The sequence below is a fragment of the Mycobacterium innocens genome, from assembly GCF_900566055.1.
GTDB classification, from domain to species: Bacteria; Actinomycetota; Actinomycetes; order Mycobacteriales; family Mycobacteriaceae; genus Mycobacterium; species Mycobacterium innocens.
Genome location: NZ_UPHQ01000051.1, coordinates 1 through 50,211, shown reverse-complemented (window position 1 = coordinate 50,211; position 50,211 = coordinate 1). Strand labels below are relative to the sequence as shown.

Genomic DNA, 50,211 nt, shown 5'->3' with positions numbered 1-50,211 from the left:
CCACCCCGCTATTGGCATCCCCGACCACCGTGGCCGCCGTCGCCACATTGGTCTCCCCCACCGCGATCGCACTGGCAGCATCGGTCGCATTGTCATTGCCCACCACCGTGGCCGCCGTCGCAATATTTCGCACCCCCTGCGCACTGGCCAACACCCCAGCATTGCGATCCCCCACCACCGTGGCCGCGGTCGCGATGTTGGTATCACCGACCGCCTTCGCCAGGATCGCACCGGTGTTGTTATCGCCCACCACCGTGGCCGCGGTCGCGACGTTGGTCGCCCCGTCGGCGGCTGCCGTAATCCCACTATTGGTGCTGCCGACAACAGTGGCTGCGGTAGCAACGTTGGTATCACCGGTGGCAGAAGCCGTAATCACCTGATTGCCATCAAAAACCGCCGTGGCAACGGTTGCGATATTCAGTCTGCCGTCGGCGTTGGCTGCGACTCCGCTGTTGGCATCACCCACGGCGGTGCCCAGGGTAGCGATATTCGTGCTGCCGACAGCGTCAGCTGCCACCGCATTGTTGTCACCGACGACCGTGGCTAGCGTGGCGATATTGATGTCGCCATTGGAGGTGGCGACGGCGCCGGTGTTGGCGTTGCCGACGACAGTGGCGAGCGTGGCGTAATTGGCAGTGCCGTTGGAGCTGGCCAGAACTCCGCTGTTGTGGTCGCCGACCACGGTCGCAAGAGTCGCGATATTAGCCGCGCCATTGGCCTCGGCGGTCAGCGCGTTACTGTTGCCAACCGCGGTGCCGAAAGTGGCGATATTGCCTGTACCGTCGGTCTTGGCCTCGACTGCGGTGTTGTCATTACCGATAGCGGTAGCGAAGGTGACGATGTTGTTGTCTCCCTCGGCTTTAGCGGTCACCCCATTGCTGTCGCCGAAGGCGCTGGCAAATGTGGCGATATTGCCCCCGCCGTTGGCGGTGGCTTCGACGCCGTTGCTGGCGGTACCAAAGAGAGTGGCGGCGGTGCCGACGGTCGCGATATTGCCCCGGCCGTTGGCGTTGGCTGCGACCGAATTGTCGCCGTTGCCAAAGATAGTGAGGGAGTTGGCCATCGTGGTGATATTGGCGTCGCCACTCGCCGTGGCTTGCACCCCATCGTTGCCGTTGCCGAAAACCCCTGCGAGAGTGGCGATGTTGTTGTTCCCAGTGGCGCCGGCTTCCACCTGTTGGTTGGCGCTGCCGACGACGGTGGCGAAGGTGGCGATGTTACCTCCGCCGCTGGCATTGGCTTCCACGCCGTTGTTGGCGTTGCCGACGAAGCTGGCGTTGGTGGCGAACGTGGCGATGTTGCCGGTGCCGTCTGCGCTCGCTTGGATCGCGTTGTTGGCGTTGCCGACAAAGCTGGCGTTGGTGGCAAAAGTCGCGATATTGCCGGTGCCGGTAGCGCTGGACGCCACTCCCGTGTTGGCGTTGCCGAAGACGGTGGCAAAGGTTGCGATGTTGCCCTGTCCGTCGGTGCTCGCGGTGACCCCGTCGTTCGCGTTACCGAAAGCCGTTGCAAATGTCGCTATATTACCGGTACCGCCGGCGCTGGCTTCCAGGTTTTGGTTGCCGTTGCCGATAATGTTGATGTCGGTGGCAAAGGTGGCGATGTTGAGGTCGCCAGCAGCCTTTGCCTTGACGCCGTCGTTTCCGAGGCTTATCAGGCCGGTCGTGGTGGCGAAGGTAGCGATGTTGGTGTGGCCGACGGCTTCTGCGGTGATGCCGCTGTTGGCGTTGCCCGCGACGGTGGCAAAGGTGGCGATATTGGTATCACCGCTCGCGCTGGCGGTCACCTCATGATTGCCGTTGAACATGGCCGTGCTCAAGGTGGCGATATTGAGACGGCCTGCGGTGTCGGCGACGACGTCATGGTTACCGTTGCCGACGGCGCTGGCGAAGGTAACGATGTTGGTGTCGCCGTTGGCGCTCGCAGCGACCTCGTTCCCGCCGCCGACTGCAGTGCCGAGGGTGGCGATGTTGAGGCGGCCGACGGCATCGGCGCCAGCCCCATTGTTGCCGTTGCCGACGACGGTCGCGAAGGTGGCGATGTTGGTGTCGCCATCGGTTCTGGCTGCGACGCCGCTGTTGGCGTTGCCGACTACGTTGCTGAACGTGGCGATGTTGGTGTTGCCGACGGCATCGGCTGCCACCACGTTGTTGTCGGCGCCGATAGCGTTGGCCATCGTGGCGATGTTGAGGTTGCCATCAGCACCGGCCAACACCCCGCCGTTGTTGTCGCCGAGCACGGTAGCGACAGTGGCGATATTGGTCTGGCCGGCGACACTGGCTTGAACACCGCTGTTGTTATTTCCCAACACGGTAGCAATGGTTCCGACATTGGCGTTCGCGACTGCACCACTTCCGTTGGCACCGGCGGTAACCATGCCGTTGTTGCTACCGAGCACAGTGGCGAAGGTGCCGATGTTGGTGTTCGCGACTGCGTCGTTTCCATTGGCACCCACGGTAACTGTGCTGTTGTGGTTCCCGACGACGGTGGCAAAATTGGCGATGTTAGTTCGGGCTACGGAGCCCGTGCCGTTGGCGCCGACTCCGACCGGGCTGTTGTAGTTGCCGAGCACTGTTGCCGCGTTGAAGTACCCGCCGCCGGCGCGGGCTGCGTTGTTGTCCCCGAAAACCCAAGCGCCGTTGCCTATACCGTCAACCGCACCGGCCTGGTTGTTGTTACCCAGAATCCCGGCGAAGTTCACAGTGCCACCGGCGCCGGTGCTATTGCCGCTACCGAGCGTAAGAGCCCCTGTGACCACGCCGACGACATCGGCTGCGTTGTCGTTACCGAAAACCCAAGCCCGGTTACCAAAGCCGTCAACCACACCAACCTGATTGCCATTACCGACAAGCCCCGCGAAATTCACATAACCACCAGTGCTCACACTGCTACCACTACCAAAGGCCGAGGCCACGGTAAGCAAACCACCCACCTGCGCCACATTGTCGTCACCGAAAACCCAAGCCCGATTACCAAAACCATCAACCACACCAACCTGATTGCCATTACCGACAAGCCCCGCGAAATTCACATAACCACCAGTGCTCACACTGCTACCACTACCGAAAGCCCAAGCCCCAGTAAGCAAACCACCCACCTGCGCCACATTGTCGTCACCGAAAACCCAAGCCCGATTACCAAAACCATCAACCACACCAACCTGATTGCCATTACCGACAAGCCCCGCGAAATTCACATAACCACCAGTGCTCACACTGCTACCACTACCGAAAGCCCAAGCCCCAGTAAGCAAACCACCCACCTGCGCCACATTGTCGTCACCGAAAACCCAAGCCCGATTACCAAAACCATCAACCACACCAACCTGATTGCCATTACCGACAAGCCCCGCGAAATTCACATAACCACCAGTGCTCACACTGTTGCCGCTACCAAAGGCCGAAGCCACGGTAAGCAAGCCGCCGGCCTGTGCGGTGCTGGTGTCGCCCACGGCCAACGCCGTGTTGAGAATGCCACTGCTGCTGGCGCCAGTGGCGCTGCCCAGGGCCCAGGCCCCGTCGAGCAACCCGGCAGCACTGGCAGAACTATTCGGGCCGAGGGCCACCGCCAGCCCACCGAAAGTCGAGTTCGCGTGCGCTGTGCCCAACTGCACAAGTTGCAGACCGCTGAACGACACACTGGCATCCAAAGCATTGAGGGATTCAGCCTGGGCGGCCACGTTGACGGCCGCGATCGAACTGCTCGCATTCGCCTGAAGCGTTTGCAGCACTCCTTGCCACGGCACCAGCTGAGCGGCCACCGTCGAAACCCCGGCGTGGTAGCCGGACAGGGCTGCCACATCCTGGGCCCACATCTGCTCGTAGTGCGCTTCGGTGGCTGCGATCGCCGGAGCATTCAGACCCAACAGGTTCGACATCGCGAGCATGACGAGCTGATTCCGGTTTGTCGCCACCACCGCCGGATGCACCATCGCCGCAAGCGCGTCCTCGAACACCGTCGCCGCTGCACCGGCCTGGACGGACGCACCCTGGGCCCCGGCGGCGGCGGCGTTCAGCCAGCTCGCGTATGGGGCGGCGGCACTCGCCATGGCCGCCGCCGCCCAGCCCTGCCAGGAGTCGCCGACCAACGCCGAGGTCACCGACTCGAATGACGCTGCCGCCGAGGTTAATTCGTCGGCCAGCCGCTGCCACGACGCCGCCGCCTGCAGCATCGGCGCTGACCCGGGCCCGGCATAAATCTGCGCCGAGTTGATCTCCGGGGGCAAAACCGAAAAGTTCATCGCTCTTTCCTCTCCGAGCTGGCCCAGTCGACTTCAGAAGTCGCTACCGAAGAAGCCGGCCCAACCGGTACCGATATTGAAGCCCCCGGAGTTGCTGTTGCCGAAATTACCAATACCCGAATTGAACCCGTTGGCAACGTCGTTGATGTTTCCGAAGCCGGAATTATTGTCTCCAGTGTTGAAGAACCCGACATTGTAAAAACCCGTGTTCCCGAAGCCCGAGTCGTTGTTGGAACCCGTGTTTCCAATTCCGGAGTGCTGCGTCCCTTGATTCCCGATACCGGCATTGCTCTGGCCGGGGCCGCCTGAGACACCCGCGTTGCCGTAGCCCGAGTTGTTATCGCCGAAGTTGTTGAAACCAGAGTTGCCGGTGCCGGTGTTGCCAAACCCCGAGTTGGCAACCGTCTGAATGATCGAACTGCCGAAACCGGTGTTCAGCGTTCCGGAGTTCAAGGCGCCGGTATTGGTATCGCCCGAATTCCACAATCCGGTATTGACGGAGCCTGCGTTGAAGCTCCCGGTGTTCACGTCGCCAGCGTTGAAGCTCCCGAAGTTGCCATCGCCCGAGTTGTAGTCGCCCGTGCCGCCGGAGCCCGCGTTGAACCAGCCGGTGTTATGGTTGCCCGCGTTGAAAGCGCCGGCATTGCCCGACCCGGCGTTACCAAAGCCGGTGTCGTAGGACCCGGAATTCCAGAAGCCGGTGCTGGTCACGCCCGAGTTGCCGAAGCCGGTGCTACCCACCCCGGAGTTCCAGCCACCCCAGTTGCCCACCCCCGAGTTCAACCACCCCAGGTTATTGCTTCCAGAGTTGAAAATGCCGGTGTTACCGCTACCAGAATTGAACAAGCCGACGTTTCCGGTGCCGGAGTTCAGGCCGCCGAATCCGATTTGATTGTCGCCGGTGAGGCCGATACCGATATTGTTGTTTCCGGTATTCGCAAAGCCGATGTTGAAGTTACCGGTGTTAGCGAAGCCGACATTGAGATTGCCACTGTTCCCGCTACCGAGGTTGCCGCTGCCATTGTTTCCGCTGCCGAAGTTATTGCTGCCGGCGTTGCCGAAACCCAGGTTGCCGCCGCCAATATTTCCACTGCCGAAGTTATTGCTGCCGACGTTCCCGTGGCCGAGGTTCGCGTTCCCGTTGTTGCCGCTGCCCAGGTTGTTGTTGCCGGCGTTGCCGCTGCCGGCGTTGAGGCTGCCGGCATTGCCGCTGCCAAGGTTGATGTTGCCGGTGTTGCCGCTGCCGAAATTGACGTTGCCGTTGTTGCCGCTACCCAGGTTGACGTTGCCGTTGTTGCCGCTACCCAGATTCAAATCGCCGGCATTGCCGGAGCCGAAGTTTCCATTGCCGGTATTGCCGAAACCCAGGTTGGGTAGCGATATATTGGTGCCGGCGGCCGCACTCGACCCGGCCGAGATGGCGGACGCCACCGGCCCTCTCCCGGAAGCCGGCATCTCTGGCGTAGTCGACTGGCCCGATGCGGCGGAAATGCCTTGCAGCCCAGCACCCCACGGCGACAATGCGGCCGCCGCCGCCGACGTGTCAGCGTGATAACTGAGCATCGCGGCCACGTCCTGCGCCCACATCTGCTCGTATTGGGCCTCGGCTGAGGCAATCGCCGGCGCGTTCAAGCCAAGCACATTCGACGCCACCAGCTGCACGAACCGATTACGGTTGATCGCCACCATCAATGGATGCACTGTGGCCGCGCGCGCCGCGTCAAACGCACTGGCCACCGCACGAGCCTGAGCTGCCGCCCCTGAAGCGTGACCCGCCGCGGCACTCAACCATCGGGCGTAAGGCGCCGCTGCAGCCGCCATCGCCGCTGACGCCGGCCCCCGCCAAGAGCCGTCGACCAACCCCGATGTCACCGACGAAAACGACGACGCCGCACCGGCGAGCTCGCCGGCCAGTCCGTCCCAGGCCGTAGCCGCAGCCAGCATCGGTTGCGGACCGGTGCCGGCGAAAATCCGCAACGAATTGATCTCCGGCGGCAACACCGAAAAATTCATCACCCTAGCCCTTCCGCAGCCGACCTGCCCCGACCGACGGGCCCGCGATTACGGGCCAGAGCAACCGTTACACCGACCCGCCCAGCCTGTCAGCGGTTCGGGCGAATTGCTCTAGGAGGTCCTCGATCGCATCCCGGCTACGACTGCCACGCCGCGGGTTCCGCCGTCGCGGCAGCGACCTTGGTTGCCTACGGGTTGGCAGCGCGACGTGGCGAATCAGGCGGTCCCGACGATCCGGCGATTTCACACCGGGCCACCCACCGACCCCGTGCGTATCGTCGAACCCGACCATGACGAACAACGGGCACCTGGCAGCCGCAGCGCTGCCACGGTCCGGGCCGGCGCACCGGGCAGCGCTGAGATGCCCTATCGCCGACCGGCTCACACTGGTACAACACCGATTGGCCGCCGCACACGCGGATACGACGACGAATAGGAATCATGCTCATGCCCTCTTCCACCACCGAGGCCATTGCCGACGTGGCCGACCGGTTGTTCACTGCCATCGAGAACAGCGAGCTGGCGGCGGTTGCCCGCATGTGGAGCGACGACATCGCAGTGTGGCGCGCGGGTGCCCATCGCGATGACGACAAGGCCCGCGCACTGCGGGTGATCGATTGGTTCGTCTCGGCGACCACGGAGCGTCGCTATGAGGTTCTGGACCGCCAGATTTTCGAGGACGGGTCGGGTAGGGGCTTCGTCCAACAGCACGTGCTACATGCGGCAGGCCAGACCGGACAGTCGATCGCGCTGCGGGTTTGCATCGTGATCAAGCTGGACACCGAAGGTTTGATAAACCGGGTCGACGAGTACTTCGACCCGGCCGAGCTTGCATCCTTGCTCGGCTGAAGCCCGTCAGCGCATCGCCGCCGGCTACAGACTTGCGACCGGCGCCTCCGCTTGCGGGTACACCACAAAGGATCCGACAACCACCGGGTGGGCTCCACGCCCGATAGACAGTGAGGCAGCACGATGACGACGCTCGAAACGCTACTCAGCGATCCCGATGCCGCCGGGGCATGGAATCTTGTTCCGGATCACTCGGCGGTCACCTTCACAATCAAGAACATGTGGGGCCTGCTCGCGGTCAAGGGCGAATTCACCAAGTTCACCGGCCGCGGCAACCTGACTGACCAGGGCACGGTCTCCGGTTATCTCGAGGTAGACGTCGCCTCGCTGCGCACCGGTATCCGCCTGCGCGACAAGCACTTACTCTCGGCCGACTTCTTCGACGTCGAACGCTTCCCAGAAATCCGGGTTGTGGTGACCGCCGTGCACCCGACCAAGGGCAAACACGCCGAACTGCAGGCCAGCTTCACCATCAAAGGCATCACAGACCCGGTAACCCTGCCGGTTACGGTCAGCGAGTTCAGCGACGGCTCGGTGCGCATAGCCGGCGAAACCGAGATCGACCGAGTCCAGTTCGGCTTGCGGTGGAACAAGTTCGGCATTCTGGCCGCGACAGCGACCGCAGCGGGTGAGGTCTGTTTCGTGAAGGCGCCGTAACAGAACGAAGTCCGTTCAGCCACCGCGCATTTGAATTCCCGGCTCTTGCTTTACCCGAGATCGCAGCTTCCCCTTTTCGGCTTCCGGCCGTAGCGAAGCCGCCTTTTCCTCCGCCTCCGAAGCCTGGTCCTGCGTGTTGGCTGACCGGTCCGACACATCGGCGGTCCGCGACGGCCGTAGCGCCGACTCCGGAATTCCCGAACCCGTCGATTGCGTTACCCGCGCTACCGGTACCGGCGCCGCTTTCGCCGCAATCTCCGGATCCGCGTTCGGCAATACCCCCAGCTGAGGAGCCGCAGCTTCGACTTCGGCCGCCGGAGGGGCCGCCGCTTCCGGTACCCGAGTCGGTGCGGCATTTCCAGCGCTTCCCGCACCAACGCCAATGCCGGCAGACCCGCTCTGATTGCCGCCGGTGGCCGGGATCGGGATCGGAACGCCCATCATCCCGGGGGTCGCAACGCCGCCGCTTGCGCTGGTAGTGCCGCCACTCAAGAGACTTGCACTGCCGACATTGCCACTGCCGGCAGTCCCCTGACCTACGTTGCTGTACATCGGGTCGGCCTGCGATAGCCCGGCGCTGGTGTTGCCGTTGACGACGTTGTTCGTCTCCGCACCGACCGGGCCGCCGCTCGCGCCGCCGGCATTGCCGCCGCCGGCGACGTTCGCAGCCTCCCCGTTGCCGCCGACATTGGTAGTACCCGCGGCTCCACTGCCTGCGCTTGTGCCCGCGGCGCCGGCGCTGCCCATACCCGGGAGGCCCTTCAGGATGCTCTGCCACGAAACCAACTGCGAGGCGAGCGCCGCGGCGCCGGAGTAGTAGCCCGACATCGCAGACACATCCGCAGCCCACATCTCCTCGTAAATGCTCTCCGCGAACGCTATCGCCGGCGCGTTCTGGCCGAACAAATTCGACATCACCAACTGCACGAATGCGTCGCGATTGGCAGCCACGGCCCCCGGAAGCACCGTCGCTGCCTGGGCTGCCTCGAACATGCTGGCCATGGCACTGGCTTGCCCCGCAGCCCCGGCGGACTGCGCCGCGGCCGCACTCAGCCACGCCGCGTATGGAGCTGCCGCAGCCGCCATCGCCGCCGCTGCCGGACCCTGCCAAGCCTGACCCGCCAAGGCCGACGTCACCGAGGCGAAGGATTGGGCCGCGGCCCCCAACTCGTCGGCAAGTCCCGCCCACGCGGTCGCTGCCTGCAACATGGGCGCTGAACCAGCGCCAATGAACATTCGTAAAGAGTTGATCTCCGGCGGCAGCACCCAAAAACTCACTGCACCAGTCCTCCGGAATCGCTTGCCGGGTTCCTACCCCATCTGCACACAGCGTAACGACAAATACCCGCCGATTCGCCCCTTAGCCCCGCATTCATCATTTCGCTCCCACGCCCGACTTCACGGGCGCTCCCCCCACCGCGCCAGACGCCACCCCGAACCGGGCCCAGTTGGTCTCAACCAGCGCGCACCAGGCCGACGGCCACTCGTCAGGAGCAAGGCCGGCGGGTTCACCGCAGCGGACAGGACGGTGAATCCGCCGTCTCGCGGCGCCGTGTCACCCGGTATTGACACGGTTGACAGAAGCTCTAATTTACGTGCGATACGGCATTTGGTTCCATAGACATTGGTCCGCCTGCGCCTCTAGATCACGTCCGTTAGCCGCCCGGACGGTCCGCAACCGGCCCCAGGCGAAGGTTGTCGATGCGCATAACGGAGGCAGGTTTGCGGCCATGGCCAACAATTTTGGATGCCCAATTCACGAGAGCTGGTGGACCGCAGCCTGTCGCCGAGCCGAGCGACCCGGCGCAACCGGCGGTCCGCAACGTGCGTCGTTCGTTGGCCCGACCCGGGGTTGACGTATGGAAACGTTCATCCTGTCGCACCATTCGTATTTGCTGTTGCCGCTGCTTACGGCCACCGGCATTCCCGTCCCTGAAGAAGTGGTCACCGTCGCGGCGGGCGTGTTGAGCTCACCTTCGGTCGGCTCCAGCCCGGGTTGGCGATCTTGGCGTGCCTGGCCGGGGTGCTGGTCGGCGATTGCGCGGGCCTGAAGGTGTTTCTCCTGGTGCGTTTCCTGCTGGGGATGCGTACTCCGCTGTATCTGGCAATCGGTGCCTTAAGGATGGACTTCCGCCGGTTTTTGGTGTGCGATGTGGTATGCGCGACATTGGCCGTCGGCATTTTCTTCTTACTCAGCTATCTCGGCGCTGGCTGGATCAGCGGGTTGATTCACCGGTCGGAGTGGGCAGGGACTGTGATTTTGCTGGTGGCGGCGGCGGGAGCCGGATTGTATTACCGCATCTGGAAGCGGTGGCGCCTGCAATCGAGCCCGCACCGGCCTGGATTACAAGGAAAGGCGCAATGAGCCGACGGCCTGGTGAGACCACCCTGTTTCTCCGCGAATTCTGGGAAAAGTTCGAAACGACCGGATCAATCGCACCGAGTACCCGCTACCTGGCCCGGGCCATCACCCGCCACCTCCGGCGCCGGGGCCCGGCGCCCATTCGCGTTTTGGATTGCGGACCAGGCACAGGCGTGTTCACCGAGCAAATCGTCGAGCACCTGCGGCCAGGTGACACATTGGACATGGTGGAAATCAATGGTTGCTTTATCCGCGTGTTGCAGAAACGTTTTGCCGCCGAACCACGCTGGCAGGCGATCAGCGATTTCGTGAACATCTACGAGCTGCCGTTCCAGAATTTCGCCGCGCCGGCGCCATACGATTTCATCGTTTCAAGCCTGCCACACAGCAACTTTCCCCCAGCGGTCGTGGCGGAGATCCTCCACTCCTACACCCGGCTGCTCAAGCCGGGAGGCGTACTCAGCTATTACGAATACCTGTACCTGCGGCAAATCCGAACCACCCTGGCACGCGGGACCCGGCGCGATCGGATACGCAGTGTCGCGCAGCTCATGCTGTCGCACATGAGCGAGCACCGGGTCACACACGAAAGCATTCTCATGAACGTTCCGCCCGCCCGGGTACACCATCTGACCGCGCCGGCCGACCGCGTCGGGAGAAATGGGTCCTTGCTGGAACGCGCCCGGTCGGCATAGGGCCTCGGTGTCCGGGCACCGCCGTGCCGGTGACCGCGACGGTGCACCGATCACCCGAGCATGCCGCATCAGGATCGTCACCACGCCCGCCGTGAGAAAGACGGCGGACTGGCACCAGTACCATTTTCACCGTGCCCGATTCCAGCGACGCCCTGCGGATCCTCGTCTATAGCAACAATGTCCAAACCCGCCAACAGGTGATGCGTGCGCTGGGCAAACGGCTGCACCCTGATCTGCCGGAATTGACCTATGTCGAAATAGCGACAGCTCCGATGGTGATACAGCGGATGGACGAAGGCGGCATCGACTTGGCCATCCTCGACGGTGAGGCGACACCAGCCGGGGGCATGGGAATCGCCAAACAGCTCAAAGACGAACTCTCGCCGTGCCCACCGATTCTGGTGCTCACCGGACGGCCGGATGACTCCTGGCTGGCCAGCTGGTCGCGGGCCGAGGCCGCGGTACCGCATCCGATCGACCCGATCGTGCTTGGCCGCACAGCGCTCGGCCTGTTGCGTGCTCCCGCGCTCTGACGCGCTCTGACCGCCGCGCACAGCAACCCAGGCGCCTACCGGGCTTCGCAACCCCAACTCCGATCCACCCGCGAGGTATGCCAACGCCTCCGCGGCCGCGGATCTGCAGGTGCCCGCGAGGGTTGACCCCGGGCATGGGCCCTTGCCGTAGCGCGACTATGTTGAAGGTCACTGCGACGGTCCACAAGCCCGGCCCGTCACAGCAGCCCGGTCACCGCCCGGCCGCCGTGTCGGCGGCCAATACGACGGATCATGGAGCGACGTGAACGTCTACATACCCATCCTGGTGCTGGCGGCGCTCGCCGCCGCCTTTGCCGTGTTCTCGGTTGTGATCGCAAGCCTGGCCGGCCCGTCGCGCTTCAACCGTTCGAAGCTCGCGGCCTACGAATGCGGGATTGAACCGACAGACAGCTCGGTGAGCGGCCCGCACGCGACGGCCGGGCAGCGGTTCCCGATCAAGTACTACCTGACCGCAATGTTGTTCATCGTCTTCGACATCGAGATCGTGTTCCTGTATCCGTGGGCGGTCAGTTTCGACGCGCTGGGCACCTTCGCGCTGGTCGAGATGGTGATATTCATGCTCACGGTGTTCGTTGCCTACGCCTACGTGTGGCGCCGCGGGGGCCTGACGTGGGATTGAGGGCTGAGATGGGTTTGAGATGGGATTGAGGTAGGGCGTGGGACTGGAAGAACGGCTACCCGGCGGGATCCTGCTGTCGACAGTCGAGAAGGTGGCGGGCTACGTCCGCAAGAACTCACTGTGGCCGGCGACGTTCGGCTTGGCGTGCTGCGCGATCGAAATGATGGCGACCGCCGGACCGAGGTTCGATCTGGCCCGCTTCGGGATGGAGCGATTCTCGGCGACGCCGCGGCAAGCGGATCTGATGATCGTGGCGGGACGGGTCAGCCAGAAGATGGCGCCGGTGCTGCGCCAGATCTACGACCAGATGGCCGAGCCGAAATGGGTTCTCGCCATGGGGGTCTGCGCGTCGTCCGGCGGGATGTTCAACAACTACGCGATCATCCAGGGTGTGGACCACGTTGTTCCCGTTGACATCTACCTGCCGGGGTGTCCGCCGCGTCCCGAGATGCTCCTGCACGCAATCCTCAAGCTGCACGAGAAGATTCAGGAAATGCCGTTGGGTGTCAACCGGGAACGTGCCATCGCCGAGGCCGAGGAGGCGGCGCTGCTGGCCAGGCCCACCATCGAGATGCGCGGACTGCTGCGATGAGCTCCCCAGACCAAGACCCGCGGGAGGCGATCGCCCGCGCCGACGAAGAAGTGATCGACGTTCGCCGCGGGATGTTCGGCGTCAGCGACACCGGTGACACGTCCGGATACGGGAGGCTGGTGCGTCAGGTCGCGTTGCCGGGCAGCAGCCCTCGGCCGTATGGCGGCTATTTCGACGACATTGCCGACCGCCTGGCCGAAGCACTGCAGGGCGAGGGTGTCGAATTCGACGACGCCATCGAGAAAGTCGTGGTGTACCCGCCGGACAAGGGGGCCGAACTGACCCTGCACGTCCGCCGCGAACGACTGCCACAAGTCGCCCAACGCCTGCGCGACGAACCGGAATTGCGGTTCGAAATGTGCCTGGGCGTCAACGGCGTGCACTACCCGCACGAGACCGGCCGGGAGTTGCACGCCGTCTACCCCCTGCAGTCGATCACCCACAACCGTCGTCTCCGGCTGGAAGTGTCTGTGCCCGATAGTGATCCGCATATCCCGTCGCTCTATGGGATCTACCCCACCAACGACTGGCACGAGCGCGAGACGTATGACTTCTTCGGGATCATCTTCGACGGGCATCCGTCACTGACCCGCATCGAGATGCCCGACGACTGGCACGGTCATCCGCAGCGCAAGGACTACCCACTCGGTGGCATCCCGGTCGAATACAAGGGCGCGCAAATACCCCCGCCCGACGAACGTAGGGGCTACAACTGATGAGTGAAACCGACACCGTCCTGGTCGCCGGTGGCCAGGACTGGGAGGACATCGTCGAGGCCGCCCGCAAAGCGGACCCCGGCGAACGCATCGTCGTCAACATGGGACCCCAGCACCCGTCCACCCACGGGGTGTTGCGGCTGATCCTCGAGATCGAAGGCGAAACGATCATCGAGGCCCGCTGCGGAATCGGCTATCTGCACACCGGCATCGAGAAAAACCTCGAATACCGGTACTGGACCCAGGGCGTCACCTTCGTGACCCGAATGGATTACCTGTCACCGTTTTTCAACGAAACCGCGTACTGCCTGGGTGTGGAGAAGCTGCTCGGTATCACCGAGCAGATACCGGAGCGGGTCAACGTCATCCGGGTGCTGCTGATGGAGCTCAACCGCATCTCGTCGCACCTGGTCGCACTGGCGACCGGCGGCATGGAACTGGGCGCGATGACCGCGATGTTCATCGGCTTCCGGGCGCGCGAAATCATCCTCAACGTGTTCGAGTCGATCACCGGATTGCGGATGAACCACGCCTACATCCGGCCCGGCGGCGTGGCGCAGGATCTGCCGCCCAACGCGGCAAGCGACATCGCCGAAGCCCTCACCCAGCTGCGGCACCCGCTGCGCGAATTGGGTGATCTGCTCAACGAAAACGCCATCTGGAAAGCCCGCACCCAGGGCATCGGATATCTCGATCTGGCCGGATGCATGGCGCTGGGTATCACCGGCCCGATCCTGCGTTCCACCGGACTACCGCACGACCTGCGCAAGAGCGAACCTTACTGTGGTTACGAGAACTACGAATTCGACGTGATCACTGATGATGCGTGTGATGCCTACGGGCGCTACATGATTCGGGTCAAAGAGATGTGGGAGTCGGTGAAGATCGTCGAGCAGTGCCTGGACAAGCTGAAGCCGGGCCCCACCATGATCGAGGACCGCAAGATAGCCTGGCCCGCCGACCTGAAGGTCGGCCCGGACGGGATGGGCAATTCGGAAGAGCACATCGCCAAGATCATGGGCAGCTCGATGGAGGCACTGATCCACCACTTCAAGTTGGTGACCGAGGGCATCCGGGTACCGCCGGGCCAGGTCTATGTGGCGGTGGAATCACCGCGCGGAGAGCTCGGCGTGCACATGGTGAGTGACGGCGGGACCCGCCCCTACCGGGTGCACTACCGGGATCCGTCGTTCACCAACCTGCAGTCGGTCGCCGCGATGTGCGAGGGCGGCATGGTCGCAGACCTGATCACCGCCGTCGCCAGCATCGACCCCGTCATGGGCGGGGTGGACCGATGACCGGACCGCAGGGGCAACCGGTATTCATCAGGCTCGGGCCGCCGCCCGAAGAACCCAACCAGTTCATGGTGGAGGGTGCGCCACAGTCGTATCCGCCCGAGGTGCAAGCGCGGCTGGAGGTCGACGCCAAGGAGATCATCGGCCGCTACCCCAACAAGCGTTCGGCGCTGCTGCCGCTGCTGCACCTGGTGCAAGGTGAGGACTCCTACCTGACGCCGGCGGGTCTGGAGTTCTGCGCAAACCAGTTGGGGCTGACCGGGGCCGAGGTCTCGGCGGTGGCCAGCTTCTACACCATGTACCGGCGCGGCCCCACCGGCGACTACCTGGTCGGCGTATGCACCAACACGCTGTGCGCCATCATGGGCGGCGACGCCATCTTCGAGAACCTCAAAGACCATCTCGGTATCGGCAACGACGAGACCACCGCCGACGGGTCGATCACCCTGCAACACATCGAATGCAACGCCGCCTGCGACTACGCCCCGGTGGTCATGGTCAATTGGGAGTTTTTCGACAACCAGACACCGGAGTCGGCACGCGAGCTTGTCGACTCGCTGCGCTCCGGCACACCGAAGCCGCCTACCCGGGGGGCGCCGCTGTGCGCCTTCCGCGAGACGTCGCGCATCCTGGCGGGTTTGCCGGATCAGCGTCCCGATCAGGGCCAGGGCGGCGCCGGTGCGGCCACGCTGGCCGGGCTGCAGGTGGCGAAGGAAAACGACATGCAGGCGCCACCCGGGCCCGAAACCACCCCGGAAGGCCAGTGATGACCTCGCAGGCAACCCCGTTGACCCCGGTGATCAGCCGCTACTGGGACGACCCCGAGTCATGGACCATGGCGACGTATCAGCGCCATGACGGCTACCAGGCGATGAAGAAGGCCTTGGCCATGGACCCCGACGACGTGATCGGCACCGTCAAGGACTCGGGGTTGCGCGGGCGCGGCGGCGCCGGATTCGCCACCGGAACCAAATGGTCGTTCATCCCCCAAGGGGACAAGGGTCCGGCCGCCAAGCCGCACTACCTGGTGGTCAACGCCGACGAATCCGAACCCGGCACCTGCAAAGACATTCCGCTGATGCTGGCGACACCGCACGTGCTCGTCGAAGGCATCATCATCGCCGCATACGCGATCCGGGCCCACCACGCCTTCATCTATGTGCGCGGCGAGGTGCTGCCGGTGCTGCGCCGGCTGCACAACGCGGTGGCCGAGGCGTACGCCGCCGGTTACCTGGGCCGCAACATCGCCGGGTCGGGTTTCGACCTGGAGCTGGTGGTACACGCGGGTGCGGGCGCCTACATCTGCGGCGAGGAGACCGCGCTGCTCGATTCGCTCGAAGGCCGCCGCGGCCAGCCGCGGCTCCGGCCACCCTTTCCCGCTGTTGCGGGGCTGTACGGCTGCCCGACGGTGATCAACAACGTCGAGACCATCGCCAGCGTCCCGTCGATCATCCTCAACGGCGTCGACTGGTTCCGGTCGATGGGCAGCGAGAAATCGCCTGGCTTCACGCTGTATTCGTTGTCCGGGCACGTCACCCGTCCCGGGCAGTACGAGGCGCCGCTGGGTATCACGTTGCGCGAGCTGCTCGACTACGCCGGCGGGGTCCGCGCCGGACACCGGCTGAAATTCTGGACGCCGGGCGGGTCCTCCACACCATTGCTCACCGACGAGCACCTCGACGTGCCATTGGATTACGAGGGTGTGGGTGCCGTGGGCTCCATGCTGGGCACCAAAGCACTGGAGATCTTCGACGAGACCACCTGCGTGGTGCGTGCGGTGCGGCGCTGGACCGAGTTCTACAAACACGAATCATGCGGGAAATGCACACCGTGCCGCGAAGGGACGTTCTGGCTGGACAAGATCTACGAGCGGCTGGAAACCGGCCGGGGCACTCACGAGGACATCGACAAACTGCTCGACATCTCGGACTCGATTTTGGGAAAAGCGTTCTGCGCGTTGGGCGATGGCGCCGCAAGCCCGGTGATGTCATCCATCAAGTACTTCCGCGACGAATACGTCGCGCATGTCGAAGGCGGCGGATGCCCGTTCGACCCCCGGGAATCCATGCTCATGGCGAACGGAGACAAGGCGTGACCCAAACGGCCGACACCGAAAACCGGGTGGCCCAGCCGGAGATGGTGACGCTGACCATCGACGGAAACGAAATAAGCGTCCCCAAAGGCACTTTGGTGATCCGCGCGGCCGAGCTGATGGGCATCCAGATCCCGCGGTTCTGCGACCACCCGCTGCTCGACCCGGTCGGCGCGTGCCGCCAATGTCTGGTCGAGGTAGAGGGACAACGCAAACCGCTGGCCTCGTGCACCACGGTCTGCACCGACGACATGGTGGTACGCACCCAGCTCACCTCGGAAGCCGCCGACAAAGCCCAGCACGGCGTCATGGAGCTGCTGCTGATCAACCATCCGCTGGACTGCCCGATGTGCGACAAGGGCGGCGAATGCCCGCTGCAGAACCAGGCCATGTCCAACGGCCGGCCCGACTCCCGCTTCACCGACGTCAAACGCACGTTCGCCAAGCCGATCAACATCTCCGCACAGGTATTGCTGGACCGGGAACGTTGCATCCTGTGCGCCCGTTGCACCCGCTTCTCCGAACAGATCGCCGGCGATCCGTTCATCGAAATGCAGGAGCGCGGCGCTTTGCAGCAGGTCGGCATCTATACAGGCGAACCGTTCGACTCCTACTTCTCGGGCAACACGGTGCAAATCTGCCCGGTCGGCGCGCTGACCGGGACTGCCTACCGATTCCGGGCGCGTCCGTTCGACTTGGTATCCAGCCCCAGCGTCTGTGAGCACTGCGCGTCGGGCTGCGCCCAACGCACCGACCACCGCCGCGGCAAGGTGCTGCGCCGCCTCGCCGGCGACGACCCGGAAGTCAACGAGGAGTGGAACTGCGACAAGGGCCGGTGGGCTTTCACCTACGCGACCCAGCCGGACGTCCTCACCACTCCCCTGATCCGCAATGCCGACGGCGAGTTGGTGCCCGCGTCGTGGTCGCACGCCATAGTGGCCGCGGCCCAAGGACTCGAAGCGGCCCGCGGTCGCGCCGGTGTGCTGGTCGGCGGCCGGGTCACCTGGGAAGACGCCTACGCCTACGCCAAGTTCGCGCGAATTGTGTTGGACACCAACGACGTCGACTTTAGGGCCCGGCCGCACTCGGCCGAGGAGGCCGACTTCCTGGCGGCCCGCGTTGCCGGCCGGCCGAAAGCCGTCAGCTATGCCGACCTGGAATCGGCTCCGGTGGTGCTGCTGGTCGGGTTCGAGCCCGAAGACGAGTCCCCGATCGTCTTCTTGCGGTTGCGCAAGGCAGCCCGCAAACACAAGGTTCCGGTGTATGCGATCGCCCCATTCGCCAGCCGCGGGCTGCAGAAGATGTCCGGCACGCTGATCAAAACCGTTCCCGGCGCGGAGCCCGCGGCCCTGGATGGACTGGCCACCGGTGAAGTGGGTGATCTGCTGGCCACACCGGGAGCGGTCATCATGGTCGGGGAACGCTTGGCCACGGTGGCCGGTGGATTGTCCGCCGTGGCACGGCTGGCCGACTCCACGGGAGCTCGGCTGGCCTGGGTGCCGCGCCGCGCCGGGGAACGGGGCGCGCTGGAAGCCGGCGCGCTGCCGGGACTGCTGCCCGGTGGCCGTCCGCTGGCCGACGAGACCGCCCGATCGCAGGTCCGAGACGCCTGGCACGTGGCCGAATTGCCCTCGGCCCCAGGGCGTGACGCCGACGGGATGCTGGCCGCCGCCGCCGACGGCGCGCTGTGCGCGCTGCTGGTCGGCGGTGTCGAACCGGGCGACTTCGCCGATCCGGACGCGGCGCTCGCCGCACTGGACTCCGCCGGGTTCGTGGTCAGTTTGGAATTGCGGCACAGCGCCGTCACCGAGCGCGCCGACGTGGTGTTCCCGGTGGCCCCGACGGCGCAGAAGGCCGGCGCCTTCGTCAACTGGGAGGGCCGCTACCGCGGGTTCAAGCCCGCGCTGCAGGGCACCATTGCGCAAGCCGGCCAGTCGGATCACCGGGTGCTCGACGCGCTGGCCGACGAGATGGGCGTCTATCTGGGCGTGTCCAACGTCGAAGCGGCCCGCGCCGAGCTTGCCGCGCTGGGCACCTGGGACGGCAAACACGCCGCCGGCCCGCATGTTGCCGCGCCCGGGCCCGCCCAACCAGGCACTGGCGAGGCGGTGCTGACCGGTTGGCGGATGCTGCTCGACGCGGGCCGGCTGCAGGACGGCGAACCGCATCTGGCCGGCACCGTGCGCCCGCCGGTGGTGCGGCTGTCGGCCGACACCGCAGCCGAGATCGGCGCCGCCGACGGCGACGATGTCACCGTCAGCACTTCGCGCGGATCGATCACCGTGCCGCTGTGCGTCACCGACATGCCCGATCGGGTGGTGTGGCTTCCGCTGAACTCCTCCGGTTCGGCGGTGTACCGGCAGCTGGGCGCGAGTCTGGGCAGCGTCGTGCGCATTGGAGTGAGCGAATGACCCGCGCCGCCGGCGACGACGCAGAACGAAGTGATGTGGAGGAGCGGTGCCGATGACCCCGTTCGGGCACGACGTCTGGTGGCTGGTCGTAGCCAAGGCGATCGCCATTTTCGTCTTCCTCATGCTGACGGTGCTGGTGGCGATCCTGGCCGAGCGCAAGCTGCTGGGCCGGATGCAACTGCGCCCCGGCCCCAACCGGGCGGGGCCGCACGGCGCGTTGCAAAGTCTTGCCGACGGAATCAAGCTGGCGCTCAAGGAAAGCATCACTCCCGGCGGCACCGACAAGTTCGTGTATTTTCTGGCCCCGATCATCTCGGTGATTCCCGCGTTCACGGCATTTGCGTTCGTCCCGTTCGGCCCCGAGGTGTCGGTGTTCGGTCACCGGACGCCGCTGCAACTGACCGATCTGCCGGTCGCGGTGCTGTTCATCCTGGCCCTGTCGGCGGTCGGGGTATACGGCATCGTGCTCGGCGGTTGGGCGTCCGGCTCCACCTATCCGCTACTCGGCGGGGTGCGCTCGACCGCGCAGGTGATCTCCTACGAGGTCGCGATGGGGTTGTCGTTCGCGACCGTGTTCCTCTACGCCGGCACCATGTCGACGTCACAGATCATCGCCGCCCAAGACCGGGTCTGGTACGTCTTCTTGTTGCTGCCGTCGTTCGTGATCTACCTCATCTCCATGGTGGGCGAGACCAACCGGGCGCCGTTCGACCTGCCCGAAGCAGAAGGTGAGCTGGTCGCCGGTTTCCATACCGAGTACTCGTCGCTGAAGTTCGCGATGTTCATGCTGGCCGAATACGTCAACATGACAACCGTTTCGGCGCTGGCCGCGACGATGTTCCTGGGCGGCTGGCATGCTCCCTGGCCGCTGAACATGTGGGCCGGAGCCAACGCCGGCTGGTGGCCAGTGCTCTGGTTCACCGCCAAGGTGTGGGGCTTTTTGTTCATCTATTTCTGGCTGCGGGCCACGTTGCCGCGGCTTCGCTACGACCAATTCATGGCGCTGGGCTGGAAATTGCTGATTCCCGTCTCGCTGCTGTGGATCATGGTCGCCGCCGTCATCCGCGCGCTGCGCAACCAGGGATACCAGTATTGGACGGCGACGTTGGTGGTCAGCAGCCTCGTCGTAACCACGGGCCTGGTGATGTCGCTACGAAGCCCGGGCGCTCGGGTGAAGCGCCGCCGGCAGCGCGCCGAAAGCGTGGCCGAGCGCGGCGGCGCCGAACCGGTATTCCCGACACCGCCGCTGCCCATGAAACCACTGGCGCAGCCAGTTGGTGCGAGCAAGGAGAACGCGCGTGGTTAGATTCCTGGACGCCGTAGCTGGATTCGGCGTAACGCTCGGGTCGATGTTCAAGAAGACGGTGACCGAGGAGTATCCGGAAAAGCCCGGTCCGGTGGCACCGCGTTACCACGGCCGTCATCAGCTCAACCGGTACCCCGACGGCTTGGAGAAATGCATCGGCTGCGAGTTGTGCGCCTGGGCGTGCCCGGCCGACGCGATCTACGTCGAGGGTGCCGACAACACCGAAGAGGCGCGGTATTCCCCCGGCGAGCGGTACGGCCGGGTCTACCAGATCAACTACCTGCGATGCATCGGTTGCGGTCTGTGTATCGAGGCGTGCCCCACCCGCGCGCTGACCATGACCAACGACTACGAGATGGCCGACGACAACCGCGCCGACCTGATCTACGAGAAGGACCGGCTGCTGGCTCCGCTACTGCCCGAGATGACCGCGCCGCCGCACCCCAGGGCTGCGGGCGCCACCGACAAGGACTACTACCTGGGCAACGTCACCCCGCAGGGCTTACGCGAGCCGCAGCAGGCCGGAGATTCCCGGTGACCGCATTACTGGCCGCTGATTTGGCGCAGGACACCCTCGTTCGAACCTCCACCGGTGAAGCGGTGACGTTCTGGATCCTGGGCGCGCTGGCACTGATCGGCGCGCTCGGGGTGGTGATGGCCGTGAACGCGGTGTACTCGGCGATGTTTCTGGCGATGACGATGATCATCCTGGCGGTGTTCTACATGGTCCAGGACGCGCTGTTCCTGGGCGTCGTTCAAGTCGTGGTCTACACCGGCGCGGTGATGATGCTGTTCTTGTTCGTGCTGATGCTGATCGGCGTGGACTCCGCGGAATCGCTGAAGGAAACCTTGCGCGGACAGCGGGTCGCCGCGGTGGCCACCGGGATCGGGTTCGGCATCCTGCTGGTCGGCGGCATCGGCAACGTGGCGACCGGCGGCTTCGCCGGACTGACCGCCGCCAACGCCAACGGCAATGTCGAAGGCTTGGCGGCGCTGATCTTCTTTCGCTACCTCTGGGCTTTCGAGCTGACCAGCGCGCTGTTGATCACCGCCGCGATCGGAGCGATGGTGCTGGCTCACCGAGAGCGCTTCGAGCGTCGCAAGACCCAGCGTGAGCTCTCGCAAGAGCGCTTCCGTCCCGGCGGACACCCCACCCCCCTGCCCAACCCGGGCGTCTACGCCCGCCGCAACGCGGTCGATTCGGCAGCGCTGCTGCCCGACGGCACGTACTCGGAATTGTCGGTCTCCCCGATATTGCGCGCCCGGGGCGCGGACGGCACAGCGACCCCCTCCGCCGACACGGTCAAAGGAGGTACGTCGTGAACCCGGCCAATTACCTTTACCTTTCGGCGCTGCTGTTCACCATCGGCGCCTCCGGTGTACTGCTGCGACGCAACGCGATTGTCATGTTCATGTGCGTCGAGTTGATGCTCAACGCGGTCAATCTGGCGTTCGTCACGTTCGCGCGGATGCACGGCCATCTCGACGGACAGATGATCGCGTTCTTCACCATGGTGGTGGCCGCCTGTGAAGTCGTCGTCGGCCTGGCCATCATCATGACGATTTTCCGTGCCCGCAAATCGGCGTCGGTCGACGACGCGAACCTACTCAAAGGCTAAGAACGCCACCGTGACAAATTCTTTGGGGACTCACTACACCTGGCTGCTGGTGGCGCTGCCGCTGGCGGGTGCCGCGATCTTGTTGTTCGGCGGCAGACGAACCGACGCGTGGGGTCATTGGCTGGGCTGTGCGGCGGCCGTCGCGTCGTTCGGCGTGGGCGCGACATTGCTTGCCGACATGCTCGGCCGGGGCGAGGGCGCCCGCGTTATCCGCCAGACGGTGTACACCTGGATCCCGGTGGGCGGCCTCCAGGTCGACTTCGGGCTGCAGCTCGACCAGTTGTCGATGTGCTTCGTGCTGCTGATCACCGGCGTCGGATCGCTGATCCATATCTATTCGGTCGCCTACATGGCCGATGACCCGGACCGCCGCCGATTTTTCGGCTACCTCAACCTGTTTCTGGCCTCGATGCTGCTGCTGGTGGTCGCCGACAACTATGCGCTGCTCTATGTCGGCTGGGAAGGCGTGGGCCTGGCTTCCTACCTGCTGATCGGTTTCTGGTATCACAAACCGTCGGCGGCGACGGCGGCCAAGAAGGCGTTCGTGATGAACCGGGTCGGTGACGCCGGACTGGCGCTGGGCATGTTCGTCATGTTCGCCACGTTCGGGACGCTGTCCTACGCCGGAGTGTTCGCCGGTGCGCCGGCCGCTGGTCGCGGTGCGCTGACCGCGATGGGGTTGCTGCTGCTGTTGGGCGCGTGCGCCAAATCCGCCCAAGTTCCGCTGCAGGCCTGGCTGGGCGACGCGATGGAGGGCCCCACCCCGGTGTCCGCGCTGATCCACGCCGCCACCATGGTGACCGCCGGCGTGTATCTGATCGTGCGGTCCAGCCCGCTGTACAACCTGTCGCCGGAGGCTCAGCTGGCCGTGGTCGTCGTCGGCGCCGTCACCTTGCTGTTCGGCGCGTTCATCGGCTGCGCCAAGGACGACATCAAACGCGCACTGGCCGCATCGACGATGAGCCAGATCGGATACATGGTCCTGGCCGCCGGTCTGGGCCCGGCCGGTTACGCCTTCGCGATCATGCACCTGCTCACCCACGGTTTCTTCAAGGCCGGCCTGTTCCTCGGGTCCGGCGCGGTGATCCACGCGATGAACGAAGAACAGGACATGCGCCGCTACGGCGGACTGCGGGCCGCGCTGCCGATCACGTTCGTCACCTTCGGGCTGGCCTATCTGGCGATCATCGGGGTGCCGCCGTTCGCGGGCTTTTTCTCCAAGGACGCGATCATCGAAGCGGCGCTGAGCGTCGGCGGAGCCCGGGGCTATGTGTTGGGCGGAGCGGCGCTGCTCGGTGCCGGCGTCACCGCGTTCTACATGACGCGGGTGATGCTGATGACCTTCTTCGGCAAAAAGCGTTGGGCGCCAGGGTCGCATCCGCACGAGGCGCTGGGGCTGATGGCGTGGCCGATGATCGTGCTGGCCGTCGGCTCGGTGTTCTCCGGGGGCCTGTTCGCGGTCGGCGGAACCCTGCGGCACTGGCTCGAGCCCGTCGTCGGCGTACCCGAAGAAGCCACCCACGCCATTCCGGCCTGGGTCAGCACCACGGTGACGCTCGCCGTCGTCGCCGCCGGAATCGCGGTGGCCTACCGGATGTATGCCACCGCACCGATCCCGCGGGTGGCCCCCACCCAGGTGTCGGTGCTGACGACGGCCGCGCGCGCCGACCTCTACGGCGACGCCTTCAACGAGGAGGTGTTCATGCGTCCCAGCGCCCGACTGACGGACACGCTGGTCGAAGTCGACAATGCGGGGGTGGACGGGTCGGTCAACGCGCTGGCCGCGCTGGTGAGCCGGACGTCGAACCGCTTGCGGCGCATGCAAACCGGCTTCGCCCGCAACTACGCGCTGTCGATGTTGGTCGGTGCGGTGCTGGTGGCCGCGGTGCTGTTGGCGGTGAACCTGTGGTGAGCAACTTTGCCTGGCTGAGCACGTTGTGGCTGGTGCCGCTGGCCGGTTCGGTGCTGGTCATCCTGCTGCCCCCCGGACTGCGCCGGCTGGCCAAGTGGACGGGGCTGATCGTCAGCGGTGCGACGCTGGCGGTCTCGGTCGTGATCGCAATCGGCTTCAGGCCGGGCTCCCAAACTGGCACCGAGCCATACCAGTTCGTCGAAAAGCATTCCTGGATACCGGCTTTCGGCGCCGGCTATACCCTCGGGGTGGACGGCATCGCGGTGGTGCTGGTGCTGCTGACCACGGTGCTGATTCCGCTGCTGCTGGTAGCCGGCTGGAACGACGGTGGTGAGCGCACCCGCGGGGTGCACGCGTATGTCGCCTTGACCCTGGCCATCGAGTCGATGGTGCTGATCTCGCTGGTCGCGCTGGACGTGCTGCTGTTCTACGTGTTCTTCGAAGCCATGCTGATCCCGATGTACTTCCTCATCGGCGGCTTCGGCCAGGGTCTGGGGCGCTCGCGTGCCGCGGTGAAGTTCTTGCTGTACAACCTGTTCGGCGGGCTGATCATGCTGGCCGCGGTGATCGGGCTATACGTCGTGACCGCGCAACACGGTCCGGGCACCTTCGACTTCCGCGAGATCGTGGCCGGTGTTGCCTCGGGCCGCTACGGCGTGGACCCGGCGGTGTTCAAGGCGCTGTTCCTGGGTTTCATGTTCGCATTCGCCGTCAAGGCCCCGCTGTGGCCCTTCCACCGCTGGCTGCCCGACGCCGCGGTCGAGTCCACACCCGCGACCGCGGTGCTGATGATGGCGGTGATGGACAAGGTCGGCACCTTCGGCATGCTGCGCTACTGCCTACAGCTCTTTCCCGATGCCTCAACCTATTTCCGTCCGCTGATCGTGACGCTGGCCATCATCGGTGTGGTCTACGGCGCGGTGGTGGCGATCGGACAGACCGACATCATGCGGCTGATCGCCTACACCTCGATCTCGCACTTCGGGTTCATCATCGCGGGCATCTTCGTGATGACCACCCAGGGGCAGAGCGGGTCGACGCTGTACATGCTCAACCACGGCCTGTCCACGGCGGCGGTGTTCCTGATCGCCGGCTTCCTCATTTCCCGCCACGGCAGCCGGTCGATCGCCGACTACGGCGGTGTGCAGAAGGTGGCCCCGATCCTGGCCGGCACCTTCATGGTTTCGGCCATGGCCACCTTGTCGCTGCCCGGCCTGGCCCCGTTCGTCAGCGAATTCCTGGTACTGCTGGGCACTTTCAACCGCTACTGGCTGGCCACGGCGTTCGGTGTCACGGCCCTGGTCCTGTCGGCCATCTACATGCTGTGGCTCTATCAGCGGGTGATGACCGGGCCGGTGGCCAAGGGCAACGAACGGATCGGTGATCTGGTGCCCCGCGAAATGATTGTGGTGGCACCGCTGATCGCGTTGCTGCTCATGCTGGGGGTCTACCCCAAACCGATGCTCGAACTCATCAACCCCGCGGTCGAGAACACCATGACCACCATCGGCCAGCATGATCCCGCGCCTCATGTACCCATGGGTACCGGCACTCCCCGGACAGCCGAAGGACCGCACCAATGACCTTGCCCAGCCCCAGCATTGAGTACTTCCTGCTCTGCCCGATGCTGATCGTCTTCGGCGTCGCCGTCGTCGGAGTGCTGGCCGAAGCGTTCCTGCCTCGCCGCATGCGATACGGCGCCCAGGTGACGCTCACCGTCGGCGGATTGATCGCCGCATTCGTCACGGTCATCATGGTGGCCAGGGCGATTCCGGCGTCCGGTCGACGCGCGGTGCTCGGTTCGGTGGCGGTGGATCGACCGACGCTGTTCCTGCAGGGCACCGTGCTGCTGGTCGCGGTGATGGCGGTCATCTTCATCGCCGAACGCAGCGCGCGTCGGGTTGCCGCACCGGACCGGGTGGCGGTCGCGGCGGGCAGCGGCGGGCTGGATTCCTTTACGCCGCAGGCTTCCGCGGTGCCCGGCAGCGACGCCGAACGGGAAGCCGAGCGGGCGGGGGCCGCCCAAACCGAGATCTTCCCGCTGCTGACCCTGTCGGTCGGCGGCATGATGGTCTTTTCCGCATCCAACGACCTGTTGACCATGTTCGTCGCGCTAGAAGTGTTGTCACTGCCGCTGTACTTGATGTGCGGGCTCGGTCGTCACCGCCGGCTGCTGTCGCAGGAAGCGGCATTGAAGTACTTTCTGCTGGGCGCCTTCTCGTCGGCGTTCTTCCTCTACGGCGTGGCGTTGCTGTACGGTGCGACCGGCACCCTGACCCTGTCCGGCATCCGGGATTCGCTGGCAGCACAAAGCGATACGTCGATGGCCTTGGTCGGCGTCGGACTGCTGTCGGTCGGCCTGCTGTTCAAGGTCGGCGCGGTTCCTTTCCACTCCTGGATTCCCGACGTATACCAGGGCGCTCCCACCCCGATCACGGGATTCATGGCGGCCGCCACCAAGGTGGCGGCGTTCGGTGCGCTGCTACGCGTGGTCTATGTAGCACTGCCGCCGCTGCACGACCAGTGGCGGCCGGTGCTGTGGGCGATTTCGATCCTGACCATGGCGGTAGGCACCATCACCGCGGTGAACCAGACCGACGTCAAACGGATGCTGGCCTATTCGTCGGTCGCACACGTCGGATTCATCCTCACCGGCGTCATCGCCGACAACCAAGCGGGCCTATCGGCGACGTTGTTCTATCTGGTCGCCTACAGCTTTTCCACGGTGGGCGCATTCGCCATCGTTGGCCTGATCCGCAACGCCGACGGAGTCGAGGACGCCGACCTGTCGCACTGGGCCGGGCTGGGCCAGCGTTCACCCATTGTGGGCGTGATGCTTTCGATGTTTCTGCTGGCGTTCGCCGGTATCCCGCTGACCAGTGGGTTCGTCAGTAAGTTCGCGGTGTTCCGGGCCGCGGCCCAGGGTGGTGCGGTGCCGTTGGTGATCATCGGTGTGATCGCCAGCGGGGTGGCCGCCTACTTCTATGTGCGCGTCATCGTGTTGATGTTCTTCACCGAGGGATCCGACGACACACCGCAGGTGGTGGCGCCCGGAGTGCTGAGCAAGGCCGCTATCGCGATATGCGCCGTGGTCACAGTGGTTTTGGGAATCATCCCGCAGCCGGTGCTCGACCTGGCCGATCAGGCCGCGCAATTACTGCACTGAGGTAGCTGGCGCGACGGTTGCTGGATCGACTTCAGACCTTCATGGTCGGAGTGAGGGCAGCCTGCAGGATGCGAACGTCCCGGGTCGCGATCGTTAGGTTGCGCCTGAGCGCTTGTGCGACGACGACGCGGTCGAAGGGATCCCGGTGCTCCCAGGGTAGTCGCGCCGCCAAGATGCCATCTTGTGAATCAATAGCCAGCTCAGAAGCGCTCATGTCCGCAATGACCTCACTCCAGGTTGATAGAAGTGCGTCACCGTCGAGTCGACCAAGGCGTGTCTTGATGCCGATCTCCCACGCCGAACCGGCGGTCACCCAAAGGTTGGTGTCAGAGCGCGACAAAACACTCAGCGCGTCGGCGTCCAGCCTCGCTGGCTCGCTGACCAGCCAAAGGAACGTGTGAGTGTCAAGCAATACGTTCATGACACGTTGTCTTCCCAGGCGGCAAGCTCTGACTCAGGTAGCGGATCGTCAAAGTCCTCGGGTACCACCAGATTCGGAAATTGACCGAACCGCCGCGGCACGGGCTGGATAGGGACAAGCATGGCGACAGGTCGACCGTAATTGGTGATCGTGATCGAGGCGCCGGTGCGCTCAACTTCGGCTAATAGGGCATTGAGCCGATTCTTTGCTTCGGTGCTCGTCACTGTCTCCATGTCAGCCATACTAACGCTGTAAGGCTTTCTGGCTAGCTACGCTAGATCGAATAGCTGACAATGCCGCTCAACCATGCGCCCGGCGTGGCGTCGCAGCGGGTGAACCGGCGGAGTGCAATATGGGCATCGCCTGCGGTGCCGACGGAAGCGCCGGTGCCCGATTCGGCAGGGCGGGCGCAGGATGCCCGCCAGCCCGGTTCTCAGACACTGATTGAAATGCGCCGCGCTGCCGTTGCCGGAGTATGCAGTGTTGTTGGCATCGCGCCGCATCCGGTGCCCGGCCTGGCCGAGCACGCCGCCCAGTCGTTGTACTGAGTCAGACCGCCGGATCGTCCACGCTTTAGTGGAAGAACCCCGACTGGCTGTCACCGGTGTTGAAGCCTCCGGAGCTCAGCGTGCCCGAGTTCTGAACGCCCGAGTTGTCGTTACCCGAGTTGCCGACGCCGGCATTGTCACTGCCGGAGTTGGCGATGCCCGTGTTGGCGATGCCCGTGTTGAAGAAGCCCGCTAGCCCGCCACCGCCCGAGTTTTGGACGCCGGACACATAGGCGCCCCCGGTCGTGTTCTGGAAGCCGGAGGTATCGGTGCCCGAATTGTAGAAGCCCGACATGTTGGTGCCCGTGTTGCCGAAGCCCGACACCGAACCGGGTTGGTCGATCGAGCTGCCGAAGCCCGTGTTCACGCTGCCCGCATTGAACAGCCCGGTGTTGAGGTCTCCCGAGTTGAACCAGCCCGTGTTCTCGTTGCCCGAGTTGAACCAGCCTGTATTGACGCCGTCCCCGGCGAAGCTGTTGAAGCTGCCGGTGTTTCGCGTGCCCGAGTTTCCGAAGCCCATGTTGTCAAGGCCCGAGTTGCCGGCCCCCACGTTGAAGCGTCCGGCATTCCCGAATCCGAAGTTGCTGTCGCCCCCGTTTCCGAAGCCCGTGTCCCTGCTGCCGGTGTTCCAGAAACCGGTGTCGACGCTGCCGGAGTTCGCGAAACCGTAGTTAGCGTTGCCCGAATTGAACAAGCCGACGTTGTTGTCTCCGGAGTTGAAGAACCCGATGTTGTTGTTGCCCGAGTTCCCGAAGCCGATGTTGTTGGTGCCCGCGTTCAACCCGCCGATGCCGATCATGTTGTCGCCGGTGAGCCCGAACCCGATGTTGTTGTTGCCGTGGTTGCCAAAACCGAAATTGTTGTTGCCTAGGTTGCCTAAGCCCAGGTTGTGGGAGCCGTGGTTTCCACTGCCCACGTTGGAGCTGCCGAAGTTCCCCCCGCCGAAGTTGAAGCTGCCCCGGTTTCCGCTCCCCATGTTGCCGTTGCCGAAATTCCCGAAGCCGACGTTACCGCTGTTGAGGTTTCCGAAGCCCAGGTTGAGATCGCCGAAGTTGCCGATGCCGAAGTTGGTATTGCCCAGGTTGCCGCTACCCAGGTTGAAGAAGCCGCGGTTTCCGCTGCCCAGGTTGGCGTTGCCGAAATTTCCGCTACCGAAGTTGAAGTCACCGGCATTCCCGCTACCGAAATTGAAGTCGCCGGTGTTTCCGCTGCCCGGGTTGAAGTCGCCGATGTTGCCGATGCCCAGGTTCCAGTTGCCGGTGTTCCCGAAGCCGGTGTTGATGCCCGGAATGCTGATCGCCGGCACGGACAGGTGGGGCAACGCCGGAATGGCTACCGTCGGCAAGATCCCCTGCAAAAAGCCCGACTGATTGTCACCGGTGTTGAAGAACCCCGAGCTGAACATGCCCGCGTTCGCGACACCCGACACCAGCTCACCGGAGTGGGCCAGGCCAAAGTCGTTGGTGCCCTTGTTGAACAAGCCCGAGTTGATCGTGCCCGAGTTGAACCAGCCCGCATCGCCGTCGCCCGAGTTGCCGATGCCCGAATTCAAGCCGAGGCCCGTGTTCGTGTTCTGGAAGCCCGAGGTGGCGGGGCCGGTGTTATTGAAGCCCGAGACGTCGGTGCCGGTGTTGTTGAAGCCCGACACCGATCCGGGTTGGTCGATCGAGCTGCCGAGGCCCGTGTTCACGCTGCCGGCGTTGAACAGGCCCGTGTTGGTGGCGCCCGAGTTGAAGAAGCCGGTGTTGTTCGGGCTCGAGTTGAAGGAGCCGGTGTTTCCGCCCGGTGCGGGGAAGGTGCCGCCGCCGGAGTTGAAGTCGCCGGTGTTGAAATCGCCCGAATTGAAGAAGCCCATGTTGTCGGAGCCCGCGTTGCCGGAGCCCACGTCCTTGATGCCCCCGTTGCCGAAGCCGAAATCAAGGTTGCCCCCGTTCCCGACGCCGGTGTTCCAATTGCCCGCGTTCCAGAAGCCCGTGTTGATATTGCCGGAGTTCGCAAATCCGTAGTTGCCGTTGCCCGAGTTGAAGAAGCCCACGTTGTTGTCACCCGAGTTGAAGAACCCGATGTTGTTGTTTCCCGAGTTCCCGAAGCCGATGTTGTTGGTGCCCGAGTTCAGCCCGCCGATGCCGATCAAGTTGTTGCCGGTGAGCCCGAAGCCGATGTTGTTGTTGCCATGGTTTCCGAAGCCGAGGTTCTTGCTACCGAAGTTGCCCAAGCCGATGTTGTAGGAGCCGTGGTTGCCGGAGCCCACGTTCATGGGGCCCCAGTTTCCGAAGCCGAAGTTGTTGCTGGAGTGGTTTCCGCTGCCCAGGTTTGCGCTGCCCCAGTTTCCGAAGCCGAAGTTTCTGTTGCCGTCGACGGGTCCGGTGTTGCCGCTACCGAAGTTGAGATCGCCGCGATTGCCGTTACCGAGGTTGAGGCTGCCGAAATTTCCGTTGCCCAGGTTGAAGAAGCCTCTGTTGCCACTGCCCAGGTTTCCGTTGGCGACGTTTCCGCTGCCCAAGTTGGCGTTGCCAAAGTTTCCGCTGCCGAAGTTGAGATCTCCGTGGTTTCCGCTGCCCAGGTTGTAGTTGCCGATGTTTCCGATGCCCAGGTTCCACGCACCGGTGTTGCCAAAGCCGGTATTGATCGCCGGCAGAATCGACGCCGCGGCAGCCCCCACCGGGCTAGCGGCCACCGCCGAGCCGACTGCAGCAGCGGCCGCCCCAATCGGGCTGGCCGACACCGCGCCGGCCACTTGGCCCGCCAAACCTTGCAGCACGCCCCGCCAGGGCGCTAACTGCCCGGCGATCACCGACACCCCGCTGTGATAGCCGGCCATGGTGGCCACCGCTGAGGCCCACATTCCCTCGTACTGAGCCTCGGCAGCCGCAATCGCCGGTGCGTTCTGCCCGAACAAATTGGACAGCACCAACTGCACGAACTGATTGCGGTTGACCGCCACCAGTATCGGCCGGACCATCGCGGTCCGCGCGGCTTCGAACACACTGGCCACCGCTTTGGCTTGGGCAGCCGCCCCCGCCGCCCGCGCCGCCGCCGCGGTCAGCCATCCCGCATACGGAGCCGCCGCCGCGGTCATCGCCTGCGCCGCCGGACCCTGCCATGCCTGACCCGCCAGCCCGAACGTCACCGACGAAAACGACGACGCGGCAGACCCCAACTCAGCAGACAACCCGTCCCAGGCCGTCGCGGCTTGCAACATCGGGGCCGAACCGGCACCAGAAAACATTCGCAGCGAATTGATCTCCGGAGGCAACACCGAAAAATTCATCGCGCCCGTCCCTTCCAAGCCCCGGCCATCATCGGCCGATCGGCGAAAACCGAGCATCGCCCGAACGCGTTCGCGTTCAACAGGGCCTTCCGACCCTAGTCATGAGGCCGAAAGTTCAGAGGCTAATGCGGTGCCGTGGCAGACATGTGGACGTCGCGGTACTTGGTCTCCGCCACCGCGCTGGATAGCCCACGGCGAGCCGTGCCTTGGGTACGACCGCCACCAAGAGAGCCGAATGTGCGCCGGCCTCCGGAAACGCGTTGCGTTGCGCTACAACGGGGGTTCGCTGTTTCGGCCCGTTCCAACAACCGATCTGCGGCGGGTACGAAACCGGCGCAGCACCACGGCATCTTTAGCCGACGAACCGAGACCCGGATACCCGTTCCGTTAGAGCTGACCGAGGATACCCGCCTGATTGTCGCCCTGGTTGAACAAGCCCGCACTGCCGTCACCGGAGTTCCCAACACCGGAGCTGCCAACGCCCGAGTGGAAGAGGCCCGAGCTGAAGCCAGTCATCGCCGTGTTACCGATGCCATAAACGAAGGTGCCCGAGTTTGCGATTCCGGTGTTGTCATTGCCCGAGTTGAACAGGCCCGTCTGGCCGACACCCGTGTTCTGGAATCCCGAGCTAAAGTCGCCGCGGTTCTGGAAGCCGGATGTGAAGTTGCCCGAGTTGAAGAAGCCCGACACATTGTTGCCCGTGTTGCCGAAGCCGGACGAGGTCGCACCCGCCGGGGTGGCCGCGCTGCCAATCGCCGTGTTGAAGTCGCCGGAGTTGAACAGGCCCGTATTGACGTTACCGTAGTTGCCGAAGCCCGTGTTCGCGTCGCCCGCGTTGTAGAAGCCGGTATTCAGGCTGCCCGAACTGAATCCGCCGGCATTGTCGAATCCCGAGCTACCAAGGCCCAGGTTGGCTCCGCCCGCGTTCCCGAAGCCCACGTTGTTGCTGCCGGCGTTCGCGGCACCGAAGTTCAGGTCGCCCGCGTTGCCGAAGCCGGTGTTGATCGAGCCCCCGTTCCAGAAGCCCGTGTTGATGTCGCCCGAGTTGGCGAAGCCGAAGTTGCCGGTACCCGAGTTGAAGAAGCCGAAGTTCCCGTCACCGGAGTTGAAGAAGCCGATGTTGTTGTCGCCCGAGTTCCCGAAGCCCATGTTGTTGACGCCGGAGTTGAAGGCGCCGAAGCCGACCTGGTTGTCACCGGTGAGCCCGAAGCCGATGTTGTTGTTGCCGAGGTTGCCGAAACCGAAGTTGTTGTCGCCGACGTTCGCGAAGCCGATGTTGGAGGAGCCGATGTTGGCGCTACCTATGTTGAATGCGCCCTGGTTCGCATCCCCGAAGTTGTTGCCGCTACTGAAATCGAACGGGTTAAACGTGTTGCCACTGCCCAGGTTTCCGCTGCTGCCGAAATTTCCGAAGCCGAAGTTCCCATTACCGAAGCGGTTTCCGCTGCCGAAGTTGAGATTGCCGAGGTTGCCCCAGCCGAAGTTGGTGTTGCCAGTGTTTCCGCTGCCGAAGTTGGCAAACCCGAAGTTGCCGCTACCCGAGTTCAGGTTCCCGATGTTTCCGCCGCCAAGGTTGAGGCTGCCGAAGTTCCCGTTGCCCAGGTTAAACGAGCCCTTGTTGCCGCCACCGACGTTCCAGTCGCCGGTGTTTCCAAGACCCGTGTTGGACAACACAATCCCAAACGGTGCCGCGGCCGGTGACGCGGCCGCCGCACCGACGGCCGACGCTGCCGCCTGACCCAGGCCCGGCAACCCGGACAGCGCCTGTTGCCACGACTGCAACGCCGATGCTGCCGTCGCCGCCCCACCGTGATACCCGACCATCGCGGACACATCCGCGGCCCACATCTCCTCGTAGATGCCCTCAGCAGCCGCGATCAACGGCGCGTTCTGACCAAACACGTTGGACAGGACCAGCTTCACGAAGGCATTCCGGTTCGCGGCCACCTCGACCGGATGAACCATGGACGACCGCGCTGCCTCGAACGCACTCGCCACCGCCTTGGCAGACGCCGACGCTCCCACCGCCCGCGCCGAGGCCGCCTCCAAGAATCCCGCGTATGGTGCCGCCGCGGCGGCCATGGCCGCTGCGGCGGCACCCTGCCACGCCTGGCCAGTCAGCCCCGAGGTCACCGACGTGAACGACTGCGCCGCCGTGCCCAGCTCCTCAGCCAACCCATCCCAGGCTGCGGCCGCCTGCAGCATCGGCGCCGACCCCGCACCGGTAAACATGCGCAGCGAATTGATCTCTGGGGGCAAGACAAAGAAGTTCATCAGCTAGTCCTTTCGTCCGGTCGCCACACCGCATTCCTCCCCGGGCAGCGCAACGGACGCCTGAGCTTCGGGCGACCGTGCACAGCACTACACCGGTTATCGCAGACTTTAGGAAAATCGCCGCGCGAATGTGGGAGTTCCGTCAAATTCGTTGAACATTATTGCTGACAGCAACATCGACCGGGTCCACACTCAGCCGATGAACGGGCGGGCGGCCAGCACGTAGATCGCCACCACCGCCACCGGTGCCACCAACGGCAACCACGGCACCTGCAACGGGAATGACGTCGCGACCAATCCGGCAACGGCGAATCCCGCGGCGGACACGATCGTCGGCAAACTGCCCACCACGAGACCGATGGCGTGCCGGCACACCAGGTAGGCGGCTGCGCATAACCCCGACAGTGCGGCAAGCCCCTGCGATGGGTCCGACATCACCAGCACCGACACCGACAGCAGCACAGCAATCGTTGCCGCCGGCCGAAACGCGATCCCCGCCGCCACGGCAAGAGCGGCCGCAGCCCCGGCGGCAACGGCCGGCCCGTGCGACCCGACGACGGCGGATGCCACCATCAGCAGGCCGAACAACGAGGACCCGACGCGGCTGACCTGACCGGCGGATAAGCCCATGTCAGTGCCTTCCCGCCAGCTGTCCGCGCCCCCGACGACGGCGATCCGGCAAGGTGCCCATCGACTGCTCCAACGGACGATCCCCCTGCCAGGACAGCACGTCGACACCGACGGTGGCCATGTCGCGATACATCGCGGAGCGCTGCAGCGCCCACAGTCGTACCACCAGCGGATCCTGCTCGCCCTCGAACGGAGAGCCGTCGAGAACGTCGACGGCAACCACCACATGGCCGCGTTTGCGCAAGTCGATGAGTGCCAGCGCGAATTCGGTGTCGAGCAAGGTGGAGAACGCGATGACAATCGCCCCGGCCGGGACGGCAGCACGCGGCGCCAATGTCCCGGTAGTCCTTTCGAACCCGTCGCCGGTGCCCAGCACGGTGTCGAGGACTCGATAGAACTGGCGCTGGCCGATGTCAGCGCCCAGCCACCGGGGGCGGTTGCCGCCGAGCGCGACGATCCCGGCGCGGTCACCGTTGCGCAGTGCGGTCTGGACCACCTGAGCAGCGCCACGCGCGATTCGCTCGGTGGCCTCGGTCGCCGGGCCCGGCGGCTGCCGATAGGTGTCGATGAGCACGACCACGTCGGCGGCGCGGTCGGTCAACCGCTGCGTCACGTGCAATCGGCCACGCCGCGCGCTTACCGCCCAATTGACGGCGCGCAGCTGGTCGCCCGGCACGTAGGGGCGAATGTCTGCGTATTCCACGCCCGGGCCGATGTGCCGGGTGAGGTGGGCACCCAGACGGTCAAGCAATTCGGTCTGCGGAATCGCCGTGGGCTGCGGCGGTGTCAGCGGAAAGACCACGACTTCCGCTGCGTCGACGGTTGCCGTCCCGGTCAGTAAACCGCCGCGCGCGACCACGTCGACCCGGGCCCGGATGGGATAGCGCCCCCATCGCGGCGCCGACGCGGCAACCATTCTGGCTGGGCGGCAATCCGATTGGAGAACATCGAGCTGCATACCGGTAGGTGCCGAGACCGTCACCTCGACCGGCTCCGACCCGGTTTGAGCGGTGGAATCCGTTGTGGCCCAAACCTTGACGTGTGCCTGCTCATTCTCGAAGCAGCGCTGCGAATCCGGCTCGCCGTGCACCTGGACGGCCGGGACCGGTCGCTGCCAGTAGATAGAGCACAGCACGCCGAGCAGCGGCGCCGCGAACGCGATCAGCTGCCAGCGACCGCCGATGACGGCAGCCGCCAGCGCCGCTGCCGCACCGGTAGCGATCGCCAGCGTCAACGGTGAGGCGCGCCAGCGCAACTCGACTTCACGCGTCTGGATCATTCGTCCCATTGGTTCGCGGAACAGGCAAGCGCCGCAACAGTTCTCCGACGACGTCGGCGCCCTGTACCTTCCGCACCCACATCTCCGGACGCAACGTGATCCGGTGTGCGATGCACGCGGTGGCCAGCGCCTTGACGTCCTCGGGGATCACATAGTCGCGTCCGAGCAGCAGGGCGCGGGCACGCGCGAGTTGGACCAGGTCGAGTTCGGCTCGCGGACTGGCGCCGACGGCGACCTGGGGATGATGCCGCGTCGCGGTGGCCAGCGACACCACGTAGTGCAAGACGTCCTCGTGGACGGTCACCTGCTCGACCGATTCCCGCATCGCCAGCAGGTCGTGCAGGTCGACGACCTGGTTCACCGTCGGTTCGGCCGACCCGCGGTCGAGACGACGGCGCAGCATCGCGATCTCGTCCCGCTCGGAGAGGTAGCGCAGCTCCAGCCGGATCGCGAACCGATCCAGCTGTGCCTCGGGCAGTGGGTAGGTGCCCTCGTACTCGATCGGGTTGTCGGTGGCCAGCACGATGAACGGCGTGGGCAGCTTGTGCGTCTTGCCGTCGATGCTGACCTGGCCCTCGGCCATCGCCTCGAGCAATGCCGCCTGGGTTTTCGGCGGCGTGCGGTTGATCTCGTCGGCCATCAGCAGGTTGGTGAAAATCGGCCCGGGGCGAAACTCGAAGCGGCCCGACTGCATGTCGTAGATCGTCGAGCCGAGCAGGTCGGCCGGCAGCAGGTCGGGCGTGAACTGCACTCGCTTGAATTCCAGTCCCAGCGCTGCGGCGAAGGACCGTGCGATCAGCGTCTTGCCCAGACCGGGCAGATCCTCGATGAGCACATGACCGCGCGCCAGGACGGTGGTGAGGATCAGCGTGAGCGCGGCGCGTTTGCCCACCACGACGCGTTCGATTTCGTCGAGCACCGCCTCGCAGCGGGCCGTCGTGGTCGCGACCGGCATATTCATGATCGGGTCACATTCGTCCTACCAGCGTCATACCAGCTCGAATTTTTCCAGTATCGCCTCGAGCGCCTCGCGGCCGGGACCGGGCTGATGCGCACCGGAGCGCACGACGTTGTTGGGGTTGACCCATTCCCACAACTCGGCGCCGAACATCATCTGGCCCGTGGCATGAAACGCCGCCGGGTCTTTGGCCAGCCGTTGACCGGTCGCGATTTCATATCGGCGCGCAAGCATCGGACGCAAGTGCCGGTCCCAGTCCGCGCGGGTGGATTCCGACCACCGGATCGTGGTCTCGGTGTTCGACAGCCAGCGGCGCAATCCGTCGCCGAGATCGTCGTGCTCGGGCTCGACGGCCGGCGATGATCCGCGGCCGAGGACACGGCGGACATTGAGCAACACCAGGCCCACCGCCACACCGGAAGCCGCGAGCACGAACCGGCGATCCTGCACGATCAACCCCAGCAGCTCGATTCCGACGATGAGGCAAACACCCAGGACGACAAGCTTTTTCACAAGGCAGCTCCCTGGGTGCGGGGCGCCAGTTCGTCGAGCACCAGCCGAAGGACCCGGACCGCGAGTTCCCGGTGCCCCTCGTTCATCACGTGCGGACTGAACCGAGCCTCGGCGAACAGGTTGACCAGCTGTCCGGCGTTGTCAGCACGCAGGACACCGTGCGCGACGGCGCGGGCCAGCACCTCGGTGGGGGTGTCGAAGTCCTGGGGAACGGCACCGGGAACGTTGGCGAGCTCCCGCTCCATGGCCGCGTAGCAGGCAATGATCGCCTCCCGCGGCTCGCGATCGAGATCGGTCATCTCGGCCAATCCCAGTTCGGCGGCCCGAGCCAGCAATTCCGGCCCCTCGGCCGGCCCCGGGAACTCGACGTCGTCGGCGGCGACGCTCGCCGGGGGTGCGCCGCGCCAACGCCGTCGAGCCATGACGGCTGCCGCCACGACGATCATGATCAACAGCGGAACCGTGTACGCGAGCAGGATTTCCAGGGTGTGTCCGGGATTGTCCGGCGGGTGCTGCCTCGGCGGCGCCGCGGGGCGGGGCGCCGGCGGTGGCGCGCTCTGATCCGCCGAGGGCAGCGAGGAAGCCACTTCCTGCGGCACGACCAGGCGAGCGAGCAGCGTCGCGACCAGCAGCCAGGCCACGATCACGCCCAGCCCGATGAGCAGCACCCGCCAACTCGGCCGTCCCTTGCCGCCGCCGAGCAGCTCGGACAGGTTCCCCGCACTGGGCGCCTGCGCGCGTGGATCACGCAATCGCGCGATCATCGCGAACGCCATCAGCGCGACACTCGCGCTCAGGGCGACGATCACGAACGTCAGCGCCGCCCGGCCGCTACCCGGCTCCGAGCGGGAGCCGCCGTCGGCAGCCGGCAGATAGCCACGCAGGGCAGCGGCGACCAGGATCAACAGCAGGATCAGGGCGACAACGCGTCCTGTCGGCTTGTCGATACCGGGCATCTGGCACACCTGCCTGCCGCCGCTGGCGGCCTGGGATTTCTTCATACTGGCACGCCAAAGACCCCTGTCGCCACCAGCGGCCGAAGTTACTGCTCCCGACTATTCCCGCCGGATTCCCGCCGGAACGGCCGGAAGCTGCCGTCGAGAACCTCGCGGTGGCCGATCGTGCGCCCGGTGACCACGGCCGCATCAACGAGTGCCAATTCCACTGCCGCCCTGGCGAATTCATCCGCCGGGGCGGTGTCGGCGAATTCCCGGGCGTAGTAGGCCAGCCCCGGAGTGAGGATGGGCTTCGACGGCGCCAGCGCGTTGACCGCGACGTTATGGCCGGCGAGATCGAAGGCCGCGCATTGGGTCAGATGCTCGAGCGCCGCCTTGGCTCCGCCGTATCCGGGCAGGACCCCGCCACTGCGATCCGGATAGGGCCCGTCGCCGGGTAACCGGGAGGCCACCGAGGTGATGTTGACGACCCAGCCGCCGCCCGCCGCGATCATGTCGGGACAGGCGAGTTGCATCAACTCGTAGGCAGCGAACACCGAAATCTCGAAGTGCCGGCGATAGGCGGCCAACGGGATACTGAGGAATCCGGGCCAGCCGGGTTTGCCGTCGGTCGGCCTGGCCGGCTTGGCCGGCTTGGCCGGCTTGGCGCGCGGTTGCGCGCCCGGCACCGGCGGGCGGCCGGGCGCGGTGAACGCCGCATTGTTGACCAGGATCGTGATCGGCCCCAACGCATCTCGCGCATGGGTCACCAGCCGTGCGACGTCGTCGCGCTCGGTCAGGTCGGCCCGCACCGCGATCGCGCGTCCGCCGGCCGCCTCGATATCGGCCACGGTTTCACCGATGGTCCCGGGCAGCCGGTCGTCCCACACCTGCTCGGTGCGCCCGGCAACGGCCACCGCCGCGCCCTCGGCCGCCAAGGCCAACGCGATGGCACGGCCCAATCCCCGGCTGGCGCCGGTGACGACCGCACCGCGGCCGGCCAGCCGCCGCGTCACCGGGTCACCCCGTGCACCAGGATCGCGGCGGTCTGATCCACCCACGTGTCGTCGAGCTTCTCGTCCGGGCGCAGCAGCATCCGCAGCATCGTGGCTCCCCCGATCAATTCGATCAACCGGTCCGGGTCGACGTCGGGATGCGCCTCACCGCGCTCGACAGCCTCCCGCAACCGCGCCCGCACGGCGACGAACAAGTCGGTGAAGCGTGACATCACCCGGGCGTTGAGCTCTGCATCGGCGGTCATATCGGCCACCAGGCCGGGTAACGCGGCCCGCACCACCGGGGTGGTGAACACGTCGCGGGTGGCGGCGAGCATCATCGCGATGTCGGCGGCGATATCGCCGGCCGGAGCCTGCAATGCCGTGGGGGCCACCGGGAATGCTGCCTCGTGGACCAGTTCGGCCTTACTCGACCAGCGCCGGTACAACGCCGATTTCGTGGTCCCGGCGCGTTCGGCGACCGCGGCCAGGCTCAGGTTCGAATAGCCGATCCGCACAAGCAGTTCCGCGGTCGCCGCCAGGATCGCCGAATTGATGCGCGGGTCGCGGGGCCGCCCGGCGCCCGGGGCCTTGTCAAGTGAGGACGGGTCTGCTTTCATAACGCTACCTACCGTATCGTAATTACCGCGCGAGGGAAGACCTGTGGCCAACGAACCGGCGATCGGGGACATCGACCGCCTGCAGCGCTCGAGTCGTGACGTCACCACCCTGCCGGAGGTGATGTCGCGATGGCTGTCGACGGTGTTGCCCAGCGGCGCCGCACCCGAGGTGAGCGTGGAAAGCGGCGTCGACTCCACCGGCATGTCGTCGGAAACCATCATTCTGACCGCGCGCTGGCATCAGGACGGCCAGCCCATCGAGCAGAAACTGGTAGTCCGGGTGGCGCCCGCCACCACGGATGTGCCGGTGTTCCCCACCTATCGACTCGACCACCAATTCGAGGTGATACGGCGAGTCGGCGAACTGACCGATGTCCCGGTCCCCAACGTGCGCTGGATCGAGCCCACCGGCGACGTGCTCGGAACTCCGTTCTTCCTCATGGATTACGTCGACGGCGTGGTGCCGCCCGACGTCATGCCCTACACCTTCGGCAACAACTGGTTCGCCGACGCTGCGGCCGAACGTCAACGTGAACTACAGGACGCCACGGTCGCGGTGCTCGCCACGCTGCATTCGATCCCCGACTCCGAGAACACATTTGGATTTCTGGCCAAGGATTTCCCCGGTGATACCGCGCTGCGCCGGCATTACAACTGGGTTCGCGCCTGGTACGAGTTCGCGGTACCCGACATCGGCCGATCTCCTTTGCTGGAGCGGACGTTCGACTGGCTCAACGACAACTGGCCGCACGAAGCGGCTGCACGCCAACCGGTGCTGCTGTGGGGGGATTCCCGGGTGGGCAACGTCATGTACCGCGACTTCCGGCCGGTGGCGGTGCTGGACTGGGAAATGGTCACGCTGGGCCCTCGCGAACTCGATGTCGCGTGGATGATCTACGCGCACATGGTCTTTCAAGAGCTGGCCGCCTTGGCGACGCTGCCGGGGCTGCCCGAAGTGATGCGCGAAGACGACGTCCGGGCCACCTATGAACGGCTTACCGGCGCAGAACTTGGTGACCTGCATTGGTTTTACGTGTATTCGGGTGTCATGTGGGCATGTGTGTTCATGCGTACCGGCGCGCGCCGCATTCACTTCGGCGAGATCGACAGACCCGACGACGTCGAATCGCTGTTCTACCACGCCGTTTTGATGAAGCGCCTTATCGGAGAGGACGACTGATGATCGGGCCACTCGACGAATATCCGGTACACCAACTTCCCCAGCCGATCGCCTGGCCGGGTTCCTCCGACCGCAACTTCTATGACCGCTCCTACTTCAACGCCCATGACCGCACCGGAAACATCTTTGTGATCAGCGGTATCGGCTACTACCCCAACCTGGGAGTAAAGGACGCATTCCTGCTGATCAGGCGCGGGGATACCCAGACGGCGGTACATCTTTCCGACGCTATCGACCAGAACCGGCTGCGCCAGCACGTCAACGGCTATCGCATCGAGGTCATCGAGCCGCTGCGCAAGCTGCGCCTCGTCCTCGACGAAACCGAAGGCATCGCAGCCGATCTCACCTGGCAGGGGTTGTTCGACGTCGTCCGGGAACAGCCGCACATACTACGGTCCGGCAACCGGGTGACGCTGAATGCACAACGGTTCGCCCAGCTGGGCAGCTGGAGCGGCCGGATAGCGATCGACGGCGAAGAGATCGCGGTGGACCCCGCCACCTGGATCGGCAGCCGCGACCGGTCCTGGGGCATCCGGCCGATCGGTGAGCCCGAGCCGGCCGGCCGGCCCGCCGATCCGCCATTCGAGGGCATGTGGTGGCTGTACCTGCCGATGGCGTTCGACGATTTCGCGGTCGTGCTGATCATTCAGGAGGAACCAAACGGATTCCGCTCGCTCAACGACTGCACCCGGGTGTGGCGCGACGGCCGCGTCGACCAGCTGGGCTGGCCGCGGGTGACAATCCACTACCGCTCCGGCACGCGGATCCCCACCGGGGCGACCATCGACGCGACGGCACCCGACGGCACCCCGGTGCATTTCGACGTGGAGTCCAAGTTGGCGGTGCCCATCCACGTCGGCGGCGGCTACGGCGGCGATTCCGACTGGCTGCACGGCATGTGGAAGGGCGAGAAATTCGTCGAGCGGCTGACCTACGACATGACCGATCCGGCGATCATCACGCGGTCCGGCTTCGGCGTCATCGACCACGTCGGCCGGGCGATGTGCCGCGACGGTGACGCCGAACCGGTGGAGGGCTGGGGTCTATACGAGCACGGGGCGTTGGGACGCCACGACCCCTCGGGGTTCGCGGACTGGCTGACGGTTGCACCGTAAGTGCGCCGTAACCGGGGCGCCGGCTACCGCACCTTCGACGTCAACGCCCGAGCTGCGGTTCACTGTCCCAAGGACAGTGCCGATGTAGTGCCGTCGGATGTTGGGTCCACAACGGTAGCCGGTCGGGTTTGGTCACATCAGTCACTCGAGTCACCGGGCGTCGGGGTGTTGGTTTTTCCGACGGATCCGCCGAAATGCGGTTGACTAGAGGACGTGACAAACCCACGCTGGATTGTCGACGTGGTCATAGTGGGTGCCGGCTTCGCCGGACTGGCGGCAGCCCGCGACCTGGCCGCTCAGGGCCACGACGTGCTGGTACTCGAGGGCCGCGACCGCGTCGGCGGCCGCTCCCTCACCGGCAATGTCGCGGGATTGCCGGCGGATATGGGCGGCACGTTCGTCGGGCCCACTCAAGACGAGGTCCTGGCCCTTGCCGACGAGCTGCGAGTTCCGACCATCCCGACCTACCATGACGGCAAGAACGTCATCCATTGGCGGGGCGCCGTGCGCCCGTACAGCGGTACGATCCCGAGGCTTTCGCTGGCCGGACTGCTCGACATCGCCCGGTTGCGCTGGCAATTCGAGCGGCTGGCCCGCGGCGTGCCGATATCGGCGCCCTGGGAAGCGCGACGAGCGCGCGAACTCGACGGCGTGTCACTGGGTCAGTGGTTGCGCGCGGTACGCGCCACCGCGTCGTCGCACGACCTGATGGCCATCATGGCCCGGGTGACCTGGGGTTGCGAACCCGAAGACGTGTCCATGCTGCACGCCACCCGCTATGTGCGCGCGGCCGGCGGCCTGGACCGGCTCCTGGACGTCGAAAACGGCGCCCAGCAGGATCGGTTCGCCGGCGGCACCCAGCAGATCGCCGATTTGGCGGCGGCTCAGCTGGGAAACCGGGTGGTGCTGGACGCGCCGGTGCGTCGCATCGATCGGCACGGTGCCGGTGTGACCGTCACCTCGGATCAGGGACAGGCCGAGGCCGGGTTCGTCATCGTCGCGATCCCGCCCGCACACCGTGCGGCCATCGAGTTCGCTCCCCCGCTGCCGCCTCAATACCTGGAACTCGCCCGGCATTGGCCTCAGGGCCGGTTGAGCAAGGCCTATGCCGCGTATTCGACGCCGTTCTGGCGAGCCAACGGATTCTCCGGCCAGGCCTTGTCGGACAATGGCCCGGTATTCATCACCTTCGATGTCAGCCCACATGACGACGGGCCGGGCATCCTCATGGGTTTCGTCGATGCCCGCGCATTCGACTCGCTGCCCACCGAGCAGCGCCGCCGCGACACGCTGCGGTGCTTCGCCTCGCTGTTCGGCGACCAAGCGCTCAAGCCCCTCGACTACGCCGATTACCGTTGGGGCAGCGAGCAATTCGCGCCCGGCGGTCCCACCGCCGCAGTGCCGCCCGGTTCCTGGACCAAATACGGGCGGTCGCTGCGCGAACCGGTTGGGCCGATTCACTGGGCCGGCACGGAAACCGCGGATGAATGGACCGGCTATTTGGAGGGCGCCGTCAGGTCCGGTCGGCGTGCGGCCACCGAAGTCTCCGCACTGCTATGAGCTGATCCGCCGGACCGCGGAATTCCGCGTGACCGATTCGGCCAGGGTGCGCAAATGGCGGTTCACCTCATGGTGCTGTTCCAGCATCGAGCAGTGGCCGCCAGGCAACTCGACGAGATCGAAGACATTGGGTGCGGCACTGGCGATTTTGCGGGACTGACTGATCGGCGTCAGCCGGTCGCGCTTGCTGCCGATCACCAGGGTCGGCACCGTCAAACCGTCGAGGTTGATATGTCGAGGCCCCAGTTCCTGTACCAGCATCCGCGCACAGCCGCCGCGCCCTGCCGGTGAGGTCTGCGCGAAAAGCTCATAGACCAGCCGCGCAGTGCTCGGGTGGGCATCTGCCCCGACGGCCATCATCGCGACCATGAGCTGAGTCGGTATCCGGACCGCGCCAGGTATCCGAAATCCCCCGAACGCGTTGATCAAGCCGCGACCGGCCAGCACTCGTGCCGCCGACAATTCCCGTGGCACCGACAGCAACTTCACCTTGCTGAGCAGGTCGCCGGTGGTCGTGTTGATCAAGGCGACCGCGTCGGCGCGTCGGAGTACCTTGTGGCGATAGCGTTCCGACCAGGCCGAGATGGTGATCCCGCCCATCGAATGCCCGGCGATCAATGCCCGCTCGTGCGGGGCCAGCGTCGCGTCCAACACCGAATCCAGGTCGGAGGCAAGGTGTTTGAGGGTGTAGCTGCCGCGTCGCGGGATGCCGCTGTGCCCGTGTCCGCGGTGGTCGAAAGCGATCACCCGATAGTCGGTGGCCAGGTCGGCGATCTGATATGCCCACACCCGGATGGAGCAGACGAAGCCATGCGTCAAGACGATCGGATAGCCGTCCGGCGGCCCGAACACCTGGGTGTGCAACGGAGTCCCGTCGGCCGCGCGAACGGTCAAGCTGCGACTGGGCGGCAACGCATCGGGCAACTGGTTCGGCACACTGCCGCGGGTGGACTTCATCGCCGCTCCCCCCTTCGAACGCGGCTTCGTCGCCGCCCTCCGGATGCAGCCGAGTTTACCTGACGGTAATGTGGGGCCGGTCACATTTGCGTGAATACGATCTGGTAACGACGCTGAGCAGCCGGCGTTTCGGGATCGTGCGGGTGTGAGACGCTGACAGCGTGTCCCAGATGTCCCGCCGGCGGTTCTTGGCGGCAACGGCGGGTTTGACCTGCGCCGTCGGGACCGGCGTGACGGCCGGGTGCGCCAAGGCAGTCCCTCCGGACAACAAGGCGGTCCTGGTCATCGGCGCCGGAATGGCGGGGTTGGCCGCCGCGCGCAGTCTTGCCGACGCGGGTTGGCCGGTGCGGGTGATCGAAGCCCGCAATCGGATCGGCGGCCGGGTGAATACCACCCGCGACTGGGGTCCGCCACTGGAAATGGGCGCCTCGTGGATTCACGGCACGACGAACAACCCGCTGGTGGAGTTGGCGCGCCACGTACAGGCTCAACTCGCGCCCACCGACTACAACCAGCCGGCCAAGCTGGCTATCGATCCTCGTCTAGGGCCGATCGAGTACCGCCAGGCGACCTGGCACGCGCTGCTGGGGCAGGCTCGTGACGAGGTCGACGGCGGGAGTCTGGGCGCCGCCCTCAACGCCCAGGCGGAGCGCGACGAGTTGTCCGATAGCGAACGCGCCCAATTGGCCTACTACGTCAACACCGAAATCGAAGACGAGTACGCCGCGGATGCAGACCAGCTCTCCGCCACGACGTTCGACAAAGGCACGTACACCGGCGGACCCCAGGTGGTCATCACCAGCGGATACGATGCCGTGCCACGCTCACTGGCCGACGGGCTTCCCGTCGTCCTCAATACCGTGGTCACAGCGGTGGTGCGACAAGGCAATTCGGTGATCGTGCGAGCCGGTGACCGGTCCTTCGAAGGACCCGCCGCGATCCTCACCGTTCCGCTCGGCGTGCTGCAAGCCGGAGCGATAACCTTCGATCCGCCGCTACCGGATGGACACGCACACTCCTTGCGGGCGTTGGGATTTGGCGTGCTGTCCAAGAGCTACTTCCGCTTCGCGCAGCGGACCTGGGACCTGGAAAACGCGTTCTACCAATTTCTGGGCGCCGACGGCGGCATGTGGGCGCAATGGCTGACGTTGCCGGCCGCCGCCGGACCGATCGTGTTGGCTTTCAACGCCGGTCACCGCGGCCGGCACGTGGAGTCCTCGGCACCCGGTGAGTTGATGGCCTCCGCGCTGCCCATCGCCCGGCAGTTGTTCGGCAACGACGTCGCGCTCGTCGACGTCAAATCGTCGAACTGGACCGTCGATCCCTATGCCCTTGGCTCATACTCGTTCCACGCGCCGGGTTCCGGTCTCGACGATCGCCGCCGGCTGCAGGAACCGATCGACGACCGGCTTTACCTCGCCGGCGAGGCCGTCGGCGAGGACAATCCCGCCACCGTGCACGGCGCCTTGCTCAGCGGCCGACACGCTGCGGCCGAATTGATGCACCGGCTGCAGTGACGTTGCCCGCGTGGCCGGTCAGTAGTCTTCCAGCGCGGCCACGTTGCGCCAACTCGGCCATGTCGTCTCCCAGATCCGATGGATTCGACCGTTGCGATACGCGGCGATGAGCACAACCTCTATTCGGGTCGGCTGCTCGCCGAGGCGAGACGTGGTGATCCACAACCGTCCCGCCACCTTGTCGGCGGCCACCACCCACGCCTGCTCGTCGTACTCGACCGCGTAGCTGATGTCGGTGGCATAGACATTGCGGTGGCTGTCGCGGAATTCGGCAAAACTCTGACTCAGCCCGTCGGAGTACATCACAAAGTCGGGGTCGTAGTAGTGCTCGAACAGATCAGCGTTCTTGGCCACAACCACACGGTCGAACATCTCGCGAAGCAGCACCACCGACACCGGCCGATCGTAGCCGAGTTCGGTCAGTGCTACGACTGCCGGCCGCCCGACTTACGCGGGCAGCTCTTGAGCGCCGCGATCAAGGTTGTGGAACTGCGCGCAGGGCTCTTTTGCCCCCAGCATGAATGGCAATGCCTTCGCCCCAAACCCCAGCTTCGCCGAGAACCGGCCAAAGAAGCCGCGTTCCACCACCACGGGCCGCACCTCGGACGTGGCGAGATCGATATAGTACGTCGCCGTTTGGCCGATGCCCTCGAAATCGTGGGTCAACGCAATCGAGAGTTTCCGCATCGACTCATCGAGGCAAGCGGCCACAACGTCGGTCATCAGCACATACTCCGACACCGGCACCAGGTTCTTCAGCATCCGGTGCACGAGAATGACGTCGAAGCCGGCGAGTTCGACCCGCCGCTTGACCTTCTGCTCGGCGACTTCGCCCTCGTGAGTGACGAACTTGAGCGACAAGTTGTCCAGTTGCGAGCAGCTCTGGCAGTCGCAGGCGATGTCTTTCTTCAGCCTTTCCCGCCGCGCCAGGAAGGCTTGTCGCATGGTCGTTATCCGTTCGCACACAACGACTTCGGGGTTGCCGCCGGGCGCCCAGAAGAACGCGGCATCACCCTCCAGCTTGGCCAGCTTGAGACCTTTGCCGGCGTCGATCACCGCTTCGAGCAGCTCGGCCACCGTCTGCTGCGCGTGGACCAGGTGCATGCGGTTCCACGTCATGTAGTGCGTGTATCCGCCGATATCGGCAATGAGTAACACGGCGCGCCTAACGGCCATGAAATCAGGATTTTAGCGGTCTGACCCGGCCCAGTCGATGCTAACTAAAGCCCGCCGGTGCGCGACGATCGTTGGCGCAGGCGCAATCGCCTCGGCGACACTGCGCCGCAGCCCTGCGATGCGGTCAGGAAGCCTTGGTGTACCTGCGGACCAATTCGCCGTCCCCGAAGGTGCTCATGTAGTCCAGGCCGGCGTCGTCGCGGCCAAAAAACGTCCATTGCTTCGGGCTTCTATTCGGCTCGCTGATCAGCTTGACCTTGAAGGGAACGTGGGTCGAGCGCACGGTGCCGATGACGTCACCGATCCGGATCTCGGACGGATGAATCTCCGGCGCGTCCCGCCAGTCCTGTATAGCCATGTCGTACATCCTTTCTTATGAGCGTCGGCGCGACGCATTCAAAGCGCAAACCCGCACCGAGCATGATGTGGGGCGCGGTGGTGGGTTGCCCACGCGTCCGAGGACCAACGAGGTCCCCGGCTCGTCACGGTCGGACCGCACGTCGAAAAATGTTGCTGCTGCGCGGCGTTGCGCGGTCGGGGAGGTACCCATCAATCCGTCACGACTGCAAATCGGCCGGAGCGGCGTGCGCGGCTCCATCGTCCGGGACATGCTGACCGCAGAGTGCGCTCTCGGCACGAGCGGCCCGCAGGATGTCACCGCAGGTCTGGAATTCCTGGGTGTCCCGATCCTGACCCATGGCGGGCAGTCCCGCGCATCTGCGTAACACCATCTTGGCCAGTGCAGCGGACGTGCGGCACGGTACCACCAACAGATTCGCCGAGGCCCGGCTGCCGGTGATCGTCATCAGTCGCTGGCGTGCGACAACCCGGCCGCGCTCACCCCGGTCACCTACCCCGGGACGGTTCAGCGCATCGAGATCTGGTGAGCACTCCAGCGAGGACCAGTTGACGGTGATGGTGGTGATCTTCCCCAACCGCGTGCGCAGGGCATCAACCAGCTCGGGAAGTTCGCGCGCTATCGAGGCCGTATGCGGCCACCACGCCCCGTCCAGCGGCGCACCCAGTTCCGTCGCCAAGGCAACCCGCACCGGGCTGGCCAGGCGCCGACCGCCCACTGCTCCGTTCATGGCGTCGACATTGCCCCGACGGGAACCACCCGCGTTATACGGCCGTAGCCCAGCGACATCGTCACCGCCACCAGTCGACCCGCGCGCAACTCGCGATGATCCATCGACGACCCCTTCACTTCGGCCTGACCCGGCACACACGTGTGGGGATCGACAAACGAAGCCAATCCAGACTCTTGGTTGCGACGCGGTCGCGAACCCGAGATCAGAGCTGGCTACGAAAGAAAACCTCACTATGGACACTACACCCACGGCGGCGGTAACCGCACCGGGTTGAGTGATCAGGTGACGACCCGGTCGGTGTTGCTTCCGGGCCCGCCGCGCCTAGTCGCAGTCCATGATTCGACTGCTGCGTGCCGTGCCCGCGCCACCGGTTGGTAGGCCGCGCGACGCGGTCCCGGCCGGAGGTCACCGGCCTGCTATGCATCGGTCGGCGTGAGCGGGCGTTGCGGTGGTCCGACGTATGGGCTCAGCGCCCGGATCAACGCGTTGGAGGCGGTCTGCTCCATGACATGAACGGTCCGTCCGGTGATCCGGCTCATCACAAAATTGGGGTAAAGCAACCGATGTCGAAGCCCATCAGGTGATATGCGGCACCGGCGGGAAAGTCCAGATCCGGCTTTATCCCAGTCGCGGCCAACATATCCCGCCCCAGGATGTGGTAGATGTCGAGCCACCGCTGACCATCTCGCGCGGCGGCCACGCTCATCAGGGACTGCTCCATGGCCGGCACCCGTAAGTCGCCGTTCTTGTAACACCAGGTGACCGAATCCCATGACCTCCTGGTTGCGGGCAAGTTTGTAGGTTAACCACTCGGATGTCCTTGTAGCAGAGTCTATTCCAGACATTCCACGCATCACCGCCTGGTTGGCGCCACCCCGCGGCGGACCCTTGACCGCCCCGTCGGCCGCCGTGACCACACTGTAGATATGAGAGCCGGCGGAGGTACCCACCCGCGCCGCGAAGGTGTCTCACCTTCGTTCACACCGACAGCGCAGCAGACATCTCAAACCGTCAGCCCGCCAAGCTATTTCACTTCTCTCGCGCCCAGGCGCAGACCGGTAGGCATCGACCCGGATCCAGTACCAACCTGCCTTACCCGCCAGCTGTCATTCCCTGAGCTACCGGCAGCGCCGCGACCAGCGGTGCCCATACCGGCAAGGGCGGAGTTTCCTCGTCTCCACCCGCGGCACCCGCCTGGACGCTGAGAACCTCTCCAACACCTTCACCGGCCTGGTCGACGCGGCCGGCATCACCGTCTCGTCGGGACGACAGCCACCTAGGCTGCACTACGTACGGCACTCGTTGACCCACGACCGGGGCGCGGTGTTGCGGGACGTGGCGGTGTCGATCGCGGGCGGCGCGGAGAACCTGGCCGGTACCGCGGTGCTGCGGGATCAGGAACGGCTGTTCGGGCTGGTGGCGTCGGTCCCGACGATGTGGCGGTCGCTGAACGAGATCGACCACCAGGGCATGGCCAGGATCGCGCTGGTGCGCAACGGGGTCCGGGAACGGGTGTGGGAGCTGATCGAGGCTCGGCATGGCGCGATCCCGCCTTCGCGGACCTGTTATGGGGACCTGGGTGCGGTGGTCGTGATCCGCATTGCCGCCTCGCTGGCTGAATCGCATTCCGGCAAGCAGCACGCTGCGGGGAATTTCAAGGGTGGCTACGGGTTTCACCCGCTGTTAGCGTGGTGCGATAACACCGGCGAACTGCTGGCGGTGATCTGCCGCCCCGGCAATGCCGGGTCGAACACCGCGGCCGATCACATCGCGATCATCGATGCGGCGATCGCCGCGATCCCGGCGAAGTGGCGGCGCAACCTGTTGATCACCATCGACGGGGCGGGCTCAAGCCACGCCGTGGTCTTGCACCTGCGCAAACTGAACGCCCGCCCGGGCTGGTCGGTGGCCTACTCGGTCGGGTTCGACCTTGACGAGCGGGCCCCGGTCGCGATCGGGCAGATGCCCGCCGCCGGGTGGGAGGCGGCGCTGGACCCGGCCGGGCTGGCCCGCGACGACGCGCAGGTGGCCGAGCTGACCGGGCTGTTGCGCGAAGGCGCCGACGGCGACCGG

Annotated in this window: 43 protein-coding genes and 2 pseudogenes; 25 read left to right on the top strand and 20 right to left on the bottom strand. The window is 65.2% G+C overall.

Translation table 11 applies throughout. The features are described 5' to 3' along the window. Positions 1 to 3,709 precede the first annotated feature (3,709 nt). Positions 3,710 to 4,240: pseudogene (locus tag EET03_RS33255) on the bottom strand (PPE family protein); the annotation flags it as partial. A gap of 33 nt (positions 4,241 to 4,273) precedes the next feature. After that, positions 4,274 to 6,253, bottom strand: a complete 1,980-nt coding sequence (locus tag EET03_RS06330) for a PPE family protein (protein ID WP_099194022.1) — start codon at positions 6,251 to 6,253, stop codon at positions 4,274 to 4,276. A 447-nt stretch (positions 6,254 to 6,700) separates the two neighbouring features. Between EET03_RS06330 and EET03_RS06325 the strand changes: the two genes are divergently transcribed. After that, complete coding sequence (locus tag EET03_RS06325) at positions 6,701 to 7,102, top strand: nuclear transport factor 2 family protein (RefSeq protein ID WP_075543404.1); 402 nt, start codon at positions 6,701 to 6,703, stop codon at positions 7,100 to 7,102. Between the two features lie 123 nt (positions 7,103 to 7,225). Next, on the top strand, positions 7,226 to 7,759 hold the full coding sequence (locus EET03_RS06320; RefSeq protein ID WP_075543371.1) for a YceI family protein: 534 nt from the start codon (positions 7,226 to 7,228) through the stop codon (positions 7,757 to 7,759). A gap of 15 nt (positions 7,760 to 7,774) precedes the next feature. On the opposite strand, the gene EET03_RS06315 is transcribed toward EET03_RS06320, so the two are convergent. After that, the gene (locus EET03_RS06315) at positions 7,775 to 9,037 is read right to left on the bottom strand and encodes a PPE family protein (RefSeq protein WP_075543372.1); all 1,263 of its coding nucleotides are present in this window, start codon (positions 9,035 to 9,037) and stop codon (positions 7,775 to 7,777) included. A gap of 718 nt (positions 9,038 to 9,755) precedes the next feature. Between EET03_RS06315 and EET03_RS30085 the strand changes: the two genes are divergently transcribed. From EET03_RS30085 to nuoN, 17 genes are all read left to right on the top strand, one after another. Then, positions 9,756 to 10,124: a DedA family protein gene (locus EET03_RS30085; RefSeq protein WP_075543373.1), complete on the top strand. Its 369-nt coding sequence runs from the start codon at positions 9,756 to 9,758 to the stop codon at positions 10,122 to 10,124. Continuing rightward, the gene (locus tag EET03_RS06305; RefSeq protein ID WP_063471409.1) at positions 10,121 to 10,816 is read left to right on the top strand and encodes a class I SAM-dependent methyltransferase; all 696 of its coding nucleotides are present in this window, start codon (positions 10,121 to 10,123) and stop codon (positions 10,814 to 10,816) included. The genes EET03_RS30085 and EET03_RS06305 overlap by 4 nt, the downstream gene beginning before the upstream one ends. Before the next feature lie 131 nt (positions 10,817 to 10,947). Then, positions 10,948 to 11,349, top strand: a complete 402-nt coding sequence (locus tag EET03_RS06300; protein ID WP_075543374.1) for an Rv3143 family two-component system response regulator — start codon at positions 10,948 to 10,950, stop codon at positions 11,347 to 11,349. A 262-nt stretch (positions 11,350 to 11,611) separates the two neighbouring features. Beyond that, positions 11,612 to 11,989: an NADH-quinone oxidoreductase subunit A gene (locus EET03_RS06295; RefSeq protein ID WP_036404186.1), complete on the top strand. Its 378-nt coding sequence runs from the start codon at positions 11,612 to 11,614 to the stop codon at positions 11,987 to 11,989. Positions 11,990 to 12,026: 37 nt separating this feature from the next. Beyond that, positions 12,027 to 12,581, top strand: coding sequence for a NuoB/complex I 20 kDa subunit family protein (locus tag EET03_RS06290; RefSeq protein WP_075543375.1), 555 nt, complete (start codon positions 12,027 to 12,029; stop codon positions 12,579 to 12,581). Then, positions 12,578 to 13,297 carry an NADH-quinone oxidoreductase subunit C gene (locus tag EET03_RS06285; RefSeq protein ID WP_075543376.1) on the top strand — a complete coding sequence of 240 codons (720 nt, stop codon included), beginning with the start codon at positions 12,578 to 12,580 and terminating at the stop codon, positions 13,295 to 13,297. The genes EET03_RS06290 and EET03_RS06285 overlap by 4 nt, the downstream gene beginning before the upstream one ends. Next, complete coding sequence (nuoD, locus tag EET03_RS06280; protein ID WP_063471413.1) at positions 13,297 to 14,595, top strand: NADH dehydrogenase (quinone) subunit D; 1,299 nt, start codon at positions 13,297 to 13,299, stop codon at positions 14,593 to 14,595. Before EET03_RS06285 ends, nuoD begins: the two co-directional genes overlap by 1 nt. Continuing rightward, positions 14,592 to 15,359 (top strand): NADH-quinone oxidoreductase subunit NuoE, encoded by a 768-nt coding sequence (gene nuoE, locus EET03_RS06275; RefSeq protein ID WP_075543377.1) that lies wholly within the window; start codon positions 14,592 to 14,594, stop codon positions 15,357 to 15,359. Before nuoD ends, nuoE begins: the two co-directional genes overlap by 4 nt. Next, entirely contained in the window at positions 15,359 to 16,687 is a 1,329-nt protein-coding gene (gene nuoF / locus EET03_RS06270) for an NADH-quinone oxidoreductase subunit NuoF (RefSeq protein WP_075543378.1), read from the top strand. The genes nuoE and nuoF overlap by 1 nt, the downstream gene beginning before the upstream one ends. Further along, entirely contained in the window at positions 16,684 to 19,095 is a 2,412-nt protein-coding gene (locus EET03_RS06265) for an NADH-quinone oxidoreductase subunit G (RefSeq protein ID WP_075543379.1), read from the top strand. The genes nuoF and EET03_RS06265 overlap by 4 nt, the downstream gene beginning before the upstream one ends. A 52-nt stretch (positions 19,096 to 19,147) precedes the next feature. Next, positions 19,148 to 20,401, top strand: a complete 1,254-nt coding sequence (gene nuoH, locus EET03_RS06260; RefSeq protein WP_075543405.1) for an NADH-quinone oxidoreductase subunit NuoH — start codon at positions 19,148 to 19,150, stop codon at positions 20,399 to 20,401. Continuing rightward, entirely contained in the window at positions 20,394 to 20,939 is a 546-nt protein-coding gene (nuoI, locus tag EET03_RS06255) for an NADH-quinone oxidoreductase subunit NuoI (protein WP_063471417.1), read from the top strand. The genes nuoH and nuoI overlap by 8 nt, the downstream gene beginning before the upstream one ends. Positions 20,940 to 20,947: 8 nt before the next feature. Then, positions 20,948 to 21,724 carry an NADH-quinone oxidoreductase subunit J gene (locus EET03_RS06250; protein ID WP_099194336.1) on the top strand — a complete coding sequence of 259 codons (777 nt, stop codon included), beginning with the start codon at positions 20,948 to 20,950 and terminating at the stop codon, positions 21,722 to 21,724. Continuing rightward, on the top strand, positions 21,721 to 22,020 hold the full coding sequence (nuoK, locus tag EET03_RS06245; protein ID WP_007168303.1) for an NADH-quinone oxidoreductase subunit NuoK: 300 nt from the start codon (positions 21,721 to 21,723) through the stop codon (positions 22,018 to 22,020). Before EET03_RS06250 ends, nuoK begins: the two co-directional genes overlap by 4 nt. A gap of 10 nt (positions 22,021 to 22,030) precedes the next feature. Next, on the top strand, positions 22,031 to 23,932 hold the full coding sequence (gene nuoL, locus EET03_RS06240) for an NADH-quinone oxidoreductase subunit L (protein ID WP_075543381.1): 1,902 nt from the start codon (positions 22,031 to 22,033) through the stop codon (positions 23,930 to 23,932). Continuing rightward, the gene (locus EET03_RS06235; RefSeq protein ID WP_099194021.1) at positions 23,929 to 25,515 is read left to right on the top strand and encodes an NADH-quinone oxidoreductase subunit M; all 1,587 of its coding nucleotides are present in this window, start codon (positions 23,929 to 23,931) and stop codon (positions 25,513 to 25,515) included. The genes nuoL and EET03_RS06235 overlap by 4 nt, the downstream gene beginning before the upstream one ends. Further along, on the top strand, positions 25,512 to 27,098 hold the full coding sequence (gene nuoN, locus EET03_RS06230; RefSeq protein WP_075543383.1) for an NADH-quinone oxidoreductase subunit NuoN: 1,587 nt from the start codon (positions 25,512 to 25,514) through the stop codon (positions 27,096 to 27,098). The genes EET03_RS06235 and nuoN overlap by 4 nt, the downstream gene beginning before the upstream one ends. A gap of 31 nt (positions 27,099 to 27,129) precedes the next feature. Here the strand turns inward: nuoN and EET03_RS06225 are convergent, their stop codons facing one another. Further along, positions 27,130 to 27,519: a type II toxin-antitoxin system VapC family toxin gene (locus EET03_RS06225; protein WP_036419022.1), complete on the bottom strand. Its 390-nt coding sequence runs from the start codon at positions 27,517 to 27,519 to the stop codon at positions 27,130 to 27,132. Then, on the bottom strand, positions 27,516 to 27,752 hold the full coding sequence (locus tag EET03_RS06220; protein WP_075543384.1) for a type II toxin-antitoxin system Phd/YefM family antitoxin: 237 nt from the start codon (positions 27,750 to 27,752) through the stop codon (positions 27,516 to 27,518). Before EET03_RS06220 ends, EET03_RS06225 begins: the two co-directional genes overlap by 4 nt. Positions 27,753 to 27,905: 153 nt before the next feature. Between EET03_RS06220 and EET03_RS30080 the strand changes: the two genes are divergently transcribed. Continuing rightward, positions 27,906 to 28,067 (top strand): hypothetical protein, encoded by a 162-nt coding sequence (locus EET03_RS30080; protein WP_167470593.1) that lies wholly within the window; start codon positions 27,906 to 27,908, stop codon positions 28,065 to 28,067. Positions 28,068 to 28,092: 25 nt separating this feature from the next. Here the strand turns inward: EET03_RS30080 and EET03_RS06210 are convergent, their stop codons facing one another. The 9 genes from EET03_RS06210 to EET03_RS06170 all read right to left on the bottom strand — a co-directional run bounded on the left by EET03_RS06210 (position 28,093) and on the right by EET03_RS06170 (position 39,542). Continuing rightward, the gene (locus EET03_RS06210; RefSeq protein ID WP_099194020.1) at positions 28,093 to 31,338 is read right to left on the bottom strand and encodes a PPE family protein; all 3,246 of its coding nucleotides are present in this window, start codon (positions 31,336 to 31,338) and stop codon (positions 28,093 to 28,095) included. Positions 31,339 to 31,725: 387 nt separating this feature from the next. Then, positions 31,726 to 33,612, bottom strand: a complete 1,887-nt coding sequence (locus EET03_RS06205) for a PPE family protein (protein ID WP_099194019.1) — start codon at positions 33,610 to 33,612, stop codon at positions 31,726 to 31,728. 192 nt (positions 33,613 to 33,804) lie between these two features. Then, complete coding sequence (locus tag EET03_RS06200) at positions 33,805 to 34,242, bottom strand: hypothetical protein (protein ID WP_075543388.1); 438 nt, start codon at positions 34,240 to 34,242, stop codon at positions 33,805 to 33,807. Position 34,243: 1 nt separating this feature from the next. After that, positions 34,244 to 35,521 carry a DUF58 domain-containing protein gene (locus tag EET03_RS06195; RefSeq protein WP_075543389.1) on the bottom strand — a complete coding sequence of 426 codons (1,278 nt, stop codon included), beginning with the start codon at positions 35,519 to 35,521 and terminating at the stop codon, positions 34,244 to 34,246. Continuing rightward, positions 35,505 to 36,482: an AAA family ATPase gene (locus EET03_RS06190; RefSeq protein ID WP_075543390.1), complete on the bottom strand. Its 978-nt coding sequence runs from the start codon at positions 36,480 to 36,482 to the stop codon at positions 35,505 to 35,507. The genes EET03_RS06195 and EET03_RS06190 overlap by 17 nt, the downstream gene beginning before the upstream one ends. Before the next feature lie 27 nt (positions 36,483 to 36,509). Then, a complete protein-coding gene (locus EET03_RS06185; RefSeq protein ID WP_063471428.1) occupies positions 36,510 to 36,992 on the bottom strand; it encodes a hypothetical protein in 483 nt (160 codons plus the stop codon). Further along, a complete protein-coding gene (locus EET03_RS06180; protein ID WP_075543406.1) occupies positions 36,989 to 37,948 on the bottom strand; it encodes a DUF4129 domain-containing protein in 960 nt (319 codons plus the stop codon). Before EET03_RS06180 ends, EET03_RS06185 begins: the two co-directional genes overlap by 4 nt. Before the next feature lie 86 nt (positions 37,949 to 38,034). Further along, on the bottom strand, positions 38,035 to 38,943 hold the full coding sequence (locus EET03_RS06175) for an SDR family NAD(P)-dependent oxidoreductase (RefSeq protein WP_075543391.1): 909 nt from the start codon (positions 38,941 to 38,943) through the stop codon (positions 38,035 to 38,037). After that, positions 38,940 to 39,542, bottom strand: a complete 603-nt coding sequence (locus tag EET03_RS06170; protein ID WP_075543392.1) for a TetR/AcrR family transcriptional regulator — start codon at positions 39,540 to 39,542, stop codon at positions 38,940 to 38,942. The genes EET03_RS06175 and EET03_RS06170 overlap by 4 nt, the downstream gene beginning before the upstream one ends. Before the next feature lie 43 nt (positions 39,543 to 39,585). Between EET03_RS06170 and EET03_RS06165 the strand changes: the two genes are divergently transcribed. The 3 genes from EET03_RS06165 (at position 39,586) to EET03_RS06155 (ending at position 43,397) form a co-directional block, all read left to right on the top strand. Then, positions 39,586 to 40,722: a phosphotransferase family protein gene (locus tag EET03_RS06165; protein WP_075543393.1), complete on the top strand. Its 1,137-nt coding sequence runs from the start codon at positions 39,586 to 39,588 to the stop codon at positions 40,720 to 40,722. Next, the gene (locus EET03_RS06160) at positions 40,722 to 41,837 is read left to right on the top strand and encodes an Rv3169 family protein (RefSeq protein WP_075543394.1); all 1,116 of its coding nucleotides are present in this window, start codon (positions 40,722 to 40,724) and stop codon (positions 41,835 to 41,837) included. Before EET03_RS06165 ends, EET03_RS06160 begins: the two co-directional genes overlap by 1 nt. Before the next feature lie 213 nt (positions 41,838 to 42,050). After that, entirely contained in the window at positions 42,051 to 43,397 is a 1,347-nt protein-coding gene (locus EET03_RS06155) for a flavin monoamine oxidase family protein (protein WP_063471433.1), read from the top strand. Here the strand turns inward: EET03_RS06155 and EET03_RS06150 are convergent. Then, a complete protein-coding gene (locus EET03_RS06150) occupies positions 43,392 to 44,354 on the bottom strand; it encodes an alpha/beta fold hydrolase (protein ID WP_075543395.1) in 963 nt (320 codons plus the stop codon). The two genes, EET03_RS06155 and EET03_RS06150, sit on opposite strands and share 6 nt — an antisense overlap. Positions 44,355 to 44,524: 170 nt before the next feature. Between EET03_RS06150 and EET03_RS06145 the strand changes: the two genes are divergently transcribed. Beyond that, complete coding sequence (locus tag EET03_RS06145) at positions 44,525 to 45,871, top strand: flavin monoamine oxidase family protein (RefSeq protein ID WP_082274721.1); 1,347 nt, start codon at positions 44,525 to 44,527, stop codon at positions 45,869 to 45,871. Between the two features lie 18 nt (positions 45,872 to 45,889). Here the strand turns inward: EET03_RS06145 and EET03_RS06140 are convergent, their stop codons facing one another. The 5 genes and pseudogenes from EET03_RS06140 to EET03_RS06120 all read right to left on the bottom strand — a co-directional run. After that, the gene (locus tag EET03_RS06140) at positions 45,890 to 46,267 is read right to left on the bottom strand and encodes a nuclear transport factor 2 family protein (protein ID WP_075543397.1); all 378 of its coding nucleotides are present in this window, start codon (positions 46,265 to 46,267) and stop codon (positions 45,890 to 45,892) included. Between the two features lie 51 nt (positions 46,268 to 46,318). Next, entirely contained in the window at positions 46,319 to 47,047 is a 729-nt protein-coding gene (locus tag EET03_RS06135; RefSeq protein WP_075543398.1) for a DUF2652 domain-containing protein, read from the bottom strand. A gap of 124 nt (positions 47,048 to 47,171) precedes the next feature. After that, positions 47,172 to 47,405, bottom strand: a complete 234-nt coding sequence (locus EET03_RS06130; protein WP_063471442.1) for a hypothetical protein — start codon at positions 47,403 to 47,405, stop codon at positions 47,172 to 47,174. 199 nt (positions 47,406 to 47,604) lie between these two features. Beyond that, a complete protein-coding gene (locus tag EET03_RS06125; protein WP_063471443.1) occupies positions 47,605 to 48,096 on the bottom strand; it encodes a DUF5994 family protein in 492 nt (163 codons plus the stop codon). A 458-nt stretch (positions 48,097 to 48,554) separates the two neighbouring features. Next, a pseudogene (locus EET03_RS06120) lies at positions 48,555 to 49,103 on the bottom strand (citrate/2-methylcitrate synthase); the annotation flags it as partial. Positions 49,104 to 49,440: 337 nt separating this feature from the next. Here EET03_RS06120 and EET03_RS06115 point away from each other — a divergent pair. After that, a partial coding sequence (locus tag EET03_RS06115) for a transposase (protein ID WP_208649008.1) occupies positions 49,441 to 50,211 on the top strand: 771 nt, incomplete at its 3' end.

Excerpts from the sequence above, each read along its gene's own strand:
- EET03_RS06150 (WP_075543395.1), bottom strand. The coding sequence starts at position 44,354 with ATGAAGTCCACCCGCGGCAGTGTGCCGAACCAGTTGCCCGATGCGTTG.
- EET03_RS06190 (WP_075543390.1), bottom strand. The coding sequence starts at position 36,482 with ATGAATATGCCGGTCGCGACCACGACGGCCCGCTGCGAGGCGGTGCTC.
- EET03_RS06180 (WP_075543406.1), bottom strand. The coding sequence starts at position 37,948 with ATGCCCGGTATCGACAAGCCGACAGGACGCGTTGTCGCCCTGATCCTG.
- nuoE (WP_075543377.1), top strand. The coding sequence starts at position 14,592 with ATGACCGGACCGCAGGGGCAACCGGTATTCATCAGGCTCGGGCCGCCG.
- EET03_RS06285 (WP_075543376.1), top strand. The coding sequence starts at position 12,578 with ATGAGCTCCCCAGACCAAGACCCGCGGGAGGCGATCGCCCGCGCCGAC.
- EET03_RS06305 (WP_063471409.1), top strand. The coding sequence starts at position 10,121 with ATGAGCCGACGGCCTGGTGAGACCACCCTGTTTCTCCGCGAATTCTGG.
- EET03_RS06205 (WP_099194019.1), bottom strand. The coding sequence starts at position 33,612 with ATGAACTTCTTTGTCTTGCCCCCAGAGATCAATTCGCTGCGCATGTTT.
- EET03_RS06330 (WP_099194022.1), bottom strand. The coding sequence starts at position 6,253 with ATGAATTTTTCGGTGTTGCCGCCGGAGATCAATTCGTTGCGGATTTTC.
- EET03_RS06220 (WP_075543384.1), bottom strand. The coding sequence starts at position 27,752 with ATGGAGACAGTGACGAGCACCGAAGCAAAGAATCGGCTCAATGCCCTA.
- EET03_RS06130 (WP_063471442.1), bottom strand. The coding sequence starts at position 47,405 with ATGGCTATACAGGACTGGCGGGACGCGCCGGAGATTCATCCGTCCGAG.
- EET03_RS06210 (WP_099194020.1), bottom strand. The coding sequence starts at position 31,338 with ATGAATTTTTCGGTGTTGCCTCCGGAGATCAATTCGCTGCGAATGTTT.
- EET03_RS06325 (WP_075543404.1), top strand. The coding sequence starts at position 6,701 with ATGCCCTCTTCCACCACCGAGGCCATTGCCGACGTGGCCGACCGGTTG.
- EET03_RS06195 (WP_075543389.1), bottom strand. The coding sequence starts at position 35,521 with ATGATCCAGACGCGTGAAGTCGAGTTGCGCTGGCGCGCCTCACCGTTG.
- EET03_RS06170 (WP_075543392.1), bottom strand. The coding sequence starts at position 39,542 with ATGAAAGCAGACCCGTCCTCACTTGACAAGGCCCCGGGCGCCGGGCGG.
- nuoD (WP_063471413.1), top strand. The coding sequence starts at position 13,297 with ATGAGTGAAACCGACACCGTCCTGGTCGCCGGTGGCCAGGACTGGGAG.
- EET03_RS06200 (WP_075543388.1), bottom strand. The coding sequence starts at position 34,242 with ATGGGCTTATCCGCCGGTCAGGTCAGCCGCGTCGGGTCCTCGTTGTTC.
- nuoF (WP_075543378.1), top strand. The coding sequence starts at position 15,359 with ATGACCTCGCAGGCAACCCCGTTGACCCCGGTGATCAGCCGCTACTGG.
- EET03_RS06225 (WP_036419022.1), bottom strand. The coding sequence starts at position 27,519 with ATGAACGTATTGCTTGACACTCACACGTTCCTTTGGCTGGTCAGCGAG.
- nuoH (WP_075543405.1), top strand. The coding sequence starts at position 19,148 with ATGACCCCGTTCGGGCACGACGTCTGGTGGCTGGTCGTAGCCAAGGCG.
- EET03_RS06160 (WP_075543394.1), top strand. The coding sequence starts at position 40,722 with ATGATCGGGCCACTCGACGAATATCCGGTACACCAACTTCCCCAGCCG.
- EET03_RS06145 (WP_082274721.1), top strand. The coding sequence starts at position 44,525 with ATGTCCCGCCGGCGGTTCTTGGCGGCAACGGCGGGTTTGACCTGCGCC.
- EET03_RS06135 (WP_075543398.1), bottom strand. The coding sequence starts at position 47,047 with ATGGCCGTTAGGCGCGCCGTGTTACTCATTGCCGATATCGGCGGATAC.
- nuoN (WP_075543383.1), top strand. The coding sequence starts at position 25,512 with ATGACCTTGCCCAGCCCCAGCATTGAGTACTTCCTGCTCTGCCCGATG.
- EET03_RS06320 (WP_075543371.1), top strand. The coding sequence starts at position 7,226 with ATGACGACGCTCGAAACGCTACTCAGCGATCCCGATGCCGCCGGGGCA.